This is a genomic window from Haliea sp. E1-2-M8 (genome assembly GCF_030649675.1).
Classification (GTDB): domain Bacteria; phylum Pseudomonadota; class Gammaproteobacteria; order Pseudomonadales; family Halieaceae; genus Haliea.
In genome coordinates, this window is record NZ_JAUTDR010000019.1 from 1 (window position 1) to 57,136 (window position 57,136).

Genomic DNA, 57,136 nt, shown 5'->3' on the forward strand with positions numbered 1-57,136 from the left:
GGCTGATCCCGGTGCGGGCGCTGAAAACGGTGCAAACCTGGGCTTGTATGGAGAGGCCCCGACCGGCCGTGTAAGCCCCGGGCTGCGCAGAGAGAACGCTCCCGACAGTCCACGCCCGGGAGAGACGTCAGAATGCAGTGTCCGGGAATCCCTGCCTGACCATCTTGCTTACGCGCGGGCGGAGGAGAAAATTTCCGCGGAAACTTTTTCGCAGCACATGAACCAGGTGCGAGCCGATGCGCTGGTGGCCATGGTGGAGCACTTTCTGGTATCGGGGCCGGATTATCGGGGTTTGCAGGGGCTGCAAGGCGCGGAGCGATGCCAGGTGCTGAGTTGCGATGCGTCCCTGGTTACTGTGCTGGAGGATGACGCCGGCAAGGTGCTGAACGTGGGTAGAAAGTCGCGCATTGTGCCGGAACATATTCGCCGTGCGCTGCGCGAGCGGGACGGAGTCTGTCAGTATCCCGGCTGCCAGGAATCAGAGTATGTGGATGCTCACCATATCCAGCACTGGGCCGAGGGTGGAGAAACACGGCTGGATAATCTGGTGACGCTGTGTCGATTCCACCACCGTCAGCTACATCGCGGGTGCCCTGATGTCCGTCTGAACGGGGTTTCCGCGGAGATTTTCTCGCCAAGAGAACTTAGCTGCGGTTCACCGAAAATGACCTGAACCGGCGTCACGCCACGCGGTGTATGACTACAAAACCCACTTCTCCCTCGCCTGTCTAGTGGAGTGGACAAACCTGATATTGTCCAGTCCACCAGACAAACCGGGGTTTCGGTGCTGGCCTTCTGCTACTGCGGTGAATTTTGAAGCAGGCGGGGCTACTGCAAGACCCGGGTGCCGCTAGGTCCGACGCCGCTCTCCTGATACTCCACCGCGCCGTCCCTGGCCCAGAGAAAGTGGGGCGTGCCGGCGGGTGCCAGGTACAGGCTGCCCTCCGGTACCGCCACCAACGCGCCCTCATCGAAGGACTCACCGAATCCAACCCACAGGGTCCCCTTCAGCACTGTGCTGTTGCGGGTATCCGGGTGGGTGTGGGGCGGGATGCGGGCCCCGGGCTCAAGCCGCACCCTGTATTGATAAATGCCCTCGTCTGCCTGATTGCCAAGCAGCCAGGCGCCGGCGACACCGGCCAAACCCAGCGGCGCGGACCAGCCAGCCTGCTCCGGGTGGAGCGGTTCGGGAGTCTCTGCCTGAACAAAAAACGACAAGGGAGCGCAGCAGAGAAGAACAAAGAGTGAGCGCGGCACGATCATTGGCAGACCTCAGTTTGGCGCCAGCTTCTCCAGCGCCACCCGCAAACCCTGCGGAATCGGCACCGACCTGTTGGCGGCGCGATCCACGAAGACATGGACAAAATGGCCGTGGGCCAGAGCTTCGTCCTCGCCCTGGCGGAAGATGGCGATGCCGTACTGCGCCGAACTGTTGCCCAGACGATCCACCCGCAAGCCGCCTTCGATGGCTTCCGGGTAGCTGGCCGGGGCATGGTAGTCGCAGCCGGACTGCACCACATAGCCGACGATCCTGCCGTCGTTGATGTCCAGCCCGCCCTCCTCGATCAGGTAGCGGTTGGCGACGGAGTCAAAGTAAGAGTAATAGACCACGTTGTTGATATGGCCGTAGGTGTCGTTGTCGGACCAGCGGGTGCTGATCGGGTAGAACACCTTGTAGTCACTGCGCTGCGGGCGCTTGCTCATGCCGTGGCCCCGTAGGCGGCGCGGTAGATGTCCAGGGCATCGGCGAGCACCACCTCCCGCGGATTGTTGACCAGCAGGCGCTGCTGCAGCATCGCATCCTCTGCCAGCATCGGCAGATCCTGTTCGGGCACACCCGCAGCCTGGAGGGTTGCGGGGAGATTCACGTCGTCGATCAATGCCCGGATGGCGACCACCAGGGCGGCGGCACGGGCTTCAACACCGCCGCTAACGCCGGGGACCAGGATTTCCGCCAACTCTGCGTACAGCGGCGCGGCGTCTGGCATGTTGAATGCCAATACCGAGGGCAGAACCAGGGAATTGGTGAGGCCATGGGGGATGTGGTAATGCCCGCCCAGGGGATACGCCAGGGCGTGCACCGCCGCCACCGGCGCATTGGCAAAGGCCTGCCCCGCCAGGCAGGCGCCGAGCAGCATGCCGGCGCGGGCTTCGCGGTCGCTGCCCGAATGCACCGCGGTGCGGATATTGGCTCCCAGCAGGCGCAGGGCTTCCCGCGCCAGATTGTCGGAGATAGGGTTCTTTTTGACTTTCGAGGTATAGGCCTCGATGGCGTGCACCATGGCATCGACGCCGGTCATCGCCGTAACCCCCGGCGGCAGGCCGAGGGTCAGGTCCGGGTCCAGCACCGCCACATCCGGCAACAGCAGCGCGGACGACACGCCGGCCTTGGTGGTTTCCCCGGTGGTGATGACCGCTACCGGGGTCACCTCCGAACCGGTGCCAGCAGTTGTCGGCACCAGGATCATCGGCAACCTGGCACCCTCCACCTGGTCGACACCGTAGAGGGCGGACAGGGGCTGGGATCCGCCCAGCAGCACCGCCACCACCTTGGCCACATCCATGGAGCTGCCGCCGCCGACCGCGATAACACCGTCGACACCGGTTTCGCGCCCGGCGGCAGCTGCGGCCTCCACCGTGGCTTCCGGCGGGTCCTCCCGCACCTGGTCGAACAGGATCGCCGGCATCCCGCCGGCATCCAGCGCTGCCAGTACCGGCTGCACCAGGCCGATGGCCATCAACCCGGGGTCGGTAACCAGCAGCGGTTTGTCTATTCCCAGGCGCCGGCAGCGCTCCGCCAATGCCAGGGCGCTGCCAGATTCGCAGATCAACTGCGGCACGGTATTGAACACAAACGGCTGCATGCCGGGCCTCCTACATGGTCAGGATGACTTTACCGCGGGCGCGGCGCTCCATCATACAGGCGTAGGCGGCCTCGTACTCCTCCAACGGAAACGTGTCGGTGACCACCGGGTTCAGCTTGCCCTCGGCGAACAGGGCCCACAGCTCGTGGATGTTCTGCAGGTTGACCTCCGGCTCCTCCGCCATGAAGCGGCCCCAGAACACGCCGACAATGGCACAACCCTTGAGCAGGGTCAGGTTGAGGGGAATGCTGGGGATGGGGCCGCTGGCAAAGCCGATCACCAGGTAGCGGCCCTTCCAGGCCATACTGCGTACCGCCGGTTCCGAGTAGTCACCGCCCACCGGGTCATAGACCACGTCCACGCCCTTGCCGCCGGTCAGCTCCTTGATTGTATCCTTGAGCGAAACCTTGCTGTAGTTGATCACCTCGTCGGCACCGAGCTTTTTGCACAGCTCCAGTTTTTCGTCCGAGCTCGCCGCGGCGATCACCTTCGCCCCGAACAGCTTGCCCAGTTCCACCGCGGTAGTGCCGACGCCGCCGGCGGCGCCCAGCACCAGCAGGGTCTCCCCGGGCTGGATGTTGGCGCGCTGCTTGAGGGCGTAGTAGGAGGTGAAATAGGTGATGGAAACGCCCGCCGCCTGCTCGAAACTGAGCCCATCGGGCATCGGGAACACGGCGTTCTGGTCCGCCGCAATACGCGAGCAGAAGGCGCCGTGGGAACCCATGGAAATCACCTTGTCACCGGGCTTGAGCCGGGTCACGTTCTTGCCGACTGCCGCTACCACGCCGGAGCACTCGCCCCCGGGAATAAACGGCAGCTCGGGCTTGGTCTGGTACTTGTTCTGGATGATCAGCACGTCGGGAAAGTTGAGGCCCGCCGCCTTCACATCAATCAGAACCTCGTTGTCACCCGGCTCCGGATCGGGCCAGTTGGTTTCGAAGGCCAGCTTTTCGGGCAGGCCGTGTTCCTTGCATACGACTGCTTTCATGCTACGCCACCTCGAACAGGCCGGCGGCACCCATGCCACCGCCGACACACATGGTAATGACCACGTACTTGACGCCGCGGCGCTTGCCCTCGAGCAGGGCGTGGCCGATCATCCGCGAGCCGCTCATGCCGTAGGGATGGCCAATGGAGATGGCGCCGCCGCTGACATTGAGTTTGTCGTTGTCGATACCGAGCTTGTCGCGGCAGTAAACCACCTGCACTGCGAAAGCCTCGTTCAGCTCCCACAGGCCGATATCGCCCACGCTGAGACCGTGCTGCTTGAGCAGTTTCGGCACAGCGAATACCGGGCCGATACCCATTTCATCCGGCTCGCAGCCCGCCACGGCGATGCCGCGGTAGATGCCCAGTGGCTCCAGGCCTTCCTGTTGCGCGGTTTTGGCGTCCATCAGCAGCTGGGCCGAGGAGCCGTCCGAGAGCTGGGAGGCGTTGCCGGCAGTGATGGTGCCGCCTTCGATCACGGTCTTCAGGCCCGCCAGGCCCTCGGCGGTAGTAGCGCGCAGCCCTTCGTCGGCGCTGACCGTGGCCTCGGCCTCGGACTGCTCACCGGTCTCCTTGTTCCAGACAATGCGCTTGCAGGTCACCGGCACCAGCTCGGCGTCATAGCGGCCGGCCTCGTAGGCCGCAGCGGTACGCTGTTGGGACTGCAGGCCATACTCGTCCATCGCCTCGCGGGAAATGTTGTAGCGCTTCGCCACCACTTCCGCGGTCTGCAGCATGGGCATGTGGATGTCGGGATGCATGGCCAGCAGCTCCTCGTCGACCATGCGGTGCAGGTTCATATGCTCGTTCTGCACCAGGGAGATGGACTCCAGGCCGCCGCCGATCACGCAGCTCATGCCATCGTGCATGATCTGCTTGGCCGCGGAGGCCACGGCCATCAGGCCGGAGGAGCACTGGCGGTCGATCGTCATGCCGGAGACCGTGACCGGCAGGCCCGCGCGCAGGGCAATCTGCCGCGCCACGTTGCTACCGGTTGCGCCCTGCTGCAGCGCGCAGCCCATGATGACATCCTCGACCCGGGCCGGGTCGATACCCGCGCGCCGGACCGCCTCGGCCACGGACGCCGCGCCCAGGCTGGCGCCGCCAAGGTTATTGAATCCGCCCCGATAGGCCTTGGCGATCGGGGTGCGGGCGGTGCTTACGATAACTGCTTCTTTCATAGGGTTCTCCCGGCGACCCGCGCTTTGCGGGCTGCGCCTGTTGCTCTAGTCGAGTTTGATGCCAAGGCCTGCGGCGGCCTCGCCAATCATCTTCATGCTTTGCTCAAAACCGGCGGTCAGCTCGCGCTCGCCATCCCGCTTGCTGATCTGCTCCCAGTGTGCCGCAATACCTTCCGGTGTCTGCTCGTCTACGGGCAGCCACACACTCTCGGTTTCCACGATACGCGACACGGCAAAAGCGCCCGCGCCGGCGGCCAGGATGGTGCGGTTGGGAGAGTCCTCGCTGGCCAGGTACAGCACCGCCGGGGTCACCGTCTCGGGCGTCAGCAGATCAAAGGCCTTCTCTGGCAACAGACCCTCGGTCATGCGGGTGCCCGCGGTGGGTGCCAGGGCATTGACCCGGATGTTGTACTTGGCACCCTCCTGCACCAGGGTGTTCATCAGGCCGATGACGCCCATCTTGGCCGCGCCGTAGTTGCTCTGGCCAAAATTGCCGTAGAGGCCGCTGGATGAAGTAGTCACCACGATGCGGCCATATTCCTGTTCGCGCATGATCTCCCACACCGCCTTGGTGCAATTGACGGTCCCCATCAGGTGCACGTCCAGTACCAGCCGGAAATCCTCCAGGGTGCCCTTGGCGAAACTCTTGTCGCGGAGGATGCCGGCATTGTTGATCAGAATATCGACCCGACCCCATTGGTCCATGGTCTGCTGCACCATGGCTTCCACCTCGGCGTATCTGGCGACGTTGGCACCGTTGGCAATCGCCTCGCCGCCGGCGGCCTCGATCTCCGCCACCACCGCGCGCGCGGCCTCGCTGGAAGCGCCGGTGCCGTCCTTGGTCCCGCCCAGGTCGTTGACCACCACCTTGGCGCCGCGCTGGGCCAGTGCAATGGCGTGGCAGCGACCCAGCCCCTGGCCGGCGCCAGTCACGATGGCCACCTTGCCGTCATAGCGAATACTCATTACTTCCTCTCCTTCCTGTAGGAGCCCGCTCCGCGGGCGATGGTTCTTACAATGGTATCGGTGGATTATCGCGCGGAGACCGCGCTCCTACAGCGACTCCTTCCTGTAGGAGCCCGCTCCGCGGGCGATGGTTTTTACCCTCAGCCCACGATGATCATGGACAGCCATTCGGCCACCAGGGCCGGTGTTTCTTCGCCTTCGATCTCAACCGTAATACCCTGCTTGATCAATATGCGGTTGGCATCCTTGAATTGCACATCGAGCATTTCTATCTGGGCGCGCACCCGTTTGCCGGCCTTGACCGGTGCCAGAAACCGGACCTTGTCAAAACCGTAATTCAGTCCCATGACCACGTTTTCCGGCATGATGCCGTTGCCCTCGCAAAACTTGGGCAGCATGGCCAGGGTCAGCAGGCCGTGGGCGATGGTGCCGCCCAGGGGCGTCTGCGCCGCCTTTTCCTGGTCCACATGGATGAACTGGTGGTCCTCGGTACAATCGGCGAAGGTGTTGATCCGCTCCTGATCCATGGTCGACCAGGGGCTGGGTTCCAGCCTGGTTCCCTTGTAGTTAACCAGCTCTTCTTTCGGGACTACGGTAAATGCCATTGCGGGCTCCTGTCTGTCTGTGCGCTGTGTGGGTTGTTGTGTAACTGATCAGCCGTCGCGGAACGTCGCGTTGACTTCCTGCTGCTGCATGTAGCCCTTGAGCTCGTTGCGGCCAACCACCATGCGGTGAACTTCGTCCGGGCCGTCTGCCAGGCGCAGGGTACGCTGGGCCATATACATGGTAGCCAGGGGGGTATCCTGGGACACCCCGGTGGCGCCGAACATCTGGATCGCCTGGTCGACGATGCGGATGGAGATATTGGGCACCGCGGTCTTGATCATGGAGATCCAGACCCGCGCTTCCTTGGGGTCCACATTGTCCATCATCCAGGCGGTCTTCAGGGTCAGCAGGCGCGCCATCTCGATGTCCATACGGGCGTTGGCGATAATGTCGACATTGCCGCCGAGCCGGGCCAGGGGCTTGCCGAAAGCGGTGCGGGACACGGAGCGCTCGCAGAGCAGTTTCAGCGCCTTTTCCGCGGCGCCAATGGCGCGCATGCAGTGGTGGATTCGGCCCGGGCCGAGGCGGCCCTGGGAGATTTCAAAGCCGCGGCCGGGGCCGAGGATCATATTGTCTTTCGGTACCCGCACATCGGTGTAGCGCTGGTGCATATGGCCGTGGGGCGCGTCATCCATGGAAAACACGTGCATGGCGCGAAGGTTCTCCACTCCGGGAGTGTCCATGGGCACCAGGATCTGGGACTGCTGCAGATGCTTGGGCGCCTCCGGGTCGGTCTTGACCATCACGATCATGATCTTGCAGCGCGGGTCGCCGGCCCCGGAAATGTAGTGCTTCTCGCCGTTGATGACCCACTCATCGCCCTCCAGCACTGCGCTGGTAGAAATGTTGGTGGCATCCGAAGAGGCGACGCCGGGTTCGGTCATCGCATAGGCGGAGCGGATCTCGCCATTGAGCAGCGGCTCCAGCCAATTCTTTTTCTGCGTCTCGCTGCCATACTTGTGCAGGACTTCCATATTGCCGGTGTCGGGGGCGGCGCAGTTGAACACCTCGGCGGCGATGTGGGATTTACCCATTTCCTCCGCGAGGTAGGCGTATTCCACCGTGGTCAGGCCGGAGCCGTGCTCGCCGTCCGTGAGAAAGAAGTTCCACAGGCCGGCCGCCCTGGACTTGCCCTTGAGGGTTTCCATGATCTCGGTCTGGCGGGCGGTAAACTGCCAGCGGTCGCCGACGCCGATCTCGGCGATGTATTCCTCTTCGACCGGGGCAACTTCCTCGGCCACGAAGGCCCTGACCTGCGCCAGCAGGGGCTGCAACTTGTCACTGACTCCAAGATCCATGATGTACTCGCTTCTACTGTAAAAATAAATGGAAGGTGGCCAGCACTACTGCCCGGCCCCCTGTCCCTGGGTAAGCGCTGCCGCGTAGTCCGCCTTCAGCTGCCGTTTGAAGATCTTGCCCGAGGCGATCCGGGGCAGGTGCTCGCGCTGCAGCCAGATGTGCGCGGGCACCTTGAACGTCGCCAGGTGTTCACGCAGGTCGTCCTGCAACTCCGCGGCGGCAAGTTCCTGCCCTTCTCGCAACACCACAACCGCGCCCACCGTCTCGCCGAGGCGCTCATCGGGGAGACCGAACACCGCCACTTCCAGCACCGCCGGGTGCTTGTGAATGGCGGCTTCCACCTCAATGCAGCTGATGTTTTCGCCGCCGCGAATGATGATGTCCTTGATCCGGTCGACGATATAGAGAAAACCGTGTTCGTCCAGGTAAGCCACGTCACCGGTGTGGAACCAGCCGTCGATAAAGGCCTCCCGGGTGGCCTCGGGCTTGTTCCAGTAGCCGCGGCAGTTGGCGGTGGACTTGATGCATAGCTCGCCACGCTCGCCGACCGCAAGGCTGTTGCCGTCGCCGTCGATGATCTTGAACTCCGTGACCGCAGGCACAATGCGCCCGGTGCTGGCGGGATTGGCGACATAGGCCGCGCCGGCATTGACTGCACCGATGGCATTGGTCTCGGTGAGCCCATAGCCAATCCCGGGCGCTGCGCGCTTGAAGGTGGAGGCAATCTTGCCCACCTGGTCCGGGGGCCGCGCCGCGCCGCCGGAAAAAATGTCCACCAGGGAGGCGATGTCGCGCTCCGTATCCCGGGCCGCCGCCTGCAACTCCGCGGACATGGTCGGCACGCCGTTGAACCAGGTAATGCGTTCCGCTTCGATCAGACGCAGGGCCTCCTGCACATCCCACTTGTGCATGATGACCAGCTTGCGGCCAATCAACAGCGACAGCAGAAAGGCCGAATGGCTGGCGGTACAGTGGAACAGGGGGATGGTAAGCAGCCCCGCCGGGGGTAGCGACGGGGTAGCGGAATCGCCGGCGAGCATCTTGTTCACCGTGCCCAGCAACATCCAGCTCCACAGGGCGGCGAGGATGGCGCGGTGCGTGGACACCGCGCCCTTGGGGTGCCCGGTGGAGCCTGAGGTATACATGATGGTGGCGTCATCCTCGGGTGCAACCGCGACCTCAGGCATGGCCGCGCCGGCAAACTCCGCCTGCAGGGCGTCGAAATCCTCGGTCGCCAGCGGCAGGTCGGAGACATCGCCTACCGAGATAATCCGCAGTTGATAGCGCTCGGAAATGGGCGCCAGGCGCGCAGCGCGCACCGGGTCCGCCACCACTATCCGGCTGCCGCTGTCCTCGATGCCGTATTCGAGCTCCTCGGTGGTCCACCAGGCGTTCATGGGTACCGCCACCGCGCCGATGGAGACGACGGCGATGAACGCCATCATCCACTCCGGACTATTGCGGCTGGCTATTGCCACCCGGTCCCCGGGAGCCACACCTAACCTGCTCTGCAGAGCGGCACCGAGGGCAGCACTGCGGGCCCAGGTTTCGGCGAAGCTGTAGCGCTGCTCGCGATACGCCACAAAATCCTTGTCGCCGTGCTGCTGCATGATGGCGCAGTAGGCGCCCAGGTTGGCGGGCATGGTGACGTAGGTCCGGAAGTCCACATCGTTGATGGAAACCTTGTCCAGCGCAAAGGGCTGCCCATCAGCGGTAAGAGCGGCGACTGTGGCCGCATAATTTTCGAGTGCCGGATCCATTGGTTTTTATTGCTCCGTCTCGGGGACTGCTAGAAACCGCTCAGGCGGGCAAAGCGGTCGAGGTGGTAGTTATAGTCACCAAAGCAGTGCTGGGCAACCCGGGCCCGCTTGATGAACAGGCCAATATCGTACTCGTCGGTCATGCCGATACCGCCGTGCATCTGGATTCCCTCGTTGGTGGCGCGCTGCGCCACTTCACAGAGCTTGGCCTTGGCGGCGCTCGCCAGCTTCGGCAGCTCGGGATCATCCGCGTCGATTGCCTGCAGCGCCTGCAGTACAATGGAGCGAGCCAGTTCCAGCTCCGCGAACAGTTCCGCCGCGCGGTGCTGCAGCCCCTGAAAGGAACCGATCAATTTACCGAACTGCTTGCGTTCCTTGAGGTAGGCGACCGTGAGCTCAAAGGCCTCGGTAGCAAGGCCCAGCAGCTCGGACGCCAGGCCGATATTGGCAATGTCCAGGGTACGGCTGAGGCCCGCCCAGGCCTGGCCCGGCTCGCCCATGACCGCATCCGCATCCAGCCTCAGCCCGTCGAAGCGCAGTGCGCCGACCCCGCGGGAGTCGACCATACTGCGGCGCTCCACGGTCAAACCCTTCGCCTCAGCGGGAACCAGAAAGGCCGTCAGGCCTTCGCTGTCACCCGCGCTGCCCGCGGTGCGGGCAATCACCACAAAGTGATCCGCCGCCAGGGCATCCAGGACCAGGATCTTGTTGCCCGTCAGGGTATAGCCGTCTCCGTCGGCGACCGCCGTCAGCGCCGTTTGCTCCGGCGCATGCTGGGCACCCTCCTGCAGCGCCAGCGACACCAGCACTTCACCGGCGGCCAGGGCCGGCAGCAGTGCCTGCTTCTGGGCTTCAGAACCCAATTCGTTGATCGCGGTGGCGCCCACCAGTACCGACGCCTGCAGCGGAGTGGGGCTCAGGTGGCGCCCGGCCTGCTCCAGCACCAGGCCCAGGCCGGTGTAGCCGTAGCCAAGCCCGCCATAGGCCTCGGCAACGGCGATGCCGGGCCAGCCCATGGCCACAACCTCCTGCCACACATCGCGGGAGAAGCCGAGTTCATCATCCGCATCGCGCAGGGCACGCAGCTGGGCCACGCCGGCCTTCTCTGCCAGCAGCCCGGCGGCGGATTCCTTGAGCATGACCTGCTCTTCAGTCAGTACCAGTGCCATCTTGTCTGCCCTCTCTCGCGTTCAGTCCGGCAGGCCCAGGACCCGCTTGGCGATAATATTCAGCTGCACCTCGGAGGTGCCGCCTTCGATGGAATTGCCCTTGGACCGCAGCCAGTCGCGGCTGGTAACGCCGCCGTTATAGGCCTCGCCCTCCCAGCCCAGCGCCGCTTCGCCGCCAATGGCGATATTGAGTTCGTTGCGGCGCTTGTTCAACTCGGTGCCGTAGTACTTGAAAATCGAGGAGGCGGCGCCGAGGCCCTGGCCCGCCTTCGCCTCGTCCCCGACCCGGCTCATGGTGGCGGCAAAGGCCAGCGCATCGAGCTGGTACTGGGCGATGGTATGGCGCAGGATGCCGTTGCCGAGCCGGCCGCTGGCGTCCGCACCCAGGGTTTCGAGCGCGGCTTCACCGAGGGATTTTTTGGGCGCCGCGCCAAAGCCCGAGATCATTTCCCGTTCGTGGGTCAGCAGGTACTTGGCGATGGTCCAGCCCTTGCCCTCCTCCCCCACCAGGTTGCGCTTGTCGGCTTTCACATTGTCGAAGAAGGTCTCGCAGAAGGGCGAGGAGCCGCTGATCAGGCGGATCGGGCGCGTGCTGACACCGGGGCTGTCCATGTCGAACAGGACGAAGCTGATGCCCTCGTGCTTGCTGCCGCTGTTGTCGGTGCGCACCAGGCAGAAGATCCAGTCCGCCTTGTCGGCATAGGAGGTCCAGACTTTCTGGCCATTGATAATATAGTGATCGCCCTGGTCTTCGGCGCGGGTCTGCAGGCTGGCCAGGTCAGAGCCGGCGTTGGGTTCGGAGTAGCCCTGGCACCAGCGGATCTCGCCGCGGCAGATCGGCGGCAGGTGTTCGAGCTTCTGCTCTTCGTTACCGAATTGCAGCAGGGCCGGGCCGAGCATGGAGATACCGAAGCTGTCCAGCGGCCGGCGGGCGTTGATCCGTGCCATCTCCTGCTGCAGCACCTTGCACTCTTCCTTGTCCAGACCGCCGCCGCCGTATTCCCGGGGCCAGTGCGGCACGGTCCAGCCCCGCGCGGCCATGCGGTCGCACCAGACCTTCTGCTCCGGGTGTGCAATTTCGGGGTTGCGCCCCCCCATGTACAGGTCCTCGAAACTGCGGACCGGCTCGCGCATGGCGGGCGGACAATTCTCTTCCAGCCAGGCGCGGGTTTCAGCGCGGAATTCTTCCAGCTTGCTCACGGGATCACCTCTTCAGGGCCGGGCGGCCACCGTCCAGTTCACTGCGCAGACCGTAGCCTCCGCAAACCGGATTTGAACATACAGTATGTTTTGCTAACTTTCAAGAATGCCCGGGCTTGTCCTCATACATGTGGCGATCGGCGGCAGTGAGGAGCGCGTCGACACTGTCACCATCCTGCGGCCAGATGGCGACACCCACGGCAATCGCCACCGACACCGTCTCGGACCCCAGAACGGCGGGACCATCCAGGGCTTCGCGCAGGCGCTTCGCCACCCGCCCGGCGCTGACCCGGTTGTCGATACCGTGCACAATCAGCAGGAATTCGTCACCCCCGAGCCGCCCCGCGTAGTCAGCTTCCCGCAAAAAACACCGCAGGCGGCGAGCCACTTCCACCAGCAGCGCATCACCGGCCTGATGACCCAGTTCATCGTTCACCCGCTTGAAGCGGTTCAAGTCCAGCATCACCACGGCGAAATGCTCGCGGTGGCGCCGGGCACGCTCCAGGGTACGGTTGAGGGTCTCGTCGATGCTGCGCCGGTTGGGTAACCCGGTCAGCACATCCTCGCTGGCCAATAGCAGAGTGTGCTGGTGCTCCCGGAAGTAGCAGGCCACGGTGATACTGAAGGTCCAGCCCATCAGGTACAGCGACATCGCCACGAAAACAAGCACCGTAGCCGCCGCCAGCTCCCGGGCGGGGTCCAGCAGGACCTGCAGGGAGGTCCACCAGCGAAACAGGAGAGCGAGGGCCAGCAGGGCCGCGAACAGGGCGGAGAGCTGGTAGATTCTGAACTCGTCGCGGCCTGTCCGCCATACCATGACCACCGCTACCGCCAGCAGGCCGGTTGCCGTCAGGCTGTCGTGCCAGAGGTAGCGATGGACGACGTCATCGCGATTTACCCAGGCCAGCAAGGCGAAGAGCGGCACCAGCGCCAACATCCACTTCCAGCGGTGGTCTGACTGAAAGCCGCGGAACCGGAGACTCCCCTCCACGGTCAGCGTAACCGCAGTGAGGGTCAGGGTGTTGTTGACGACCAGGAAGTACTCCTCGGCTCCACCGCGCCCGACAACTGGAAACATCAGCAGGAACGCCGTCGCACTGGCCGCCGTTGCCAGAAACCAATGAAAAACCCCGCTCATGCTGTGATTGATGCGCCAGAGGACCAGCATGATGACCGTGCACACGCTCGAGATCATCGCAATCATCAGAAACAGGGTTGGCACATGAAGTACATTCATGGAGTGCGCCGACAACAATGGGAAACCACTATCATGGGCGAGCGCCAAGGGAAGTCAATGCCCCATACGCGCCGCCCAGGTGGGGCGCCAAAGTGGGGCCGCCCAGGCAGGACCGTGAATACGGCCTCAGAGTTGCGCCCGCGGCATCTCTACCTGGGACGTGACAATACCGCCGTTGACGCCGTAGACCTCACCGGTCACATAGTCTGCGGCCGGCGAGGCCAGGTACAGGGCGCAAGCGGCAATGTCTTCCGCGGCGCCGAGCCTGGCCATGGGGGTTTTCGCGAGCATGGACTGTTCCAGCTCGTCGTTCATGAAGTTGCCCAGCGCGGTGGTCAGGATGGCGCCGACGCCAATGGCGTTCACCCGCACCTTGGGGGCAAAGTCCTGGGCCAGTTCCCGGGTAAGCCAGGACAGGGCTGCCTTGCCGGTGCCGTAAGCGGCGAAACCGGGCTGTGGATGTATGCCCGCGGTGGAAGAAATATTGACGATGGCGCCCTTGCCCGCGGTGGCGACCATCTGTGGCACGCTCAGGCGGGACAGGGAAAACGCGGTGGTCACGTTAAAGTGGAAACAGGCATCAAACTCTTCGTCGGTGGTGTCCAGCGTCGGCTTGGGGCCCCAGCCGCCGGCGTTGTTGACCAGGATGTCGAGGCGACCGAATTCGGCTATGGCCTGCGCCACCAGGTCCTCGCGCTGCTGCGCCTCCATCACATCACAGATCACCACCAGGGCCCGCTGGCCCCGGGCCTCTACCTGTGCCGCGGTCTCCTCCAGCTCGCTGCGGGTGCGCGCGGAAATCACCACGTCGGCGCCGGCATCGGCGTAGGCAATGGCGGTTGCAGCGCCGATGCCGCGGCCGGCCCCGGTGATGATGGCGACCTGCCCGTCGAGGCGGAAACGGTCGAGAATACTGGCCATGGGGTACTCCTGGTCTGGGTTATTGGAGGGGTCTGTCAGTCCACCGCGGCGGCGGGGATCGTGTTCAGCAGTGGATCATTGGGCGGATTGTGCACGCACCAGGTCCCTGCCGGATGATAAATATAGGCGACACAGGCATTGCAGTTGTCGCAGCCGGATTCGGTCAATTCGCCACTCCGGAATTTGTTCACCAGCGCCGGGTCGTGGATCAGCGCCCGGGCCAGCACGACGCACTCAAAGCCTTCCGCCATCGCCTGCTCGGCGTTGGCCAGGCTCTTGGTGCCGCCGAGGTAGGCCAGCGGCAACTCCACCGCGGCGCGGATTTTGCGCGAGTACTCAAGGAAGTACATCTCCTTGAAATCGATTTTGGGTTCGCTGGAGGCTGCCGCCTTCATCATCAGCGCCGTCACCCACTCGCCCTGCTGCTTGAGCACCCGGGCGATGGTTTCCCGGTTCATGTTGCTGCCGAACATGAACCAGGTTGACTCCACGTTGCGGCCGCCGGAGAGAACCAGCATATCCGCCCCCGCGGCCTGCAGCGCCTGAGCGGTGACGATCGCATCCTCGACGGTGGCGCCGCGGCGGACACCGTCGGCCACGTTGATCTTGGCCAGCACCGCCAGTTCCCTGCCCACCGCCTGTTTGACCGCCGCCAGCACCCTGGCCGGAAACCGTACGCGATTCTCCGCGCTGCCGCCGTACTCGTCTTCGCGGCGGTTGCTGAGCGGGGAGATAAACTGGTTCAGCAGGTAACCGTGCCCCATATGAAGTTCCACCGCGTCGAAGCCCGCATCCCGCGCCAGCTCGGCGGCGGCGACAAACTCCGCCACTACCTGCGCCATGTCCGCCTCGGTCATCGCGCGCTGGAAGAAATTGCCCTTCAGCGCACCCGCGGGATTGAACCCGGCGGAGGAACTGATGGTTCGGCCGCGCACTTTCATGCCGGTCACGAAAGAGCCACCGTGAGTGATCTGGGCGGAAATGGCCGCACCCTCATCGTGCACGGCCTGGGTCAGCACGCGCAGGTCGGGCAGGACTTCGGCACGCATCCAGATCTGGTTGGGCAAAGTGCGGCCCACCTTCGCCACCGCCATATAGGCCACCGTGGTCATCCCGACCCCGCCCGCCGCCAGATCCCGGTGATGTTTGACCAGGGCTTTGGTTGGCTTGCCGTCCAGGCACATCGCCTCATTGGCACCGGATTTGATAAACCGGTTGCGCAGGTTAAGGGGGCCTATGGTGACCGGGTCAAAGGGGGATGTTGCTGACGTCATGGTGCAGCCTCTCGGCGGAGAATGTACAGGCAGCGGATGTTACCCCCATGGGCGCGCCGCCGCGATGGTAGCCAAAGCCGCAGCCATGATCGGTTCAATATGGCAGGCATCGCCCGGGTCAGCGCACGACGGGCAACCACCAGAACAACACTGCGCTGCACAGGGTGGCCAGGATCCAGCCCCACCAGCGGCAGGCGGCCGCGCCACCCGGCTCCAGTTTCAGCCACAGCATCCAGCCGTAGCGGACCACCAGAACCAGGGTGGCCAGGGTGGCCGCCTGCAACAGCAGCGGCATGTGCTCCGCCAGGGGCAGGTCGGGTGTCGCCAGCAGGGCCTTCTTCATCACCCCCTTGGCCAGTGCGCCACTGGTGAAGGGCAAACCCAGCAAGGACAGCGCGGGCAGGGCAACCAGCAACCACAGCAACACCCGCAGTATCCGGCTGGCGGGAAGTACCAGGCCCACCGCGAGGAACAGGCAGCCTTTGGCGAGGCCGTGGTGCAGGGCAAACAGGGCGATGGCCGGCAACAATACGGGGGCATGACCGGGTGCCGCGAGCGCGGCGCCCACCGGCACCACGATCAGGCCCATCTGGCTGATACTGGACCAGGCCAGCACCGTTTTCGGGTCCCGCTGCAGCATGCCGAACAGCGCCGCGCCCAGGGAGCCAACAAAGCCCATCACTATCAGGAACTGCCCCCACGGCCCCCAACCGGCCTCGCCGATGGGCAGCGCCAGCAGCCAGCCCAGCAGCCCCGCCTTGATCATCGCCCCGCTCAACACCGCGCTGGCCGGCGTGGGCGCCACCGGGTGTGCCAGCGGCAGCCAGAAGTGCAGTAGTGGCAAACCGGCTTTCACCCCAAAACCGGCGATCAACAGCGCGGTGATGAGGTGGCCGTCGTCGCTGGCCCCAATGCCGGCGGCCAGGTCGGCCAGCAACAAGGTGTCCACGGCCTGGGCCGCCAGCAGGAACCCGGCCAGCAGCGCCATTTCACCGAGCAGGGCCATGACCAGATAGACTCGCCCGGCAAAGCGTGCGCGATCGCTACCGTCATGAACCACCAGGCCGTATGCGGCGAAGGTCATCACGGAGAAGAAGGTGTAGAAGCTGACCATGTCTCCGGCCAGGACGAGGCCGAGATTGCCCGCCAGGGTCAGGCCCCAGAACACGCAGAACCGGCGCAGGTGCTCCGACCCCAGGTAGCCGACCGCATACAATCCCGCGGTGCTCCACAGCAGCGCCGTCAGCAGCAGGAAACTGCGCCGCAGCTCATCCAGCATCCAGGTGCTGCCCAGCATCAGCCAGGGCAGCTCCAGGGTCCAGGGCGTCGCGGATAGCATGGCCAGCACCAGTGCCGGCAGAGGCAGCAGCGGCAGCGCCGCGCGCAGAGCGCCGCGCCAACCCGGACGCGCCGCCAGCAGCGGATACAGCAGCGGCAACAGCACGCTGGCGGCAATCAGTGCGACTGGCGGCAGCCCGTTCACGGCAGGTACATCCGCACGGCAATCAGCTGGGCCCAGGACAGCGGACTGACGAAAGTCGCCGCCAGCAGGCCGACCAGCACCAGCATCAGCGTGGTTACCAGCGGCGGCCAGAACAGCCAGGCATGGGTCTCCAGCCTGCCCCAGCGCCGCTCCGCGGGCCAGGGCGCGGCGATCGGGCAAAACCAGAGCCGGTAAACAATCGGCAGGAAATAGGCGGCGTTGAGCAGGCTGCTGACCAGCAGGACCAGGATCGCCCACTCCATTTCTGCCGCCAGGGCGCCGGCGCCCAGAGCCCACTTGGTGACAAAACCGGCCAGCGGCGGTACCCCGATCATGCCCAGGGCCGCCAGGGTGAAGGCCACCGAAGTCGCGGGCATGCGCGCCCCTGCGCCATCCAGTTCATCCACCCGGTGCACGCCCAGGGTTTCGGCGTAATTGCCGGCGCAGAAAAAGAGGGTGATTTTCATGATCCCCTGGTGCAGCAGATGCACCAGGCCGCCCACCGCACCGAGAGGCCCGAACAACGTCACCCCCAGGATGATATAGGACACCTGGCTGATGGTGGAAAACGCCAGCCGGCGTTTGAGGTCGGTTTGCCACAGGGCTCGCACCGAACCATAGATGATGGTGAAAGCCGCCAGCCAGGCCAGGGGTTCCAGCAGTCCCAGCGCGTAGGCAAAGTCGATGCCATAGATGTCGTAGACCACCCGAACAATGCCAAAAGCTCCAGCCTTGACCACAGCCACCGCGTGCAGCAGGGCGCTGACAGGTGCGGGGGCAACCATCGCCTGAGGCAGCCAGCCGTGCAGCGGAAACAGGCCTGCCTTGACCCCGAGACCGGCGATCAGCAGCACAAAAATCAGCGTCAACTGGCCGTGCAGCGCCGGGTCCGCCCCCTGAAAATGCCCGGTCTCCTGAAACGGGAGGTCCCCCGCCAGGCCGTGCAGCCAGGCAATCCCCAGCAACAGGGCGACACCGCCGCCGAGCGTATAAATGATGTAGTTGCGCCCGGCCTGCAGGGACTTGTCCGTGCCGCGATGCACCACCAGTGGATAGGTCGACAGGGTGAGCATTTCGTAAAAAAGGAAAAAGGTGAACAGGTTCCCGGCCAGGGCAACACCCATGGTGCTGGCCACGCAGAGGCTGAAAAAGCCAAAGAAACGGCTGCGATTGGGGGAGTCCTCCAGGTAGCCGACCGCGTAGATGGTGGTGAACAGCCAGAGTACCGCCGACAGCCCGGCAAACAGCATCGCCAGGGCATCGGCCCGCAACATGAAGCTCACCCCGGGCAGCATGGTAAAACTCACGCTGAAATCCACGCCGCGGAAAACGCCCCAGGTCATGACCGCGACCACACCCAGCTTCAGCAGCGCCGCCAGCAGGTTGACCAGGGTGCGCAGGCGGTGGCTGGATTCGGGCAGGGCGAAGATCACTACCGCCGCCAGCAGCGAACTCAGCAGGGCCAGGATCGGCAACAGCGCGCTCAGGCTCATGGTTGCACCGCCACGTCTGCGGCCACCTCTGCCGCCACCTCAAACGGCAGGGCCAGTACCGACAGCACCGGCTCCGCCACCAGCCCCAGACCCAGTGCCAGCAGGGCGAGAAGCATCGGGATCGCCTCCAGGCTTCTGGGTGGATGATAGAAATCGTCGCTGGCCCTGTCTTCGAGAAAGGTGGCGCGGTAGATGCGAAACACATAGGCGGCCGCCAACACGCCTCCCAGCAGCAGCACCACGACCCACCACCACTGGCCGCTGGCAAGGCTGGCCTGCAGCAGCAGCCACTTGGCCGCGAACCCACCGGTCGGCGGCAGGCTCATCAGCGACACCCCCGCCAGGCCAAAAGAGAACAGGGAAAACGGCAGGTAGTGGCTCACTCCCCCCAGGGCATCCACCCGCTTGCTGCGCACCGACAGGATCAGGTTGCCGGCGGCGAGGAACATCGCAGACTTGGCGAGGGCATGGCTGACGACCTGCAGGGTGATGCCCTGCTGGGCCAGCCGGGAGACCGGTTCCGCCACGGCAAAGGTCAGCGGAAACAGCAGGAACAGGTAGCCGATCTGGGCCACCGAAGAGTAGGCAACCACCTGTTTCAGGTGGGGCTGGCGAAAGGCGAGCCAGCTGCCCCAGATCACTGCGCCGGCACCCAGCGCACCGATGCCCTGCGCCAGAGTGTGGGACCCCAGGCGGTCCCCCAGTTCCAGCCACAGACGCGCGGCGATATAGAATGAAGCCTTGACCACCAGGCCAGAGAGCAGCGCACTGACCGGGGATTTGGCGACACCGTGAGCCGGCGGCAGCCAGCCGTGCAGTGGGAACAGCGCGGTCTTCAGCGCGAGACCTGCCAGCATCAGCAGCAGCGCCATCGCCGCCGCCGGTTCGTCTGCCCCCACTACCGCGGCGATACCCGTCAGGGACAGGGTGCCGAATTGCCCGTACAGCAGCGCCACCCCGAGCAGATAGACCAGGGAGCCCAGCAGGACCGCAAACAGATAGCGCAAGGCCGCCCGCAGCGCCGCCGCCTCGCCACCCAGGGCCACCAGTCCCACCGCAGAGAGGCTGATCAGTTCCAGGCTGACATAGAGATTGAACAGGTCGGCGCCCAGCCAGACACCATTGAGCCCCGCCCAGAGGAACCAGAACAGGGGCCAGAAATAGCGCTGCCAGGATTTGCTGGGGTCCAGATAGACCCCCGCATGCAGGCCGCAGGCGGTGGCCACCGCCGCGGTGAGCAGGACGAAGGTCACCGCCAGCCCGTCCACCCGCAGGGCGATGCCCAGCGGCGCCTCCCAGCCCGCGAGGGCATAGTAGAACCCGCCATTGGACGCCACCGCTACCCACAACCCCAGGGACACCAGCGCCTGGATCAACATGCCCAGCCAGCTCAGCCAGCGTCCCTGGCGGAAATCCAGCAGCAGCGACAGGGCGGCCCATGCCAGCGGCGTGAACAGCAGTCCCGCCATCAGCCATTGGTTCAAGACTGCGCCTCCCCGTCATCCGCCAGCGAAGTGTGCCCGGTCAGATGGTAATAGCGGCGGATCAGGACGACGGCCAGGGCGGTGGCGGCGATCGCCACCACGATACCGGTCAGCACCAGCGCCTGGGGCACCGGGTCCGGACCGTTGCGGTGCTGGGCCAGGCCAATCAGCACCAGGAACACCCCCGAGCCGATCAGGTTAAAGGCCAGCAGGCGCCGCAGCAGGTGCTCCAGCAGCAGAAACCCGAAGAGACCAATGCCACACAGGACAACACCGGCGAGGGCATACAACAGGTCGGGGCTCACGGTCCGGCGCCCTCCTCCGGCTCGTGTTCGTCGCTGACTGGAGCCGCCACAAACAGGGCCAGCAGAATCATCCCAATGGACAGGGTGAGCACGATCTCAATGGTGAGAATAAGGCCGCCGGCCATACCCGGCGGGTAGGCCAGAAAAGCCTCGCCCGCCAGGGCGCCGGCGACAGCCACCAACAGAAACACGGCGAAGCCCAGCACCAGGCCCAGGCGCAGCAGCACCCCGGGGCGGACGAACTCCATCGGCAAGCCGCCGAGGCGCATCAGCACCCCGGTGGCGGCAAGCACCGCGCCGGCCTGGAACGCACCGCCGGGGCGGTCCGCCCCAGCCCACAGCAGATACAGCGCCAGCAGCAGCATCAGCGGTACAAACCAGCGCTGCAGGGCGTAGAGCAGGGAATCCGAGCTGCGCAGGGCCGGGTCCTCCAGCGAGCTGGTGCTGGCGAGGGAGATTCCCACCATGCCAGCTATCACCAGCACGCCGATCTCAAGCAGCGTATCGTAGTTGCGAAAGTTCAGCAGCACCGCCGTGACCGGGTGTTCCACGCCGCTGCTCCCAAGGCTGGCTGCGAGCTGCTCCGGCAGCGCCGACGGCAGCGCGGCCCCGGCGGCATGCAGCACCGCGGCCGCGAGGGCGACGGTAAAGCCCGCGCAGGCCGCCAGGGTCAGGAACAGCAACAGGCGGCGCCGCACGGCTACTTCCCCTCCGGGGGTTGTTGCCGGCGCTGGCCGCGCTGGAAATGGCTTACCGCGTCCAGCAACAGGACCCCGCTCAGCCCGGCGCCAATTGCCACCTCGGCCAGGGCAATGTCCGGTGCCTGCAGGCGCACCCAGGCCACGGCCATGAGCAGGCCAAAGGCCATGAACATCACCACCGCCCGAAACAGGTCACGCGACACCAGCATGGCGACTGCCGTCACCAGCAGGGCCACTATCAACAGACCATCCAGCCACCAGTTCATGCGCGGTCCTCGCGCTCACCGCTGCCGTCCGTGGCGCGGACCGCCCGCCCCACCAGGTGGGCGGCGGTGGCGCTGGCCGCCAGCGCCACCAACCAGATCAGCAGGATCTTGGCGGCGGTCGCGGGCCCGGCCACCGACGGCAGCAGCCCCAGCACAATAAAACCGAGGCCGAGATTGTCCGCCTTGGTCAGGGCATGAATGCGAGTCAGGGTATCCGGCAGGCGAAACAGGCCGAGTGTGCCAACCAGGAAAAACAGGCAGCCAACCACCAGCATGAATGCCTGAATCAGGGCCAGGGGGCTGTCAGGCATCGTGCTGCTCCCCTGCGCTGTCGGCATTGGCTATCCGCAGCACCCGGGTCACAAAAGCCACAGTGGACAGCACCGCCAGCAGCGCCAGCACCAGGGCCACATCGCGCAGGGCTGGCTCCGCCTGGGACTCCGCCAGGACCAGCAACAGAGCCACGCCCGTGGTACCAAACAGCTGGGACGCCAGCATGCGATCCGCCGGCGCAGGCCCGCGCCAGATCCGCAGCAGGCCCAGCAGCAGCAGGAACAACAGCACGGCGGCAACCGCGTCCAGCAGCAGGATCATTGGGGAAACATCCGGGCAATACGCAGTTCCGTACGGGCGACATCCTCACTCACGGGCATCGTGGTATCCAGGCAGTGCAGCTCAATGTCACGGCCGTGCAGGGTCACGCTCAGGGTGCCGGGAAGCAGCGACAGGGTATTGGCCAGCAGCCAGCGCGGGCTGCCGGCGGGCAGCGAGGTAGTGTAGCTGACATAGCCCGGGCTGATCGGCAGGCGCGGTGACAGCAGGCGCCGGGCGACATCCACGCCGGCGGCTACGGAACGCAGGAAGAAGTAGCCGCTGAATACCAGGGTGGCCACCGGCTGGGGGCGCAGGGGTGAGGGCGGGAAAAAACGCAGGGACAGCAGCGCGACCAGAGGCGCCGCCCCCAGGCCAAAGCCAGTAGCAGCTGGATCGCCTTCCGTCAGTGCCCACCACGTCAATAGCAGCAGGGCCGTACGGATGGCTGCGCTGCCTGCATATGCCATATCAACTCCATCGCCCGCGCTTCCACCGCAGCACTATACCATTTGCCAGCGCGGTGGCATGCGCGGCCTTCGCCAGGCACCCTTTGCGAGGCACCCTTTGCCAAGCGCGGCCCGCTAATCTATGCTCCCTTCCTGTCCGCTGCCATTGGCAACTGCAAGTCCATGACCGCCCAACTATCCCAGGCCGAAGGCGCCCGCCTGCTCAAGCTGGCGACCAATGCGTCGGTCGCCGTCGCCGTGATCCTGATCGCCGCCAAGGGCGTTGCCTACTGGCAGACGTCCTCAATGAGCATCCTCGCCTCCCTGGTGGATTCGCTGATGGATTCCGGCGCCTCCCTGCTCAACCTGGTGGCGGTGCGCTATGCCCTGGCACCCGCCGACCGCCTGCACCGCTTCGGCCACGGCAAGGCGGAATCGATTGCCGCGCTGGCGCAAAGCACCTTCATCATCGGCTCGGGCCTGTTCCTGCTGTTTGAAGCCGCCAGAAGGCTGGCGGACCCGACTCCCCTGGCAGCTTATGGTCTCGGTGTGGCGGTCATGGTGTTCACCATAGCGGCCACCGCCGCACTGCTCCTGCTCCAGGGCTACGTCATCCGGCGCACGGGTTCCGCCGCCATCCGCGCGGATGCCCTGCACTACCGCACCGACCTGCTGACCAATTCCGGCGTCATCCTCGCTCTGCTGCTGGCCCAGTATGGCTGGCCGGGCATGGATCCGCTGTTCGCAATTGTCGCGGGCGCTTATATCCTCTGGTCCGCGCGAGCCATCATGCGCGATGCCTTCAATGAACTGCTGGACCGGGAACTGCCGGACGAGCAGCGTGCGCAGCTTTTGGCCATCGCCGAAGGGCATCCCGAGGTACGCGGGGTCCACGACCTGCGCACCCGCAGCTCCGGACGGGTCGATTTCATCGAGATGCACCTGGAACTGGATGGAGCCATGTCGCTGTTTCGTTCCCACACTATCTCCGACGAAGTGGAGGCGGCCATCATCGCCGCGATACCCGCCGCGGATGTGGTGATTCACCAGGATCCCGCGGGCATCGTGGAAGAGCAGCAGGACGAGCAATTGTTGTGAACCCGCAAGGTTCCGGCTACCATCGCTACCTGACGCGGGTGTAGTTCAATGGCAGAACTTCAGCTTCCCAAGCTGATAGCGTGGGTTCGATTCCCATCACCCGCTCCACGTTTCCTGCAGGTTCTTTGTTGATGGATATTGCCTGGTCCGTATTTACTCCCTGGCACTCCCTGGCCGGCGGCCTGCTGATCGGCCTGGCCGCGAGCATCCTGCTGCTGGCCAACGGCCAGATCGCCGGTATCAGCGGCATTCTCGGCAACCTGCTGCAGCGCAAAGGGCTCCAGAGCTGGCGACTGGCGTTCGTCGCCGGACTGATCCTGGCACCCATGCTGTTGCTGCCACTGCTGCCCGCCATTGGCCCGTTCCGGCCATCGGTGCCGATCGCCGAAAGCATGGACATCCTGCGCCTGCTGGCCGGTGGCTTCCTGGTGGGGTTGGGAACCAGCATGGCCAATGGCTGCACCAGTGGTCACGGGGTCTGCGGCCTGGCCCGCTTTTCCCCGCGTTCCCTCGCCGCGGTCCTGACCTTCATGCTGGCGGGGTTTGCGACCGTATTCCTGTGGCGTACAACCTGGGGGCTGCCACTGTGAAATCCACGCTGTCTTCACTCATTGCCGGCCTGCTGTTCGGGGCCGGCCTGCTCCTGTCGGGCATGGTCAACCCGAGCAAGGTGATCGGCTTCCTCGACATTGCCGGGGTCTGGGACCCATCCCTGGCGCTGGTGATGGTGAGCGCCATTCTTGTGTCCTGGATTGGTGTGCAGCTGGCGCTACGCCGTGCCGCCGGCGCCGACGCCGACGCCGACGCCGCCGAGGGCGCACCACAGCGCGACATCGACCGCCCCCTGCTCATCGGCAGCGCCCTGTTCGGCATCGGCTGGGGCATCACCGGCTTCTGCCCGGGCCCGGCGGTCGCCGCCCTGGGGATGGGCTTCTGGCCCGCTGCGGTGGTGGCCATCGGCCTGTTGCCCGGGCTCTGGGTCGGCAACCGGCTGTCAGGGTGAGCCGATGCTGTACAAGCCGCTGAGCGCGGCGTGGTCCGAGAGCTGCCGCCAGGGACCGCTGGCAAGACAGGCACAGGCCTGGGCCTTGAGCCCGCGGGCATAGATCCGGTCCATCGGCAACACGGGCAGCCACACCGGGAAGGTTCGCGCGTGGCGTCCGGTCAGCTCGCTGAACAACTCGCGCACCTCCAGGTCATCCTCGAAATGCTTTGAGGCACGCACTTTCCAGTCATTGAAATCGCCCCCGATCAGCAGCGGCTCATCGTGCGGCACGTGGCTCTCGATGCGCGCGACCAGAGTATCCAGCTGGCGGCTGCGCTCGGCCTGGAACAGGCCCATGTGCACGCACAGCAGATGTAGCGGACGGCCTCCGGGCAGTTCGACAATCCCGTGGAGAATGCTGCGACTGGCCAGGCGGTGATTGGAGATGTCGATATTCTCCCAGAAGCGAAACGGATACTTGCTGAGGATGGCGTTGCCGTGATGGCCCTTGCGGTAAATCGCGTTCTTGCCGTAAGCATAGTGGGGCCACAGGCGGTCGGCGAGGAACTCAAAATGAGGCACATCGGGAAAATCCCCGAGTTTTTTGCGAAAGCGCCGGGTCGATCCGTGGATTTCCTGCAGAAACACCACGTCGGCGTGCTCCTCCTCCAGCAGTTCGCGGATGCGCCGCAGCACGAAGCGCTGATTACCTGCGGTAAAGCCTTTGTGTATGTTGTAGGTAAGAACCTTGATATCCATAACGTTGGGGTACCGCTCCTGCGGGATGCTACTTGATTGGGAAATCCGCTATCGGTACCGGCTTGCCGAAGTGGTAGCCCTGGAAGAACGTGCAGCCCTGCAGCTTGAGAAACTCGCACTGCTCCGCTGTTTCGACCCCCTCCGCAATCACCTCCATGTGCAGGTTCCTGGCCATGCCGATGATGGTTTGGACAATCACCGCGTTCTCGGGTTTCAACGTCATGTTATGGACAAAGGACTGGTCAATCTTGAGCTGGTCAAGTGGCAAGTGGGTAAGATAGGCGAGCGAGGAATAGCCGGTGCCGAAATCGTCTATCGAAAATCGCAGGCCTCCTCTGCGCAGTTCATTCATCTTGATGATGGTCGAGTCGATGTCATCCATGATCAGCCCTTCGGTCAGCTCCAGCTTGAGTCGGGAAGGGTTGATCCCGCTTTGTTCCACAACCTCCAGCACCTGGGCGACAAAGTCCGGCGTGTGAAACTGCTTTGGACTGACATTCACCGCCAGCTCCAGAGCGGCAGTGGCGGGCACCTGCTCCCAGGCCTTGAGCTGGGCACAGGCCTGGCGCATGACCCAGAGACCGATCGGGGCGATCAGCCCGGTGTTCTCGGCCAGGGGTATGAATTCTGTGGGTGAGACCAGGCCGCGAGAGGGAGATATCCAGCGCAGCAGAGCTTCTGCACCTACCAGACCGCCGCTGTCATTGACCTGGGGCTGGTAGTAGAGGGCGAATTCATCCTGCTGCAGCGCCTGGCGCAAGCCGCGCTCCAGCTGCAATCGGGTTTCCAGCGCCGCCTGCATGCCGGGGTCGTAGAAATACAGGGTGTTGCGCCCATCCCGCTTGGCCTGATACATCGCAGTATCTGCCCGTCGGACCAGCTCTTCCGCGGAGACGCCGCGCCCATGGAACATGCTGATGCCAATGCTCGCGGTGCCCCGGTAGTCGTCCACTTCCTGCACGCAGGCAGTGGCTACTTTCTCGAGGATCTTCTCCGCAACGACTTCCGCGCTGGTAGCCGACTGCTCCAGTTCCTCGCCGAGCGATTCCAGGATCACCACAAACTCATCACCACCAAACCGCGCTACCGTATCGCCCTCGCGGACACAGCCCGTCAGCCTTTTGGCCACAGCCACCAGCAACGCATCGCCCACATTGTGGCCCTTGCTGTCATTCAGGTCCTTGAAATGATCAAGATCGATGAACAGCAGAGCCCCGTAGCACGCCTGACGGCCGCTGGAGGCCAGGCTGTGTTCCAGCCGGTCTTCCATCAGCCGGCGGTTGGGCAGGTCTGTCAGGGGATCGTAAAAGGCGAGCCGCTCAAGCTTGTCTTCGGCTTGCTGCCGCCGGGCAATATCCAGCTGTAGTTCGCGGTTGGCGTCCTCCAGCTGCAACATCTTGTCTTCCAGTTTGCGGATGAGTGTCTCGCTGTAAATCTTGAGCAGCGACTCCGTGTCCTCAGTGGGCTGTGCCAGCGCCGGGGGGCTCCCTCTGATGCTCTTGGACCCCACCTCCTGCAACCGGGCCATGAAGTCTTCCGGCTCACAGGGCTTGAGGATAAACCCGTCTGCCCCCAGGCTCAGGGCAAGCTGCTCATCCTCGGGCTCGGTGTAGGTTGCCGTGTAGACCACAAACGGGATATGCCGCAGCAGCTTGTCATGTTTCCAGTGGCGCAACAGCGTATAGCCGTCCATGACCGGCATCAACAGGTCTGACACCACCAGGTCCGGTGGTATCTGGCGGGCAACAGTCAGCGCTTCTGCCCCGTGCCGGGCAACCGCCACCTCATAGCCATGGCCCGAGAGCAACGCCTGCAGGTAATAGCGGTTTTCTTCAATATCGTCGACAACGAGGATGCGTTTCATGCGGCTCCCGGGCCGGAGGAGCGCACACCGAAATAGGCGCTGATTTGCTCGATAAAGGTATCCGGGTTGATCGGCTTTTCAATATAGCCGTTGCAACCGGCTTCCAGACAGCGCTCCCGATCGCCCGCCATGGCATGGGAGGTGACCGCGACGATGGGTATGCGATGCAGTGTTGCATCCGAACTCAGCAGCCTGGCAACCGCATGCCCGTCCATGGTCGGCAGCTGGATATCCAGCAGGATCAGATCCGGCATCAGGGTCTGGGCCAGATTTATCCCGCTGAGGCCGTCGACGGCCGACGCTACGGTAAAACCGCTGCGCTCAAGCAGAAATGTCGCCAGGTAGCGATTCTGCTCGTTGTCCTCGATCAGTAAAACAGTTCTATTCATCGCGCCACCTGAATAGTCGTGGGCAAGACGACGGTAAACTCACTGCCTTTGGTCCACTCGCTGCGAGCGGTGATTTCGCCGCCCATGAGATCGACCAGTCGCCGGCAAATCATCAGTCCCAGCCCGGTGCCTTCGTGTTGCCGCGTAAGGCCGTAATCCAGCTGGCTGAAGGGCAGGAACAGCCTGGACAGATCTTCTCTCCGGATTCCGACCCCCGTATCCCGAACACGCATGCATACCGCACTGCATCGCTCCTGAGCTGCCGGTGAAAAGTAGTCCTCTAGCGGCTCCACTACAAGGCTTACTTCACCGCTATCGGTGAACTTGATCGCGTTGTTGAGCAGATTTATAAGAATTTGCTCTACCCGCCGCCTGTCTCCCACCATCGCTGGCAATGGCGGGTCGGCTCGCACCAGCACGCGCAAGTTCTTTTTTTCGGCCAGCGGCGCGATTGATGCGACCACCCGGTCTATGGACTCTCCCAGGTCGAACGTTTCCGCCCGGACTTCCAGCTGGCCGGCCTCTATTTTGGACAGATCCAGGACGTCGTTGATCAGCTCGAGCAGATGCCGTGCACTGCCCTGAACCATTTTCAGCTGCCGGTGCTGTTCCTCATTCAGCGGGCCAGCCAGCTCCTGCAGGATAATACCGGTGAAACCGATAATGGAATTCAGGGGAGTGCGCAGCTCATGGGACATGGTGGCGAGAAAGGCGGACTTGATCCGATCTGCGGCTTCGGCGCGCACCAGCGCTGACGCCAGCTCCGAAGTGCGCTCAGCGACCCGATGTTCCAGGGTGTCATTCAAATCACGTAGCGCAATTTCAGCGCGCTTGCGTTCGGTGATATCGATACCCACGCCCACCAGACAGCGGGCACCATCAAAATCCACGCCACGGCCGGTAAAGAAATAAGGTGTTCTGCGCCCATCCCGGGACAGGAACTCGGCCTCTATAGTGGCCTCACCCTCATGCAGAGCCTCCTCGATGCGCTGTTGCAGCAAACCTCGGTCATCGGCCGCAAAAAAATCCACGGGCAGCATACGCGCGACTTCGTCCCCACTGTAGCCGGATACGGTTTCGAAGTTGCGATTCCAGCGCAGAAAGTGGCCCTTTTCATCATAGAAGTAGAGAATCCCCGGCATGCTATCCATCATCGCCTGCGAAAACGACAGCTCGCGAGCAACCGCCGACTCGGCCTGTCGGTGTTCTTCCGCCAATACAAACCCATCCAGCGCCAGTGAGACATCCACCACCACTTCCTGCAGCAGGGAGACTTCATTGTCGCGGAAAAAGTTCACTTCGCCCGCATACACGCTGAGCACGGCGACCACCTCTCCGCGCTCCACCAGCGGCAGCGCTGCGCGGGACCGCAAGCCATGCTGCCTGGCAACGTCGCGCCAGCGGCGCATGTCCTCGCTGGCGGAAAAGTCGTTGCAAATCACGGGCGCAGCGTCATCAACAACCTGCTGCCAGCCAACGCTGCCCATATTTACCTCAGATTTGTCCATGAGATCACGGATTACAGCCTCAACACCCTCGCCGGCAGTTGCCACCGGCTCCAGTGATGACGCGTCTGAGCCAAGCCAACCGACCCAGGCCATCTGGAATCCGCCCTGCTCTACCAGTACCTGGCAGATGCGGGAGAATAGCTGCTCCTTATCGGCCGCAGTGAGGACTTCGTGGTTGATCCGGCTAAAGGCCTGGTAGAGACGGTTGAAACGCTCTATTTCGCGCTTGTGCGCCCGCAGCCGGGAAAACCCTTTCTCCACCGTAGCAAACGACCGTCGGGTCACCAGATAAAGCACCAGCGCAGTGGTACCCACGAAGGCAAAGCCTTTGTAGACACTGACTTGAACCAGCACTGCCGGATCCTGCACCAGCATCGCAAGAATCGCATCGGAGAACAGTATCCACAGCAGGCCGCACACGATGTATGTGCCCACGATCTGCCAGACCGTGGGCCGGATCTTTGCCCGTCGCGAATGCCTTGCTGCCAGTTTTGCGGACCGAGGCCGCGCCATGGTCACCTCTTGTTATAGTTGTCTGGAAACCTTCCAGCCGCGGGTCAGTATAGCGTGGTATGCGGATTACCCAACATTGCCGTTTGTGGGCGACTGAATCCTGCTAAGCTTGGCCAAAGCCAACACCGCGGGCAGCCAACCGCCATGCACGATTTTGCCACCGAGGATTTTGCGGGAGCCGCACTGCACCGCAACCTGTCCCTGATGCGCGAGCAGGGGCCTGTGGTCCCGGCCCTTTTCGGCGGCCAGCCGGCAGTGCTGATCAGCGGGTATCGGGCGCTGGCCGATGCCTTTCGCGACAATAACAGTTTCCCACCGGCGGATGCCTACCGGATCACCATTGAACCGGTGCAGGGCGTGACCTTCCAGACCATGGAAGACGACCAGCACCGCTTGTACCGACGCCTGACCACGCCCGCATTCCAGTCCCGAGCGGTGGAGGCAATGGAACATGAGGGTTTGGCGCGGATCGCTCACGAACTGATCGATCGCCTTGGCAGCCGGCGCAGCGCCGATTTCGCCAGCGCCTTTACCCACCGGGTCGCGTTTGCCGTTATCAGCCGTATGCTGGGTATCCCCACCGACCGGGAAGATGTGTTCCGCGACTGGGCGGTGGGATTTCTGGAGTTTCCACGGGATCCTGCCCGTTCGCGCCACTGCGCCGAACAGATCACCCAATACCTGCTGCCCATCCTCGCACAGCGTCGGCACCAGCCCCGGGAGGACATCCTCTCCGGCCTGGTAGCGGCAGAGGTCGACGGTCGCCGGCTGACCGACGAGGAAATCCTCGCCCACATCCGTCTGCTATTCAGCGCCGGCGCTTCCACTACCACGGATGCCCTTGGCAACCTTGTCTACACACTATTGGCGCAGCCGGAGCACTGGCAGGCACTGCTGACACAGCCAGACTTGCGTGGCGGCGCCATTGAGGAACTGCTGCGCTGGGAAACGCCGGTGGCGGTGCTGCCGCGGCTGTCTGCGAACCATCCCGTGGAATTCCACGGTGCCCGCATTCCCGCCGCCACGTTTTGCCTGTTCGGGATTGCCGCCGCCAATCGCGACCCGGCCGTGTTCGAGAATCCGGATGTGTTCGATATGCAGCGGGACAGCAGCAAAAAACTGCTGAGTTTCGGCCCCGGGCCGCGGCTATGCCCGGGAATGCACCTGGCGCGCCGGCAACTCGCGGTGGCGCTGGATGTGATCCTGGAGCGCCTGCCCGGCCTGCACCTGCTGGACCCGGAGGCTGCCGTACCCCAGGGCGCGATCCTGCGCGGGCCTGCCACCTTACCGGTGGGCTGGTAAGCAGCCGGGTCACTGCGCGGAGGCTGGACGCTTCTTTTGACCTGTGGGGGTTATCAACATACTCTACCGTTGGCCAAACAAGACGACAGGGAAGCCGGATAACAATAATGCACAATGGCAATTCCAGGGACGGCGGCGAACCGGCGAACGAACCGGTCACGGTGCTACTGCGGCAGTGGCGGGCGGGTGACCCTTTCGCCCTTGAGCAGCTGACGCCACTAGTCTACGAGGAGCTGCGCAAGCGGGCACGCGGCGCCTTTCAGGGGGAAAGGGAAGGCCACACACTGCAGCCCACGGCCCTGGTGCATGAGCTGTTCGGCCGTCTGGCACCGGCCAATGTCGACTGGCAAGACCGCAGCCATTTCTTCGCTTTGTGCTCACGCATGATGCGCCACATTCTCGTCGACCATGCCAAGGCGCGCTCTGCAGCCAAGCGCGGCAACAGCCCGGTGCTGGTGGAGCTGGACGCGAACCTGCCGCAAGAGGTTGCCAGCCACGAGGATCTGCTGGGGCTGCACCAGGCACTGGAAAAGCTTGCCACCCTGGACCCTCGCAAAGCCGAACTCGTCGATCTGCAGGTGTTCGGCGGGCTCTCGTTCAGGGAAATGGAGGAGGTTACCGGACTCTCCAGCAGTACCCTGGATCGGGATCTGCGCTTCGCCAGATCCTGGCTCAAAACCCAGCTCGTAGCGGAGTAGCAGCACATTGCACAGTGGTGACTTCCAGCGGCTGGAGCAGTTGTTCAATACCACGATGGACCTGCCAAAGGATGAACAACAGGCATTTTTGCTACGCAGTTGTGACGGCGACCTCGATCTGCTGGAGGCCGTGAAGGCCTTGCTCCACCATAGTGAACAGACCGCGAATTTCACCGCTGTAGTGGAGCATTCAGCTCTGGACATGCTCACCCAGGCGTCCATGGCAGAGGGGGATGCGGCTGGCGCCTACCGCATCCTGGAGAAGATCGGCCAGGGCGGGATGGGCACGGTGTACCTGGCAGCCCGTGCCGACGACGAGTATCAGCAGCGCGTGGCGGTCAAGGTTATCAACCGGCTGGCTGGCGACAACGCTGACATCCAGCGCCGCTTCCAGGATGAACGCCAGATTCTCGCCAATCTGCAACATCCCAATATTGTGCGCCTGCTCGACGGCGGCAGCCTTGCGGATGGATCGCCCTTTCTGGTCATGGAGTATGTGCACGGGGAGCGTATAGACGCCTGGTGCAAAAGAGAGAACCTGTCGGTCGACAAGATCCTGGTGTTGTTCGCGAAGGTCTGCCATGCGGTGCAGCACGCCCACCAGAACCTGGTGGTACACCGCGACCTGAAACCCTCCAATATCGTGATTGGCGCGGATGGCGAACCCAAGCTGATGGATTTCGGCATCGCCAAGCTGCTGAAACCGGAAGGCGACGCCTCTGACCCGCCTACCGAGCTGGGCAACCGGGTGCTGACCCCTATGTATGCCAGCCCGGAGCAGCTCAACGGGAATGCGGTCAGCACCTTGTCAGATGTGTACTCACTAGGGGTTATTCTCCACGAGCTGCTGGTCGGGCAACGACCCTTTGACGATGGTGGCACCAACTCCTGGTCCTACGCCCAGCGTATTATCGATGAGGACCCTCGGGCGCCCAGCCGCCGCCTCGGCCTGGGCGTGCTGCGCGGAGATCTCGACAATATCCTGCTGACCGCACTGGCCCGCGATCCTCATCGCCGTTACCAGTCTGCCGGGGCCCTGGCAGCGGACCTCGACAGCTGTCGTCGGCGCCGACCGATTGCGGCCCGGCCGCGCTCTCTTGCCTACCTCGCCGTGCGCTTTATCCAGCGCAATCAGCTCGCCAGCGCGCTGCTGCTGGCCGTGGTGATGGCGGTGAGCGGGTTCGGTTATGCGCTCTACCAGCAGGCCATACTGCTGCAGCAGGAGCGGGACTTCGCCCGTGGCCAGCTGGCCCGGACCACGGCAGTGCTGGATCTGGTGGAAGACATGTTCAGCGGGCTTGCGCCCAACAACAGCCAGGGGAGAACCGTCACCGTGCGCGAGATGCTGGACCACGCCAGCATGGAACTGGATCAGGGTAGAGGCAGTTTCAGCGCGGCACCCGCGGCGGTCACCGCCGTGATCAGGCGCATCATCGGCGCAACCTACAACCACCTCGGGCTGATCGACCCGGCCGAACGACACCTGAGCGAGGCCCTTGCCTTGCACCGTACCGGTGCCGTTCGCGATGAGGCAGAAAAACTGCGGGTCATCCGTCAGCTGAGCCAGACCTATCATCTCGGCTACGGGTATCACGAGGAACGTCTGCGCCTGAATCTGGAGGCGCAGGCGCTCAGTGAGCGGCTCTATGGCCCCGGGTCACAGGAAGCGTTCACCGCAAGCGCCGAGCTCGCCAGTTCCTACCACCTGATGGGCCGGTTGCAGGAAGCCAGGGCGCTGTACGATGAGGTGTACCGGGGACAGCTGGCGCTGCTGGGGGAGGTGCATCCCGACACCATTAGCTCCCTGTCCAGACTCGCCGTGGTCGACTACTGGCTAGGGAATTTCGCCACGGCACTGGCCGCTTTTGAACAGTGTCACGCCACGGCCGTGGCCGTGCTCGGTGAAACCCATACCCTGAGCCTTGCGTGTCTGGAACGCCGCGGCCTGATCCTGGAAACCATGGGCCGCTACTCGGCCGCGGTAGCGCCGTTGGAGCAGCACGTGTCTCTCGGCTCCCGGGTACTCGGCAGGTCCCACCCGGCCACCCTGCGAACCATGCACAGCCTTGCGGACTCCCACCGCGGGCTGAAACAGTATGACGTCGCGGAGCGGCTGTTTCTGGAAGTTCTGGCCCTGCGCAGGGAGGCACTGGGAGAAACGAACATCGAAACCCTGCAAACCGAGATGAAGCTGGCCCGGGTGTATCGCCTGACCCGGCGCTTCGCGGAAGCGACGCCGCTGATCACGCACGCGCTGGACAATGAGATCGCCGAGTTCGGGTTCGAGCACCCGACCACATTGATCGCCGCTCAGGAAATGGCCGAGTTGCTATTGGATTCCCGAGAGTTGGGTGAAGCCGGCGATCTGCTGGCGCGGGTCCTGTCAGCCAGGGAACAGGTTCTGGGGGTCGAGCATCCGGAACTTCAGGGCACCCTGCTGGGACTGGCGCGGGTAGACAGGGCGCGCGAGCGGCCCGCATCCGCCAGGGGCCATCTGCTGCGGGCGCTGGCGCTGTGGGACCAGAACCCCGAGTACCAGCCCCAGAACCGGCGCAGGCTGCTGAATCTGCTGATCGAGGTCAGTGAGGAGCTGGACGGGCCGGAGGCGGCATTGCAGTACCGCGAGCAAATGGTGCAGCTGTCAGCGCAGGCCGGAGGAACCTGAAGCTGAGTGCGGCAAGCAACCTGGCTCCGCCTTCGCGCCAGCAAAAAAATTTACGACTTGTGGGCAAAACCGGCCCTACTCCTCGCTATTAACCTGAGAAGGCCAGCCTGTCTCTGTCGCAGAGGCACGCGCACTTCAAAGAGTGCTGGATAGCCATTCAGCACATCGACGCGATCAAACACCTCTTTCAGGAGATTCAACCATGTTAAAAAGTATAGTAGTGGCTACCGCAATGGTATTCACGATGAGTGCCTCAGCTTTACCCCAAGGGAAGCCGTTCCAGGAGCTCGCCGCCCAGATTTCGGCGCTTGATTCAGAAATCGCAGAGCTCCAGCAGCGTATTGATGATGGTGACGCAGCGCTGACAGATGCGGTTGCCACCCTCGCGGAGCAGGTTGCAGCAAATTCGGGCCTGATAGCAAGTACCGACGATATTCTCGACCAGTTGGCCATTGAGACCCGTGACCTGGCAGTCGCCGTGGGCACAACCGATGAGGCATTAGCATCGTTGGCATTTGATATGGCTGCAAAAATTGCTGCGCTGGCAGCTGAGGATCAGGCACTTGCCGCTCGTCTGGCAGTGCTCGAGGCCATTGACCACGCCAAGGTGACTGGCCAGTGTCCGGATGGCTCGGTAGTGGTGGAACTGACAGAAACCTCAATCATCTGTGAATCTGTAGAGCAGTCAAGTGACCCGTTTGTGTATAGCAAGAACGTTTCCGCCGAGGCAACATCAGCAACGGTGCTGACGGTTCTTCCCAAATGCGACAACGCATCCGACAGGTCGTATAACGGTGGTTTCCTGGCCTCACCAAGTACAGCCACCGTAAGCGAGAACTTTCTGCAGTTCAATACTCACCCTGCCGCGCTAGCTACGCGCCAGATAAAAGCCAACAATGCTACTCGGCTGGTAGGTTATATTGTCTGCGAGCGCGCAGCGCAGTAGTGGCCGCGGGCGGCCAGCTGCGGGCGGCTAGCCCGGCGCCGCCTGCGCGCCGCGCACCAGCCGCCCCGGCAAGGTGCCGGTTGTCTCGCCATTGCGGTACACCGGCACCCCATTGACGACAGTGGCGACATAGCCTTCGGCACGCTGCACCAGCCGGCGGCCGTTGCCCGGCAAATCGTAGGTGACCTCAGGGGCATGCAGCGCCAGGCGCTCAAAGTCGATCACGTTCAGATCCGCCTTGTAGCCCGCTGCCAGCAGGCCGCGATCCTCCAGCCCCATGAACAGCGCCGTCGCCCGACTCAAACGATGCACCAGGTCGGCCAGCGGCAGGCGCCCCCGTTCCCGGTCCCGCCCCCAGTGGCTGAGCGCGAAGGTGGAATAGCTGCCATCACAAATGGTGCCGGCGTGGGCGCCACCGTCCCCCAGTCCCGGCAGCACGTCGGGGTGGGCGAGCATGGTGCCAACTGCATCCAGGCTACCTTCGGCGTAGTTGGCCATGGCCAGATACAGCGCCGTGCCGCGCTCGCCGTCGAGCATCAGGTCGTAGGCCAGCGCCTCCGGGCTCACCCCCAGTTGCCGGGCGCGGCCGGCAATGCTCTGCTCCCAGGGCTGTTCGTAGACCGGCGGGTCACCGAGCAGGAACATGTGGTCGAAGTCGCGCACCATGCGCCCCAGCACCAGGGCTGGGTCCGGGTCCACCGGCTCGCTGAGAATACGGGTACGCCGTTCCGGGTCGCGCAGGGCCTGCAGGCGCTCGGTGAGCTCCAGCCCGGCAAGCTCGCGGTAGCCGGCAGTGCTGTAGAAGGGATTCAGGGTCAGCTCGTGACCCAGCATCATGCCAATGGCGCGGGGCATGACCTGGCCCTTGATCACCACGCCCTCGGCGTTGGCTGTGGCCAGGTCCTGCAGCAGCTGCGGCCAGATATGCGGGCCGGTATTGCCGGTACCGATGGAGAACGTGAGCGGCCGCCCGGAGGTCTCCGCCAGCTGCCGCAGGATATTGATATCCTTGCCCGGCAGATGGACATCCTCCACGATCTGGAACACCCCCCTGCCCTTTCTGCCCATGGTCGCAGCCAGGGCCAGCAGCTCTTCGTTGCTGGCGTCCAGCGTGGGAATCGGCTTGCCGTCGCTGGAGCGGTGGAACAGGGTGCGCGAGGTGGCAATACCCATGGCGCCGGCGTCCAGCGCCTCCTCCAGAAGTTCGCACATGCGCTGGATATCCGCCTCGGTGGCGGGTTCGCGATTGGCACCGCGCGCGCCCATCACATAGACCCGCAGGGCCGCGTGCGGCAGGTAGCCGGCCACATCCATGTCGAACTCGCGCGATGCCAGCAGGTCCAGGTACTCGGGGAAACTCTCCCAGGTCCAGGGCAGGCCCTCGGCCAGCACCGGGTAGGGGATATCCTCCACGCCATCCATCAGGCGGATCAGCGTATCGTGATCCTCCGCCCTGCAGGGCGCAAAACCGACGCCGCAGTTGCCGATAATGGCAGTGGTGACCCCGTGACAGGAGGATGGGCGGAGGCGATTCTCCCAGGTGACGTGGCCGTCGTAGTGCGTGTGCACGTCGACAAAACCGGGGGTCACCAGCAACCCGCTGGCGTCAATCTCTTCGCGGCCAGCGGCCAGGCCACTGCCTACTGCGGCGATGACCCCGTTGTTGATGGCGACGTCGGCCGGGCGTGGCTCTGCGCCGGAACCATCGATGACGGTGCCACCGCGAATCACCAGATCGTAGCTGCTCATGCTGACTGTGCCTCGTTGCTGTTTTCCAGTACCCGCCCCATCTGCACGCTGCCGCGGATGGTGCTGCGCTGCACGATGCGGATTTCGTCCGCCGGGTGGCCAAAGGCCATGTGCATGGTACGGCGGTTGTCCCAGAGCACAATGTCGTTGTTCTGCCAGTCGTGGATGTACTGGAATTGCGGCTGCAGGGTGTGCGCCACCAGCTGCTGAATCAGGGCATCTCCTTCTGCAGCCGGCAGGCCGATGACCGACTGGATGTTCAGGGTGCTGATATTGAGGATGCGCCGCCCGGTTTCCGGATGGGTCCAGACCAGCGGGTGCGCCACTGGCGGGAAGTCCGGCAGGGTCATGCTGGTACCGGTAACGAGCTTGCCGCCCGGTTGGTTGAAGCGCATGGCGCTTAAGTCCGGGCAGAACACATAGCGTGCCTCCAGACCCTCGATGCGCCGCTGCAACGCCGGATCCAGGGCCTCCCAGGCCATTGCGGTGTCGATCCAGCCGGTCTGGCCACCGTGCTCGCTCTTCTGCACCATGCGCAGCAGGGCGCCAGCGTTGGGCGTGGTGGCAAAAGCGAGGTCGGTGTGCCAGGGAATGCGGCCGTAGGTGGGCACGCCGGCGAACTCGTAAACCGGACCGGTGAGGCCCTGCTCATTGCTGAGCAGGATCAGCTCCGGGTAGCCGGGCAGGCGGAAGTGCTCGATCGGGTGGGGTTCCAGTTCACCAAAGCAGCGGGATAGCTGCAGCAGCGCCTCGGGAGAGGTGCCGATGCCGCGAAACAGGACGATCCCGGCCTCCAGCCAGAGTTGGCGCAGGGCCCGGGCGGTAGCGTCGGGAATCCCCTCCCCGATCTCGAGGCCGGTGACTTCGGCGCCAACGCCGCCGGGCAGAGTGGTAACGTCAAAATCCATGTTGTCGCTCCCGTTGTCGCCTGTGCCGGCGACCGCCTCAGAATGTATAGGTCGCCTCGAGGCCGTAAGTACGCGGTGGCCCGAAGAAGCTCACCGTGAAGGGCCCAAAGGGCACCGTGTTCAGGCGGTAGTCCTTGTCCAGCAGGTTCTTGCCCCACAGGGCCACCTGCAGTTCGTTACCGCCCAGCGGAATGTTGGCCAGGGTCAGGCGCCCATTCACCAGGCCGTAACCCTTGATATCGGACACGGCCTTCTGGGCCGGCGTCACATAGGGGGTGTAGTCGTCATTGTAGCTGTAATCCAGGCGCGCGGTCAGCTCACCGAAATGGGCTCTGAGCACGGTGTATTCCAGGCCCAGGTTGACCGTATGCTGCGGTGAGTACTGGGTAAAGCGTTCGTCCGCGACATCGACGATGGCGCCCAGCGCTGGATCGAATTCCAGGAACTCCTCGAAGCCGGAGTCCAGATAGCCGTAGTTGAAGCTCAGCAGCAGGTCGGCACCGGGCATGTACATCGCTTCAAGCTCGAAACCTTTCTTCTCTGCCTGGCCGGCGTTCTCGATCACCGACGCGGCGGAACCGGATGCGGAGGGGACAAACACCGACAGCTGGATATCAGTCTCGTCGTTGAAGAATGCCGCGACGTTCAGCTGCAGGGTGTCATCCAGCCAGCGGCTCTTGAAGCCGATTTCATAGGAGTCTATCTCCTCGGCGTCAAAACCCCGGTTGAAGGATTCCAGCGATCCGGCTTCGCCATTGAAGCCCCCGGACTTCCAGCCCTGGGCATACTTGGCGTAGGCATTCAGGTTGTCGCTGAATTCATAGCTGGCGATCACCGTCGGCGAGACGTTGGTAAAACTGTCCTTGTTGCGCCCGGCAAAGGCCGGGTTGTCATCGGGGTGGTCGATATAGACCTCTTTTTCCTCGTCGGTCCAGCGTACGCCGAAGGTCAGGGTCAGGCGGTCTTCGAGCACTGGCGGCACCCAGTCCACCTGGCCATAGGCGGCGATCTGCTCTGACTCCAGGCCATAGGCGTTGCGCTGCACAAACGGGCCAAAGAAGCTGTTGAGCGGCTCCAGCGGGTTGAAGGCGTCCGCTTCCTCTTCGAAGTAGTACAGCCCCACTACATAGTTCAACCGTTTGTGGCTACCGGTCAGCTGTAACTCGTGCGACTGTTGCGTGTAGTCCTCGTCAATCTTCGAGTGGAACAGGGCAAACGGGGTGCCGTCGTTGTCCAGGCTCTGGCCGAAATCCAGGCTGCGATGGTTGGCGATGTACTTGACGGAAGCACCGCCGAGCACACCCGCGTCACCGAGATCGTAGTCCACGGTCACGGTCTGGCTGGTTGACTCAAATTTCTCGTAGACATCGGCGTCGATAGAGGCGGAGCTGAGGTTGTCGGTCTCACTGGTCACGAACTGGGCCAGATCGGCCGGCATCGGAAAGCCGAACGTGAGACTGGAGGTGTTCAGGTTGGTGAACTGGGGTTTCGCCGGCGTGTTGTCCACATCCACGTAGTCCACCGAGTAGCGCGCAGAAAGTGCATCGCTGATGTCCCACAGCAGGTCCAGGCGGGCGATGGTGCTTTCCGCGGCATTGTGCTCACTGGCACTGCCCGGGGGGTTGGCGGGGATCGGTTGGCCGGTGAAAGGGTGGGTGATAGTAGTGTTGGGCGCAGCGGGGCGGTTCTTGTAGAAACCGTCACGCTCATCCGCTGACAGGGTCAGGCGGGTCCTCAGGGAGCCGGCGCCACCGAGGTCCAGTGCCGGCAGATCCAGCGAGCCGTACAACTCACCCTGGCCGAAGTTGCCCACGCCACCGCGCAGCTTGCCGCCCAACTCACCACTGGGCTCCATGGTGATCACATTCAGCGCGCCGCCCGAGGTGTTGCGGCCGAACAGGGTGCCCTGGGGGCCGCGCAGCACTTCGATCCGCTCCACTTCCGCCAGCTTGAACACGTTGCCGGAAAACTTGCCCACGTAGGCCCCGTCCAGGTAGATGCCGACGGTGGGCTCCCAGTAGATACCAGGGTTGGCGGTGACGGAACCGCGGATTGCAACCGTGGCCTTGGCGGTGTTGGACGGCAGCGGCGCGACCTTGACGTTGGGGACAAAGGTACCAATGTCCACCAGGTCGCGGATACCTTTCTGCTCCAGCGCTTCCTGGCCGAAGGCGGTGATCGCGATCGGTGCGTCCTGCAACGATTGTTCGCGCTTCTGCGCGGTTACCACCACCTCTTCCAGCTGGGCCTGCGCCTGGCTGGCGGCAAGCACGGCGGCGCAGAGCGCAAGGCGGGGAGAACGGCAGGTGGCACGGCGGCTAGCTACATTGTTACGGGGCATGCGCTGTAATCCTTGATTGTTATGGCTTTGCGAAGGCCAGCTTGCGGGCTGGAGTCCTGATGGACGGCGAGACTACAGGTCTGCGAACAGCGGCGCATAACCCATTTGAGCTAGACGGGGCCCGCACGGCAGACCCGGGGGGAATCGGGCGAAGCGTTAGTCGGTGCGGTGACCCGCACAGGCTTGCCTTTATGTACCGTCGTTCAAGGTGGGTGACCGAACATACTTTGCCAGCACCGAACGCTATCCTTCCATTACAGACATCCACTGAGGGTGGACCCCGCGGCCGAGCGCCGCATCCTGAAGAGAAGCTGATGAGACATACTAATGGCCTTGCCGCCATTGCCGCAAACCACATACCCGTGCCGGACCTGGGCGAAAAATTTCTGGAGTTTCTGAATGGCGTCAGCTATCCGTGTGTTGGGGCCAAGTCAGCTCTGGCCCGTGGTTTAATTGAAACTCATGAGTTCGGTAGGCTGGGAGACCGCGACAACGACCGGCCGTTAATGGATGGACTCTCTCAATTTGTCAGGATGATCGAAGCCAATACTTCCAGCAATGACATAGTGCATTCTTACGTAGCCATTTTCAGGGGGCCGCATGATATGAATGAACTTCGTTTCGAGTCCTTGTTGTGGTCGCAGTTATGGCGAATCCACAGGCTTGACGTCCTGGCGGGCAACAAGCCTGCCTGCGATGTCAGCGCCGATGCCGATAGCGCACAATTCAGCCTGAGCATGGCGGGGCATCCGTTTTTCGTCATCGGGCTGCACTCGCATGCTTCCCGACTCGCCCGGCGTTTCAGCCACCCGGTGCTGGTGTTCAACTCCCACCGCCAGTTCGAGAAGTTACGAGAAGACGGACGCTTTGCGAAGATGCAGGCGGCCACTCGGGCACGCGATATCGAATTGCAAGGGTCCGTGAATCCCAACCTCGCGGACTTCGGTGCTGCGAGTGAGGCCAGGCAGTACAGCGGCCGCGAGGTTGGGTCCGACTGGCAGTGCCCATACGATTTTGACAATCAGCCGTGAACCCAGGCGTAACGACGGTGAGAATTCCGCCCTGCTCCGCGCAGTCGGTCGAGCTTGGCACTGGTGATGAACTGGTAATTATCGATCCCGAAGGCCAGCAAGTGAGCGACGTCGTGGCTTTCGCGCTTCCGGATTGTGTGGAGTATCTGTCCTCAGGCCGTTCTCTCGACTATGCCGCACGCTTATGGCTAACGACCGGCGACATACTGTACTCGAACCGCAGCCGGCCCATGTTCACCATCATGGAGGATACCTGCGGCCGCCACGACTTTACCTTGACACCCTGCTCGAAAGATACCTTCAGGATCATCTACGGCGAGAGCGAGGAGCGCCCGGGTTGCGAGGGCAACCTGGTCGCGGCACTGGCCCCTTACGATATCGGTGTAGATCGGATTCCGGTTGCATTCAATGTCTTCATGCATGTTGCGATAGATGCCACAACCGGCGAGCTCCAGGTTCTTCCGCCGCTCAGCGAAGCCGGGGATTTCGTTCGTCTGCGGGCCCAGATGCCACTGGTGGTCGCGATAACTGCATGTTCCGCCGGGCAGTCAAACAATTTTTGCTTCAAGCCCATAGACGTTCAGGTAGTGCGCTGCTGAACATAGGTTTTTTAGTCACCAGAAGACAGCTCGCAGCGGCTTAATTTGCGCCGGGCAAGGGTTGCCCTCTATAGTAAGGGCGTATTTACTGCGGAGAGCCAGCATGACAAAAAGTGTGACGCAGGAGCGAATCAAGCGCCTGGAGCAACACCTCAAGGAGGAGAACCCGATCCTCGCGGGCTGTGTCCAGAGCTTCCAGAAGCTGGACCAGGTCGCCCGCAAACTCGGCTTGATGGACCCCGACGATTCCTATGCCACCCAGGTCTCCTGGTGGCCGGTGATCTCTGTGCTGGGCACCTATTCCGCCGGCAAGTCCACCTTCATGAACCAGTACGTGGGCCAGGAATTGCAGCGCACCGGTAATCAGGCGGTGGACGACAAGTTTACCGTGATCTGCTACGGCGCCGGCGCTGCCTCGACTTCGCTGCCGGGGCTGGCACTGGACAGCGACCCGCGGTTCCCTTTCTACCAGATCAGCCGTGACATCGAGGGCGTAGCCGAAGGCGAAGGCCGCCGGGTGGATTCCTACCTGCAGCTGAAGACCGTGCCGGCAGAGGCGCTGCGCGGCAAGATCTTTATCGACTCGCCGGGCTTTGACGCCGACATGCAGCGCAACTCGACCCTGCTGCTTACCGACCATATTATCGACCTGTCCGATCTGGTACTGGTATTCTTCGATGCCCGCCGGCCCGAGCCCGGAGCGATGGGCGACACCCTCACGCACCTGGTGGGCAATACCGTGCAGCGCCCGGATTCCAATAAATTCCTCTACATTCTGAATCAGATCGACAACACCGCGCGGGAGGACAACCCCGAGGAAGTGGTCGCGGCCTGGCAACGGGCCCTGGCCCAGCAGGGCCTGACCGCGGGCCGTTTCTACCGCATCTATGCTCGCAATGTGGCGCTGCAGGTGGAGGACCCGCAGATCAAGGAGCGCCTGGAGCGTAAGCGGGACGAGGATCTGGACGATATCGAGGCGCGCATTCGCCAGGTGGAGGTGGAGCGTGCCTATCGGGTGGTGGGTGTGCTGGAGAAAACCGCCAAGCATATCCGCGATGTCATGGTGCCGCGCCTCACCGAAGCCCGCCGCAGCTGGCGCCGCCGTACCCTCTGGCTCAGCGGCTCGGTATTCGCGCTGCTGGGCGGGTTGCTATTGTGGTGGAGCTGGCAGGCAGGCCATTGGAATGGATTCTTCCTGATGCCGTTAGCGCGGCTGGAGGTGGAATTCCAGATTGCGGTGCTGCTCATCGCCGCGGTGCTGGTACTGGTTTTGCACAGCAAGCTGCGGGAGCTGGCGGGGCGCAGTGTGCTCCGGAGCTTGCACCGCAGTGATGAGCCGGCCCGGGACCGCAAGGCTACGGAGCGGGCATTTGGCTGGAACGTCAAGGCCTGGTGGGGTTCCCTGGCCAGCGCTTCGCCGCGTGGCTGGGGACCGCTGCAGCGACGCAAGCTGGAAAAGGTACTGGCGGAAGCCGACGACTTCGTGCAATCGCTGAACGACCGGTACGCCAGCCCCTCGGGCAAATCGGATACCTGAGCGCACGGGTTTTCAGAACACTGGGGCTCCGCTTTTTATGGCGACACGCGAAACACAGACAAAGATTCTGGAGGCCGCGATTAGCTTGTTCAACGAGGCCAGCGCGTCCAGAGTTTCCAGCAACCGTATTGCTGAGGCGGCCGGGATCAGCAAAGGTAACCTGCACTACCATTACGCATCCAAGGAAGAGATCATCTTCGATATATGGAACCAGATGGAAGCGGAGATTCGCAACTGGTCCGATGATGAAATCAGCCCGACCATAGACCACATGGCCTGGATGACCCTGCGCCAGTATCGCCTTATATGGCGCTACCGATTCTTTTACCAGGAACTCAACATATTGCTGGAGAACGATCCTGAGCTGAAGTTCCGCTTCAATCAGGTACGTCGCCAACGGATGGATAAAGTATTTCGCTTTTTCAAAGCCCTGGCAAAAGCAGGAGTCCTGAAACCCGGGTTGACCGATGATCAACTTCACAACCTGATTCGTGTTTCCTGGATTGTTTCCGACTTCTGGCTGAGCTTTGCCCGGGTAGAGGAGGATACAGTGGACATGACCACCATGCAGGAAGGATACCAACTCATACTGCAGCTGTTAAAACCGGTGATGACCGATGCGGCACTACAGGCCATCCCGGATTCCCTACAACTATTTTCAGTTGCGCCCCCTGAGGAGCCCGCAATAAACCCGTAGGCTTCTTGCGGGCAGGGCATCGGCTAAAAATTCTTGCGAATGGCAATGCCCAGCGTGCGAGGCCGCGATCCCACTACAGCCAGTGGGTCCTGCACACTGGCAATAGCGTCAAATTCGGCCCGCTCGTCCGTAATGTTCTTGCCGTAGAGGGTCAGCTCAAGGTCATTGGACAAGGTCAGAGATGCGCGCAAGTTCACCAGTGAGTAGGCGTCCAGCTCGCGATTGAACTCGCTGGCAGTATCAAAGCGGGTGTCTGCATCGCCACGATAGGTGACGTCGCCGCGCAGCTCGAGCTCTCCCATTGACAGTGCGGTAGTATAGGTCAGCGCCGCGAAACCCTGGACATCGGGAATGTTCGGTATGCTGTCACCGACAAAACCCCGATCCTCCCCCTCGTCGACAAACGGCTGGTCTTCGGTCAGCTCCGCGTCGACCAGTGTCAGCCCGAACTGCAGTTCCAGCGCGTTGGTAAGCGTAGCGTTGGCGTTGAATTCCAGGCCGTTTATCTCGGATTCACCGGCATTGGTAATGAATGGAATGCCACTTTGCACGTCGAGAGACTGCACCTGCATGTCTTCCCAGACTATCTGATAGACCGCAGCCTGTAACGATAGCCGACCACCGGCGAACCGGGACTTTACACCGAGTTCGTAGTTGATGAGCTCGTCCGCCCCATAGGAGCCCGGCACATTCTCGGTAAAGCTGATATCGGCCTGGTTGAGGCCGCCCACACGAAAGCCCTGGGACACTGTGCCATAGACATTCAATGCATCGCTCGGGCGGTAGGAGAGACTGATTTTCCCGGTAACCTTGTCCTCGTCATCTTTGTTGCTGAACGGCCCGAGCGCTGCCGCCGAGCCGAAGTCATGTAAGGTCCCCTCAGTGGATTCCAGAGTCGAGTCGAAATAGCGGGCACCGAGTGTCAGTTCGAGATCATTGCTGATGTCATAGGATATCTCGCCGAAAAAGGCGTTCTGTTCCAGGTCGCCTTTGACATAGCGCCCAAAGAAGGTAGTACCGCCATTGGGTCCAAGGGCGTTATTGTCGGGCCCCGGCATGAACGGTTCGGCAAGACCGTTCTCGTTAACGCTGACCACATTTACGGCAAAGTCCGTGTCTTCACGCTGCATGAACGCGCCGACCAGGAACTGGAAAGGGCCGTCAAGGGTGGAGGCAAAGCGGATTTCACCGGAGAATAGGTCACGACTTTGCGGTTGCGAAGTAATTCCCGGGATGGGCACGCCAAAGAAAAAGAGAATAGGCGAAGAATCAAAGTTGAAGTGGATATCGCGATTGAACTGGTTGGCGGTGGCTGTCAGTAAACCGCTGTCGAGGCGGTAGGAGGCGGTGAGACTGAACAGATCCATCTCGTCGTCCCAGGGACTGCGCGTGATATCGGTATTCTCAAAGTGCGAAGAGGCAGTGATTGGCGGGAAGCCCGCATCGGCACTGCCAAAACTGGTGACGCCTTTTGGCGTGTAACGGGAGCTGCCACCCGCCGTGGTCTCCTGCCGAAGATAGCTGAGATCAATGCTCAGGCGGTCATCAGGTGTGTAACGCAACATCAACCGACCGCCGTTGGTTTCTTCATCATTGACATCTTCATATGGCCCGCCGATAGCTCTCGACTGGTCAATCCAGCCACTGTTGTCGACGCGCCAGGCCACTGCCCGGGCGGCCAGAACATCATCCATGAGGGGAATATTCACCACACCCGAGTAGACCTGATTGTCGCTACCTTCTTTGGTGTCGCTGAAGTCAACGGCGATCTCACCCGAGAACCCGTCGAAGTTCGGTTTGGCGGGCACGTAGCGGATAAGCCCACTCATTGAGTTGGCACCGTACTGGGTGCCCTGGGGACCGTTGAGCACCTCAATGCGCTCGATATCAATGAGTTTGATGTCCGGGTTGCGGCCGCCGCCATCCTGCGAGTTACTGCCGGTTATCACTGCCTCGTCGAAATAGAAACCCACTGTCGACGGCCCCGAGGAATTGACACCGCGAATAATGAATTCCTTGTCACCTGGACCCAAATCCTGGAACTGAAGACCCGGGACGCTGCCTGCGAAGTCGGTAAATTCAAAGGCTCCCCGGGATTCCAGCTCATCAGCACCCAGCACAGTCACGATATTGGCCAGATCCTGAACACTGCTCGCACCCATTTTGCTGGCGGTAACGACAACCTCTTCCAGGCTGGGTGACTTTTGCGCCAGAGCCAGCGGGGCGCCAGTCCCCGAGACAGCCAGTATCGCTGCAGAACCGAGCTTTATCGTAGTGGTATATCTGGATATTCTTGTTCTCGACATTGCGTCACTCTCCGTAATTGCAGATGTGGTATCAGTATCTGGTATCAGTAATTGATATTGGGCTCTCCGGCCGGATAAAAGTGTCCGGCCAGCATCATGCCCTCGGGACTCTCGCACTCCAGCGAATGCTCCTGCCTGGCGGGCAAAAAGATCAGATCACCAGCGCGAACCGGCGCACGCAGGGTTTCAGTCCAGAGCGTGCCGTAGCCGGACAGAATGACAATAGCCTCCTCGTAAAGGTGGCGGTGTGGCGCCGCCTTGGACTGTGGCACTTCGCCGATAAACTGGCTCACCTCGTCACTCCCCGTGCCTTCGCCAATGAGGACTTGATAGAAACGGTCGGCCATGACTTTGCGGGATGACTCGTCGTAGATCGCCGTGCGTTCGGCATATCGCGTATCAAAACCCTCGGACATGCTGTCGATGATCTCCAGGCTGGCGTCACCCGGGCACACTGTCATCAGCAGGTGCAGTGGCTCTGAACCACTATCCCCGGCAATGCGGAACGCCTCACCCTTGCGGATCAGAGCGCCACCACGCGGTCGCAGAGGGAATTCCCTGCCTGAAATCGTTACCGTTCCTTCTCCCGTCAGGCAAAAAAGCACCACTTCCGCATCGGTGACGCTGAAAACGTCACTGTCCCCGGATTCGAGCTTCACTGCCGATTGGGCGATAAACTCAGCGCCGTCCCGGGCGCTGATAACCGGCGCTATAGTAATGCCACCGCGGGCCGTCCATTGCAGCTGGTCGTGCCGGCGTACATAACAGCCGCCATCGAGCAGCGCTTTGCCGGCGGCGTCGAACGGCGCAAGGGTGGTCTGGGCCAACAGCGCCTCCCGCGGTCGATCATCAGTAACATACTCGTCCACCAGGTTATTGTGCGAGCCGTCGCAAAAAGGTTGCTCCCGGGTATGCTTGCAACCACAAAACAGCACTGAGCGGGTTTCGGTTGCCGCGTAAAGTACCGGTCGGAAGGTGGTTCCGACATGGGACTGATCACAGAACGGCTGTGTCTGACTGAGACCACAGCTGCACCAGAGATAACGATTACCTGCTTCCACGGCCACATGATAAGGCTTGGGCTGAACGATTACCGGCTCATCCATACTTTCTGTCCCTGCGCTCCTGACGTTCGATCATTTCATATGTAAAACAAAGTCCTCCAATGCCCAACTTATTTCAAATTTAGATTAGGGTGTTTGGTCTAAATAGGGCTCGCGACCTAAAAAAATATCTACCTGAAAAAGTCTCTGTGCTAAGTTCCCCGCCAAGCTACTGCCTGACTCGCCTACCTGCACGTTCACTACAAGAGGCCGGAGACACATGCCGCGTCAGCAATTTTCATCTTCTCTGGCCGCCATCCTGACCATGGCGGGGGCCGCAATAGGGCTCGGTAACATCTGGCGCTTCCCGTACATGATGGGCACCTACGGCGGCAGTGCATTTCTGCTGATTTACCTCGTCTTTGTACTGCTGATAGCGATCCCGGCACTGACCGGGGAATGGGCCCTGGGGAGGCGTTCCCGGGGCGGTACCATCACAGCATTTGCCTCCTGCTACGGGCCACGAACCGGGCGCGCACTCGGCTACATTCTGGTTTTGGGTATGCTCTGCTCCGGTTCCTATTATCTCGTTGTGATCGGCAACGTTGCCCTGATGACCTGGACGTCATTCGCGACCGGTTTCGCCGGTGAACACCAGCAGGCGTTCGTACAGCAGCTCGATCATGGCCTCACCCGGTATTTACTTGCACTGGCTGTACTCGCAGGGATCCTCTGGGTGGCTTACCGGGGCCTGCATGAGGGTATCGAACGCGTCAGCAAGCTATTCGTGCCCTTTTTCTTCCTGGTGATCATCTACCTTACCTTCCGGACCCTCAGTCTGGAGGGTGCCCCGGAAAAAATGCGGCTCTTCCTGATACCGGATTTTTCCCAGATCACGCCGACGTCAGTATTTGCTGCCCTGGGCCAGGCGGTATTCTCCGTTGGCCTGGGGGGAACCATCATGGTCATCTACGGCAGTTACCTGAGCCCCAAGGCGTCACTCTGGCGTGGAGCGATAGCGACCGCCGGGGCTGACACCAGCGCAGCACTGCTGGCGGCCCTATTTATTTTTCCGACCATTTTGGTCTATGGTATCAGCCCCGCGGCGGGCCCTACTCTGTTATTCGAGTCACTCTCGCAACTGTTCGCACAGATGGACAACGGGCGCATGGTCGGTTCGTTTTTCCTCCTTGCACTCCTGCTGGTTGCATTTTTGTCCGGTCTCGCCGCTCTCGAAGTTGTATTTGGCAGCATCAGCGACGACGAAGACACCCATGGCCTGAACCGCAAACGCACTATCATCCTGTTTGGCGTGGTAGAGGCGCTGATCATGATTATCCCGGGTTTCAATCCGGGAGCCGTCGCTGTCATGGACCTGCTGTTCGGATCAGGCATGCTCGCCCTGGGCAGCGCTCTCGCCATTATCGGCCTTACCTGGCGCCTGAAGCAGGTAGCGGTGGCAAGCGAATTCGGTGCCAGCACACTCACGGACTTTTTATTCATCTGGCTGAAATGGGTAGTTCCTGCCGTCATTCTGGCCATTCTGATCACTTCCTATATTCACTAACCCAAGGACATTGAGACCCCCATGGATATCAGTACGGTGCGCACCCACTTCCCTATATTGAAGAGGAAAACCTATCTCAATAGCTGCTCTTATGGCGCCCTGGCCGATTCGGTTCGCCAGGCAATGGAGCAATACCTCGACGATCGCGACAATCGCGGCGCTTGCTGGGAGCAATGGGTAGAGGAGCAGGAGAAGCTTCGCGATAGCACCGCAATGTTGCTCGGCGCACAAGCTTCAGAGATCGCACTGGTACCGTCGCTGTCAGCGGGACTGAACGCATTTGCAAGCTGCCTGGACTTCACCGGCGAGCGCAACAAAGTGATTGTCACATCGCATGATTTTCCTACTACGGCCCAGATCTGGCATGCGCAGAAGCGTCGCGGTGCAGACGTTCAGCGGGTTGAGCTCGACGACCTTACCGAACCCGGGGACGCACTGGCCCGCTTTGCCAGTGCCATAGATTCAAGCACTGCTGTGGTTTCTGTGCCCTATATCTGCTATCGCAACGGACGCAAACTTGATGTCGGCGCCATCGCAGAGCTGGCCCATGGCCATGGTGCACTGATGGTCGTCGACGCCTACCAGGCAGTGGGCGCCTTACCGGTAGACGTGAAAGCACTGAATGCTGACGTGCTGCTGGGCGGGTACCTCAAGTACCTGATGGGTACCGCCGGCATGGCATATATGTACGTGAAGGGCGAGTTGGTAGAAGCATTGCGGCCGACCACCAGTGGGTGGTTTGCCCAGGAGGATGTGTCGGCGATGGCCATTGCCGACAATGTATCCGCGCACTCAGCACGAAGGTTCGAGGGTGGAACACCAAATGTCAGCGCTATCGGAGCCTGCCGGGCAGGCCTTGGCATGGTCCATGACACAGGGATAGAGGCCATTGCGAAGCAGAATAAGCTCATCACCGATGCCATCAAGCGCGAAGCCGCTGCTCGGGGCTGGGTATCTGCAACCGGTGAGTGGCCCCACGGCGCGATGATCGCGCTGCGCTCCACCGACATGGTGAAGCTGGTCTCGCAACTGGGCGATGCGGGCATCGTCGTCTCCTGCCGTGACGGTAATGTCCGCATATCCCCTCACTTTTATAACAATGAGAACGATATCCAGACGCTTTTCATTGAGCTTGACCGGAATAAGGACTTGATGGTGCGTGAATAGGTACCGAAGCCGGCCCGGCAGGGCATGGAGCTCGGCACAAACACTTCCCGGAAGCGCTGCTGCCGCGCCTCACCGCAACAGAAAAACGGCACAGGCGTTCGCCTCTGCCGCCTGTTTATTCCTTAACCCGACATTCCTCCACTTCACAATTGACATCCCCAATCGCAGTCGGTAGCTTCGGCGACTGATTCCAGAATTGTTCGCAAAGTGCAGGCTCGCTCGTTATTAGTATGAGCATGAGCGAATAATTTTTCGGTGCGCTGCCGAACATATACGCTATTTTTTGTTATATACCGGAGGCCCGATGCGCTACCAAAGCGCTCTTGCAGGGTCCTCCAAAGCTTTCAGCCATCTTTGCCAGGAGACTGCGGTGCGATCAGCCACGCGTGCAAGACTTCCCATGCTAGCGTTAATAGTGGTCGGCCTGCTGCCGTTGGCAGTCCCGCTGCCTGCCCACGCCAGCGAAGGCAAGTATCTGCTGCTCGAGCTGGACGGCTACAAGGTAAAGTGGGGAGAACGGCGCCTGGGGATGGGGGCCGTCGTCAGCTATGCCTTCGCCCGGGAGACACTACGCTTCGACAATACGCACAATTGCGGCGACATGGCACCGATTGCTGCGCTTTTCGGCAATAATCTCTCCATGGAGACGCTGAAGCGGGAGACTGCGCAAGCATTTCGGGTATGGGAACGCGCCGCTGACCTGTCCTTTCACGAGGTCAGTGATATCCGGGATGCGGATATCGTCCTCGGTGCCCAGGGCCGGCCGAACGGGCGGGCATTCGCCAACGTTTCCTACGCGCCAGATCCGGAGGAAGGTCTGCGCGCCATCGACCAGGCTCTGGTATGCCTGAATCCCAGCCACAAGTGGAAAGTCGGGTTTGACGGCGACGAGAAAGTCTACGACATCCGCTATACGCTGATTCACGAGATCGGACACGCGATCGGCCTGGACCATCCAGGGCCGGCCGGGGAAGTGATGGGATTTCGCTACACCGAGGCCTTCGCCGATCTCCAGCCAGGCGATCTGCGTGGCGTCCGGCAGCTCTACGGGCCGGCCACTCGCTTCGCTACCCAATCGGCCGAGATGCCAGCGGAGACCTGGCACGCCATCAATCCGAGCGATGGTTCCCAGATAACCACGACCGAGCGCGCGCTGGAGAGCGCCCCCGAGCCCGTCAGAGCACTATGGAGTCCGGAAAGGGGGCGATGATCGTGACGTCCGAGCCCTCAATGGTGAGAGGGTACGCCAGCACGGCATCCGTCAGGACCAGTGGCGCGACAGGACCGCTCGCACCCCCGTCTTCCAGGCACTGACTGTCACTGCTGTTCCAGCGCCGCAGCCAGGTTGCTCTGGAGGGGGTAGCGACAGGATCCAGGATATAGATCTGGGGGGCTGGCCCCACAACCACCGGAAACGCAATCTCCGACTCCGACGATACCAATCCCATGGCGGGGACGTCGGAAAGTATCAGTGACGGCAGAGGTTCAGTCCCACAATCCGTATTGTCATAGACCAGGTCGCTTATGGAGTTGGAGACGCGGTAGCCGAAGCCGTTGTGCTCGATCAGCAGGATGTAGCGCTGGGCAAAACCCCGGAAGTGCATGTTGACGCCCCGGGCCCGAGTTGACGCTGGCTCCGATTCCAGCGTACCCACCAGGCGCCCTCTGGCGTCCCAAACCCGAGGCTTCCCGTCCCGCCGATACTCCAGCTCAGCAGTCTCGACTGGCCCTGTGCGCTCGAACTCCGGTATCAGGAAAAAGGGCTGATCAGACTCCAGAATGGCCATCAGGTGCGGGTAGTCCGCGAAGTTATCGGTGCTCAATGAACAGGCCTGCGCCATCCCTCCACACAGGTGACGCCCTCCTTTCAGCCAACCCTTGAATCGGTAGTTGGCGTGGCCGGGCAGGGCCTGGAAGGTTTCCCTGAAGTGAATATCGGCGACATCGATCTGACAGGACTGCCCTGCGGGGCAGTCGTGGGCTCCACTTGCAGAGACCACTCCGCCCACGTTGTGGCTGAGAATGACGATTTTGCACCCTGTCAGCAGCAACATGGCGGCCAGTACCAGCAAGCGGCGAGTCAACATGCGCATCCTCGATCCCCTCAGCGAACCCTGAGCAGCAGCCCGGACTATTATCCCGCCGAATCTTTTAGCACACCGACTCAGCGCAAACAAACACGGACTGCCTGGCGCCTAGACGAAACGCCTTCTGAGAGTGAACAGCCCCATGCCGGCCAGCAGGACGATGAGGCCCGCCAGGGTGCCCGGACCGAGAGTCGGAATTGGCTGCGCGGACGCAGGCACTGGTGCAGACGCGGCGCAGCCGCTGATGATTGAGTCCGTGACTGTCACGTCTGTTGTCGCCAGGGCCCGCCCTTCCCAACTCGTGCCGGTCATCGCTGCGGCAGTCCCCGCCAGAACGGTTCCCGCAAACGTCGCATTGGTCATGGTCGCCCCCTCGGCGGTCCACCAGTACACGTTGCAGGCCTGCGCGGTGCCACCCATAACCACCTGGAGGTTGGGTCCGGTTCCTGTGAGGGCACCCAAGCCGCCGGTACCCACCCGGAAAACCCAGACGTCATCGGCGTCGCCATCGAGCGTAATCGTGACGCCGGCACCGAGCGTGGTGCCGGCGGGGGAGCAGTAGACGCCGGGTGGAAGCGTGGTAGTGGTCGTGGGCACCACTCCGGTACAAACGGGGTTCAGGGTTGTGACGGCGGCGTAGGCGCTGTCGAAGTCACTGACGACCGCAGCGGTGACCGGGGCGACAACGTCCCCGGTGATCGTGCACGGCCCGGTATCGGTAATCGAGTTACCGGTGGAGCCGACGTTGCCGTCAATGGTCGATGTGGTGCAGGTTGCGGTTCCCGTAGTCGGGAGTTCGTTTGTGCCCAGGACAGCGAAGCCGCCCGCGGTACCCAGTGGCGGCGCTACGGCCTGGGCCGCTGCTGGCCCGACGTATGCCAATGACACCAGGGCGGCGAACCCGACGCTGGTGATTATTCCCTTGCGGGTCGTGAATCTTGCGTGCGTGATACTCATTTTGACTCCTCTTATCTTCCTGTCCCGGAGCTTGGTGCCGAACCCTTGTCGCGAGGAAGTTATCCAAAATGCGTCAGGGTGCTTTCGGAAGCACTCGTGGATTGCTGCCGACGCAGCATAGCCCTATCCAGCGGATCAAGATACTTGTAATACTCCCAAAGATCAGTCTATTGATTCCAGCTCCGCTGAAGGCGACTCTTGAGATTTTTCGGCCCCGGGGAAGTACTCCGGGTTCAAGCGGCCTGGTCCGGTTAAAGCGGCCGCACTGCTGTCATCACCTCACTGAGTTCGACATCGCACAGAGAGCCGGAGCGAATCAGGCGAAGCTGCGGTTTGCTCCCTGCACCGCATCGGAAGAAAACATGAGCGAACGCCGCCTCACCATCCTGCAGGTCAACGACCTTCACGGCTACCTCGAACCCCATCCCGAAGTCTTTCGCGGCCGCGGCAAGTTCAATTACCGGACCTGCGGCGGTCTGGCGCGCATCGCCAGCATCTTCAAGCAGGTGCGTGCAGAGCAAACGGGGGAAGTGCTGGCGCTGGACAACGGCGACACCTTCCACGGAACCTTCGTCGCCGTGCAGTCCCGGGGCGAGGCGCTGCTGCCGTTGATGAACGCCCTCGAATTCGACGCGATGACGCTGCACTGGGAGTTTGCCTACGGGCCGGCGCAGGTGCACAAGCTCGCCGCCGGGTTGAATCACCCGCCGCTGGCGATCAACATTTTTGACAAGGTGTCGGACCACCTCGTCTTCGATCCGAGCCGCGTGATCGAGCGCGGTGGCTTGCGCATCGGGATCATTGGCATCGCCTCGAACATCGTCGACAAGAGTATGCCGCCGAGCTATTCCGAAGGGGTGTGTTTCACGCTTGGCAATACCGAACTGCCGGCCCATATAGAAAGATTGCGCAGCGTCGACAGGGTTGATCTGGTGGTGGTGCTGTCTCACCTGGGCTTCGCACAGGACGCCAAGCTCGCCGCCGAGGTGGCTGGGATTGATGTGCTGATCAGCGGCCACACCCACAACCGGCTGTACCGCCCCGTCTGGGTGGGCAACACGCCGATCATTCAGTCTGGTTGTCACGGCTCGTTCGTGGGCCGGCTCGACCTCACAGTGAATGGCGGCAAGATCATCGATGTGCGACACGAAATGATCTGCGTCGATGAACAGATCGAACCCGACGCCGATATGGCCAGCCGGGTAGAGGAGGTCGTTGCACCGCACCGCGCCTTCCTCGGCCAGGTGGTCGGACGGTTACACAGCCCGCTCGACCGTGCCACTTCGCTCGAAGCGACAATGGACAACGTGCTGCTCGACGCCATTGCCGCAGCGGCCGGTACCCGTCTGGCATTCTCCAACGGCTGGCGCTACGGCGCGCCTATCCTGCCGGGCGAGGTGACGATGGAGCATTTGTGGAACATCGTGCCCACCCAGCCACCGATTTCCACCGTCGAGCTCACCGGCGACGAGTTGCGGGCGATGCTCGAAGCGAACCTGGAGCGCACCTACTCGCCTGATCCGTACTGCCAGATGGGCGGCTTCGTCAAACGCTGCCGCGGGCTGAACATGTACTTCAAGATGGAAAACCCGAAAGGCCATCGCATTGAAGACCTGCTGATCGAAGGCGCGCCGATCCAGCCGGGCCGCAGCTACCGCGCCGCAATGCTTGGCGAGCAAGGCGTACCCGGCAAGTACGGCAGCAAGCGGCAGAAGCTCGACATCGATGCGATCGAGTCCCTGCAGCAGTTGTTCGAACGCGGCCGCCAGGTGCGTGGCAGCCGACGCGGCAGCGTGGTGGCGGTCTGAATATGAGGATGCAAAGATGATATCAAAGGTATTCGGACTCGGCCTGGGATTGATGCTGAGCGGCATCTGTCATGCCGATGGCGCGGCGATCGCCAACACGGGCGTCGAGGCCGCTCCGGCTTGCCAGACCTGTCATGGCCCCGCCGGCGAGGGTGTGGCACAGGCCGGCTTTCCACGTCTGGCGAGTCTGGGCGCGGCCTACCTGCAACGCCAGCTGGATGCGTTCGCCGATGGCACACGCGTCAATGATGTGATGATGCCGATCGCCAGTGCCCTGTCGGATGCCGACCGCGCTGCGGTCTCGGCGTACTACGCAGCGTTGCCAGAACCGGCTTCACTGGCTCCTGCAGCAGAACCGGTGTCCGCCTCCGCCGGCGCCAGCCTGGCCACCAGCGGCCGCTGGGCCGACATGCTGCCCGCGTGCGAGCAATGTCACGGCCCCGGCGGGCGCGGCGTGGGCCCGGACTTCCCCCCCCTTACCGGGCAAAGCGCAACCTATCTCTCCAACCAGTTGACGGCGTGGCAAACCGGCGCGCGGCCGCCCGGCCCGTTGGGCCTGATGGCCGTCATCGCAGAGAAGCTGTCCGAGGCCGAGGTGCGCGCCGTTGCCGATCACTATGCGGCGCTGGAAAGTGCTCCGCCAGACTCGGCTGCTGCGACGCCTCCAGCAGCGGGTGACCTGCCAGGCGACCCACCGCGCGCTGACCCCACTGCGCCGGCCGCGAGCGCAGTGTTCCAGCCACCCCCGGAATCCGAGCTGCCGGCGGGCGAGTTCGGCGACGTGGTCCGTCGTGGCCGCGAGATTTTCATCGCTACGCCCCACGCCGCGCCCACGTATGTCGGCAACAGCCTGCGCTGCGTCAGTTGCCACCTCAACGCCGGACGGCTGGCGGACTCGTCTCCAATGTGGGCCGCGTTCGTGAGCTACCCCGCATACCGCAGCAAGACCAAAAGCGTCGCCACGTTCCAGCAGCGGCTGCAGGGCTGCTTCATGTACAGCATGAACGGACGGGCACCGCCGCTCGGCGCGCCGGAGCTGGTGGCGCTGGAGAGCTACGCCTACTGGCTTGCGTCCGGCGCCCCGCTGGACCCGAAGATCGCGGGCCGCGGCTACCCGGCGCTCGAGCCGCCGGCGCAAAGTGCCGACTTCATCCGCGGCGAGAAAGTCTACGCCGAAAACTGTGCGCTTTGCCACGGTGACGATGGCACAGGGCAGCGCACAGAGAGCGGCTACGCAGTGTTCCCGGCGCTCTGGGGTTCGGACTCTTTCAACTGGGGTGCCGGCATGGGGCGAATCAGCAACGCCGCCGCCTTCATCAAGGCCAACATGCCGCTCGCTCTGCCCGGTACGCTGACCAAGCAACAGGCGTGGGACGTGGCGCTGTATATGAACAGTCACGAGCGGCCGCAGGACCCGCGTTACACCGGCAGCGTGCAGGGCACTCGGGACAATTTCCACGCGACTGGGGATTCGATGTACGGCCGCGAGGTCGCGGGCAAAGTGCTCGGCGCCAGCGGCGGAGAAAAAACGGACCCGGAATAGATTCCATTTGAAATATCCCTTGTTAGTTGAGACAGTAATAACGCTCCACGCCCGACACTCAAGCCGCGGATGCCCAAATCATGAAAAGCCAGATATCCGAATTTTGCAACGAGTTCAGCGAAACCCTGTTTCCCCTCTCCCAGTTGCTCAGGGACACGGTGGACCAGATGGAAGCGGTGGAGACCGCCTTCGATCAGGAAGGCATTACCTCCTCATTCTCTGAAATTTTTCACCGGCTCGAGGCGCTGATCAACAAAGTGCAGGGCCAGGAGGCCTACGTCCTCCTTTTCGGGCCGTTGAAAAGCGGCAAGTCGACCCTGATCAACGCGATCAGCGCCGGCTACGTAAGCGAAGTGACCAGCCTGCCGGCCTATCCCTGCATGGTGTACCTGAAGTACGGCGAGACGCCCTCCTACTCCGTGTTCCGCTATAGCGGCAAGCGGGAAGAGCTGGATTCCCCTGACCAGTTGAAGGACTTGCTGGAGCAAAGCCACCGCACGCTGTCGGAGCGTATTCGCGCCATGGACGATTTCGGCGAGACCTTTGACCCGGCGACGCACCTGCCCTCCGCCATTCGGCGCGTGCAGGTTGAACTGCCGGCGAAAAATCTGAAGGAGTCGGGTACCGTGCTGGTGGACACCCCGGGGCTGTACAGCAAAATGAAGTTCGGGTACGACGTCATGACCCGGGAGTTCCGCGACAGCGCGGCCTGCGCCGTATTCGTGGTTAAAACGGACAACCTGTTTCTGGAGCAGGTTTTCGACGATTTCAACGATCTACTCGAACAGTTCAGCCGGGTATTCGTGGTGGTGAACATTGACAAGGATAAAAGC

Annotated in this window: 52 protein-coding genes and 1 tRNA gene (1 of these 53 cut by a window edge); 19 read left to right on the top strand and 34 right to left on the bottom strand. The window is 62.6% G+C overall.

Going from position 1 to position 57,136, the window contains the following annotated elements:
* Positions 1-673 (top strand): HNH endonuclease signature motif containing protein (locus Q6D67_RS15325; protein WP_304706540.1); only part of this gene is annotated, 673 nt, incomplete at its 5' end.
* A gap of 155 nt (positions 674-828) precedes the next feature.
* Here the strand turns inward: Q6D67_RS15325 and Q6D67_RS15330 are convergent.
* The 23 genes from Q6D67_RS15330 to Q6D67_RS15440 form a co-directional block, all read right to left on the bottom strand.
* Entirely contained in the window at positions 829-1,218 is a 390-nt protein-coding gene (locus Q6D67_RS15330) for a cupin domain-containing protein (protein WP_304706541.1), read from the bottom strand.
* A 54-nt stretch (positions 1,219-1,272) separates the two neighbouring features.
* Positions 1,273-1,704: a thioesterase family protein gene (locus Q6D67_RS15335; RefSeq protein WP_304706542.1), complete on the bottom strand. Its 432-nt coding sequence runs from the start codon at positions 1,702-1,704 to the stop codon at positions 1,273-1,275.
* On the bottom strand, positions 1,701-2,864 hold the full coding sequence (locus Q6D67_RS15340; protein WP_304706543.1) for an iron-containing alcohol dehydrogenase: 1,164 nt from the start codon (positions 2,862-2,864) through the stop codon (positions 1,701-1,703). Before Q6D67_RS15340 ends, Q6D67_RS15335 begins: the two co-directional genes overlap by 4 nt.
* Positions 2,865-2,874: 10 nt before the next feature.
* Positions 2,875-3,852 (bottom strand): NADPH:quinone oxidoreductase family protein, encoded by a 978-nt coding sequence (locus tag Q6D67_RS15345; RefSeq protein WP_304706544.1) that lies wholly within the window; start codon positions 3,850-3,852, stop codon positions 2,875-2,877.
* 1 nt (position 3,853) lies between these two features.
* Positions 3,854-5,032 carry an acetyl-CoA C-acyltransferase gene (locus Q6D67_RS15350; RefSeq protein ID WP_304706545.1) on the bottom strand — a complete coding sequence of 393 codons (1,179 nt, stop codon included), beginning with the start codon at positions 5,030-5,032 and terminating at the stop codon, positions 3,854-3,856.
* A gap of 45 nt (positions 5,033-5,077) precedes the next feature.
* A complete protein-coding gene (locus tag Q6D67_RS15355; RefSeq protein WP_304706546.1) occupies positions 5,078-5,998 on the bottom strand; it encodes an SDR family NAD(P)-dependent oxidoreductase in 921 nt (306 codons plus the stop codon).
* Positions 5,999-6,138: 140 nt separating this feature from the next.
* A complete protein-coding gene (locus Q6D67_RS15360; RefSeq protein ID WP_304706547.1) occupies positions 6,139-6,603 on the bottom strand; it encodes a MaoC family dehydratase in 465 nt (154 codons plus the stop codon).
* A gap of 48 nt (positions 6,604-6,651) precedes the next feature.
* Entirely contained in the window at positions 6,652-7,902 is a 1,251-nt protein-coding gene (locus Q6D67_RS15365; RefSeq protein WP_304706548.1) for an acyl-CoA dehydrogenase family protein, read from the bottom strand.
* 45 nt (positions 7,903-7,947) lie between these two features.
* Positions 7,948-9,663, bottom strand: a complete 1,716-nt coding sequence (locus Q6D67_RS15370) for a class I adenylate-forming enzyme family protein (RefSeq protein ID WP_304706549.1) — start codon at positions 9,661-9,663, stop codon at positions 7,948-7,950.
* A gap of 29 nt (positions 9,664-9,692) precedes the next feature.
* The gene (locus Q6D67_RS15375) at positions 9,693-10,832 is read right to left on the bottom strand and encodes an acyl-CoA dehydrogenase family protein (protein ID WP_304706550.1); all 1,140 of its coding nucleotides are present in this window, start codon (positions 10,830-10,832) and stop codon (positions 9,693-9,695) included.
* 21 nt (positions 10,833-10,853) lie between these two features.
* Positions 10,854-12,032: an acyl-CoA dehydrogenase family protein gene (locus Q6D67_RS15380; protein ID WP_304706551.1), complete on the bottom strand. Its 1,179-nt coding sequence runs from the start codon at positions 12,030-12,032 to the stop codon at positions 10,854-10,856.
* Between the two features lie 100 nt (positions 12,033-12,132).
* Complete coding sequence (locus tag Q6D67_RS15385; RefSeq protein WP_304706552.1) at positions 12,133-13,269, bottom strand: diguanylate cyclase; 1,137 nt, start codon at positions 13,267-13,269, stop codon at positions 12,133-12,135.
* Positions 13,270-13,395: 126 nt separating this feature from the next.
* Complete coding sequence (locus tag Q6D67_RS15390) at positions 13,396-14,190, bottom strand: SDR family oxidoreductase (RefSeq protein ID WP_304706553.1); 795 nt, start codon at positions 14,188-14,190, stop codon at positions 13,396-13,398.
* Between the two features lie 35 nt (positions 14,191-14,225).
* Positions 14,226-15,464, bottom strand: a complete 1,239-nt coding sequence (locus tag Q6D67_RS15395) for an NADH:flavin oxidoreductase (protein WP_304706554.1) — start codon at positions 15,462-15,464, stop codon at positions 14,226-14,228.
* 118 nt (positions 15,465-15,582) lie between these two features.
* Positions 15,583-16,947 (bottom strand): complex I subunit 5 family protein, encoded by a 1,365-nt coding sequence (locus Q6D67_RS15400; protein ID WP_304706555.1) that lies wholly within the window; start codon positions 16,945-16,947, stop codon positions 15,583-15,585.
* Positions 16,944-18,440, bottom strand: coding sequence for a complex I subunit 5 family protein (locus tag Q6D67_RS15405; RefSeq protein WP_304706556.1), 1,497 nt, complete (start codon positions 18,438-18,440; stop codon positions 16,944-16,946). The genes Q6D67_RS15400 and Q6D67_RS15405 overlap by 4 nt, the downstream gene beginning before the upstream one ends.
* The gene (locus Q6D67_RS15410; protein WP_304706557.1) at positions 18,437-19,924 is read right to left on the bottom strand and encodes a complex I subunit 5 family protein; all 1,488 of its coding nucleotides are present in this window, start codon (positions 19,922-19,924) and stop codon (positions 18,437-18,439) included. Before Q6D67_RS15410 ends, Q6D67_RS15405 begins: the two co-directional genes overlap by 4 nt.
* Positions 19,921-20,229, bottom strand: a complete 309-nt coding sequence (locus Q6D67_RS15415) for an NADH-quinone oxidoreductase subunit K (RefSeq protein ID WP_304706558.1) — start codon at positions 20,227-20,229, stop codon at positions 19,921-19,923. Before Q6D67_RS15415 ends, Q6D67_RS15410 begins: the two co-directional genes overlap by 4 nt.
* Entirely contained in the window at positions 20,226-20,927 is a 702-nt protein-coding gene (locus Q6D67_RS15420; RefSeq protein ID WP_304706559.1) for an MnhB domain-containing protein, read from the bottom strand. Before Q6D67_RS15420 ends, Q6D67_RS15415 begins: the two co-directional genes overlap by 4 nt.
* Positions 20,928-20,929: 2 nt before the next feature.
* Positions 20,930-21,196 carry a hydrogenase subunit MbhD domain-containing protein gene (locus Q6D67_RS15425; RefSeq protein WP_304706560.1) on the bottom strand — a complete coding sequence of 89 codons (267 nt, stop codon included), beginning with the start codon at positions 21,194-21,196 and terminating at the stop codon, positions 20,930-20,932.
* Positions 21,193-21,507, bottom strand: coding sequence for a monovalent cation/H(+) antiporter subunit G (locus Q6D67_RS15430; RefSeq protein WP_304706561.1), 315 nt, complete (start codon positions 21,505-21,507; stop codon positions 21,193-21,195). Before Q6D67_RS15430 ends, Q6D67_RS15425 begins: the two co-directional genes overlap by 4 nt.
* The gene (locus tag Q6D67_RS15435) at positions 21,500-21,790 is read right to left on the bottom strand and encodes a monovalent cation/H+ antiporter complex subunit F (RefSeq protein WP_304706562.1); all 291 of its coding nucleotides are present in this window, start codon (positions 21,788-21,790) and stop codon (positions 21,500-21,502) included. Before Q6D67_RS15435 ends, Q6D67_RS15430 begins: the two co-directional genes overlap by 8 nt.
* On the bottom strand, positions 21,787-22,257 hold the full coding sequence (locus Q6D67_RS15440) for a Na+/H+ antiporter subunit E (protein ID WP_304706563.1): 471 nt from the start codon (positions 22,255-22,257) through the stop codon (positions 21,787-21,789). Before Q6D67_RS15440 ends, Q6D67_RS15435 begins: the two co-directional genes overlap by 4 nt.
* A 162-nt stretch (positions 22,258-22,419) precedes the next feature.
* Here Q6D67_RS15440 and Q6D67_RS15445 point away from each other — a divergent pair, with 162 nt between their 5' ends.
* The 4 genes from Q6D67_RS15445 to Q6D67_RS15460 all read left to right on the top strand — a co-directional run bounded on the left by Q6D67_RS15445 (position 22,420) and on the right by Q6D67_RS15460 (position 24,337).
* Complete coding sequence (locus Q6D67_RS15445; protein WP_304706564.1) at positions 22,420-23,334, top strand: cation diffusion facilitator family transporter; 915 nt, start codon at positions 22,420-22,422, stop codon at positions 23,332-23,334.
* Positions 23,335-23,368: 34 nt separating this feature from the next.
* Positions 23,369-23,442: transfer RNA gene (locus Q6D67_RS15450), tRNA-Gly, on the top strand.
* A 23-nt stretch (positions 23,443-23,465) separates the two neighbouring features.
* Positions 23,466-23,924: a YeeE/YedE family protein gene (locus Q6D67_RS15455; protein WP_304706565.1), complete on the top strand. Its 459-nt coding sequence runs from the start codon at positions 23,466-23,468 to the stop codon at positions 23,922-23,924.
* The gene (locus tag Q6D67_RS15460; RefSeq protein WP_304706566.1) at positions 23,921-24,337 is read left to right on the top strand and encodes a DUF6691 family protein; all 417 of its coding nucleotides are present in this window, start codon (positions 23,921-23,923) and stop codon (positions 24,335-24,337) included. The genes Q6D67_RS15455 and Q6D67_RS15460 overlap by 4 nt, the downstream gene beginning before the upstream one ends.
* Here the strand turns inward: Q6D67_RS15460 and Q6D67_RS15465 are convergent.
* Genes Q6D67_RS15465 through Q6D67_RS15480 form a run of 4 tightly spaced genes read right to left on the bottom strand, consistent with a single transcriptional unit; the run spans position 24,329 to position 29,274 of the window.
* Positions 24,329-25,078: an endonuclease/exonuclease/phosphatase family protein gene (locus Q6D67_RS15465; protein WP_304706567.1), complete on the bottom strand. Its 750-nt coding sequence runs from the start codon at positions 25,076-25,078 to the stop codon at positions 24,329-24,331. The genes Q6D67_RS15460 and Q6D67_RS15465 overlap by 9 nt on opposite strands.
* 28 nt (positions 25,079-25,106) lie before the next feature.
* Positions 25,107-26,942: an EAL domain-containing protein gene (locus tag Q6D67_RS15470; protein ID WP_304706568.1), complete on the bottom strand. Its 1,836-nt coding sequence runs from the start codon at positions 26,940-26,942 to the stop codon at positions 25,107-25,109.
* Complete coding sequence (locus Q6D67_RS15475; RefSeq protein WP_304706569.1) at positions 26,939-27,331, bottom strand: response regulator; 393 nt, start codon at positions 27,329-27,331, stop codon at positions 26,939-26,941. Before Q6D67_RS15475 ends, Q6D67_RS15470 begins: the two co-directional genes overlap by 4 nt.
* The gene (locus tag Q6D67_RS15480) at positions 27,328-29,274 is read right to left on the bottom strand and encodes an ATP-binding protein (protein WP_304706570.1); all 1,947 of its coding nucleotides are present in this window, start codon (positions 29,272-29,274) and stop codon (positions 27,328-27,330) included. Before Q6D67_RS15480 ends, Q6D67_RS15475 begins: the two co-directional genes overlap by 4 nt.
* Positions 29,275-29,496: 222 nt before the next feature.
* Here Q6D67_RS15480 and Q6D67_RS15485 point away from each other — a divergent pair, with 222 nt between their 5' ends.
* The 4 genes from Q6D67_RS15485 (at position 29,497) to Q6D67_RS15500 (ending at position 34,963) form a co-directional block, all read left to right on the top strand.
* Positions 29,497-30,654, top strand: coding sequence for a cytochrome P450 (locus tag Q6D67_RS15485; RefSeq protein ID WP_304706571.1), 1,158 nt, complete (start codon positions 29,497-29,499; stop codon positions 30,652-30,654).
* 107 nt (positions 30,655-30,761) lie between these two features.
* The gene (locus tag Q6D67_RS15490) at positions 30,762-31,352 is read left to right on the top strand and encodes an ECF-type sigma factor (RefSeq protein WP_304706572.1); all 591 of its coding nucleotides are present in this window, start codon (positions 30,762-30,764) and stop codon (positions 31,350-31,352) included.
* A gap of 7 nt (positions 31,353-31,359) precedes the next feature.
* Positions 31,360-34,017, top strand: a complete 2,658-nt coding sequence (locus tag Q6D67_RS15495) for a serine/threonine-protein kinase (RefSeq protein ID WP_304706573.1) — start codon at positions 31,360-31,362, stop codon at positions 34,015-34,017.
* 202 nt (positions 34,018-34,219) lie between these two features.
* Positions 34,220-34,963: a hypothetical protein gene (locus Q6D67_RS15500; RefSeq protein WP_304706574.1), complete on the top strand. Its 744-nt coding sequence runs from the start codon at positions 34,220-34,222 to the stop codon at positions 34,961-34,963.
* A gap of 27 nt (positions 34,964-34,990) precedes the next feature.
* On the opposite strand, the gene Q6D67_RS15505 is transcribed toward Q6D67_RS15500, so the two are convergent.
* The 3 genes from Q6D67_RS15505 to Q6D67_RS15515 are packed head-to-tail and all read right to left on the bottom strand — an operon-like array spanning position 34,991 to position 39,961.
* Positions 34,991-36,712 (bottom strand): amidohydrolase family protein, encoded by a 1,722-nt coding sequence (locus tag Q6D67_RS15505; protein WP_304706575.1) that lies wholly within the window; start codon positions 36,710-36,712, stop codon positions 34,991-34,993.
* Positions 36,709-37,620 (bottom strand): TauD/TfdA family dioxygenase, encoded by a 912-nt coding sequence (locus Q6D67_RS15510; RefSeq protein ID WP_304706576.1) that lies wholly within the window; start codon positions 37,618-37,620, stop codon positions 36,709-36,711. The genes Q6D67_RS15505 and Q6D67_RS15510 overlap by 4 nt, the downstream gene beginning before the upstream one ends.
* 37 nt (positions 37,621-37,657) lie before the next feature.
* Positions 37,658-39,961, bottom strand: coding sequence for a TonB-dependent receptor (locus Q6D67_RS15515; RefSeq protein ID WP_304706577.1), 2,304 nt, complete (start codon positions 39,959-39,961; stop codon positions 37,658-37,660).
* Between the two features lie 314 nt (positions 39,962-40,275).
* Between Q6D67_RS15515 and gntA the strand changes: the two genes are divergently transcribed.
* The 4 genes from gntA to Q6D67_RS15535 all read left to right on the top strand — a co-directional run bounded on the left by gntA (position 40,276) and on the right by Q6D67_RS15535 (position 43,825).
* On the top strand, positions 40,276-40,992 hold the full coding sequence (gntA, locus tag Q6D67_RS15520; RefSeq protein WP_304706578.1) for a guanitoxin biosynthesis heme-dependent pre-guanitoxin N-hydroxylase GntA: 717 nt from the start codon (positions 40,276-40,278) through the stop codon (positions 40,990-40,992).
* Positions 40,993-41,009: 17 nt separating this feature from the next.
* Positions 41,010-41,591, top strand: coding sequence for an urea carboxylase-associated family protein (locus Q6D67_RS15525; protein ID WP_304706579.1), 582 nt, complete (start codon positions 41,010-41,012; stop codon positions 41,589-41,591).
* 103 nt (positions 41,592-41,694) lie between these two features.
* Positions 41,695-43,128 carry a dynamin family protein gene (locus tag Q6D67_RS15530; RefSeq protein WP_304706580.1) on the top strand — a complete coding sequence of 478 codons (1,434 nt, stop codon included), beginning with the start codon at positions 41,695-41,697 and terminating at the stop codon, positions 43,126-43,128.
* 37 nt (positions 43,129-43,165) lie between these two features.
* On the top strand, positions 43,166-43,825 hold the full coding sequence (locus tag Q6D67_RS15535; RefSeq protein WP_304706581.1) for a TetR/AcrR family transcriptional regulator: 660 nt from the start codon (positions 43,166-43,168) through the stop codon (positions 43,823-43,825).
* 23 nt (positions 43,826-43,848) lie between these two features.
* Here the strand turns inward: Q6D67_RS15535 and Q6D67_RS15540 are convergent, their stop codons facing one another.
* Together Q6D67_RS15540 and Q6D67_RS15545 are read right to left on the bottom strand one after the other, a co-directional pair.
* A complete protein-coding gene (locus Q6D67_RS15540) occupies positions 43,849-46,131 on the bottom strand; it encodes a TonB-dependent receptor (protein ID WP_304706582.1) in 2,283 nt (760 codons plus the stop codon).
* 44 nt (positions 46,132-46,175) lie between these two features.
* Entirely contained in the window at positions 46,176-47,237 is a 1,062-nt protein-coding gene (locus tag Q6D67_RS15545; RefSeq protein ID WP_304706583.1) for a CDGSH iron-sulfur domain-containing protein, read from the bottom strand.
* 217 nt (positions 47,238-47,454) lie between these two features.
* On the opposite strand from Q6D67_RS15545, the gene Q6D67_RS15550 reads away from it, so the two are divergent.
* The 3 genes from Q6D67_RS15550 (at position 47,455) to Q6D67_RS15560 (ending at position 51,118) form a co-directional block, all read left to right on the top strand.
* On the top strand, positions 47,455-48,741 hold the full coding sequence (locus Q6D67_RS15550) for a sodium-dependent transporter (protein WP_304706584.1): 1,287 nt from the start codon (positions 47,455-47,457) through the stop codon (positions 48,739-48,741).
* 21 nt (positions 48,742-48,762) lie between these two features.
* A complete protein-coding gene (locus Q6D67_RS15555) occupies positions 48,763-49,908 on the top strand; it encodes an aminotransferase class V-fold PLP-dependent enzyme (RefSeq protein WP_304706585.1) in 1,146 nt (381 codons plus the stop codon).
* 400 nt (positions 49,909-50,308) lie between these two features.
* Positions 50,309-51,118 (top strand): matrixin family metalloprotease, encoded by an 810-nt coding sequence (locus Q6D67_RS15560; RefSeq protein WP_304706586.1) that lies wholly within the window; start codon positions 50,309-50,311, stop codon positions 51,116-51,118.
* Here the strand turns inward: Q6D67_RS15560 and Q6D67_RS15565 are convergent.
* Complete coding sequence (locus Q6D67_RS15565; RefSeq protein WP_304706587.1) at positions 51,084-51,995, bottom strand: hypothetical protein; 912 nt, start codon at positions 51,993-51,995, stop codon at positions 51,084-51,086. The genes Q6D67_RS15560 and Q6D67_RS15565 overlap by 35 nt on opposite strands.
* Before the next feature lie 108 nt (positions 51,996-52,103).
* A complete protein-coding gene (locus Q6D67_RS15570) occupies positions 52,104-52,952 on the bottom strand; it encodes an ice-binding family protein (protein ID WP_304706588.1) in 849 nt (282 codons plus the stop codon).
* Positions 52,953-53,314: 362 nt separating this feature from the next.
* Here Q6D67_RS15570 and Q6D67_RS15575 point away from each other — a divergent pair, with 362 nt between their 5' ends.
* The 3 genes from Q6D67_RS15575 to Q6D67_RS15585 form a co-directional block, all read left to right on the top strand.
* Complete coding sequence (locus tag Q6D67_RS15575; protein ID WP_304706589.1) at positions 53,315-54,760, top strand: bifunctional UDP-sugar hydrolase/5'-nucleotidase; 1,446 nt, start codon at positions 53,315-53,317, stop codon at positions 54,758-54,760.
* A gap of 16 nt (positions 54,761-54,776) precedes the next feature.
* Positions 54,777-56,303: a c-type cytochrome gene (locus Q6D67_RS15580; RefSeq protein WP_304706590.1), complete on the top strand. Its 1,527-nt coding sequence runs from the start codon at positions 54,777-54,779 to the stop codon at positions 56,301-56,303.
* A gap of 80 nt (positions 56,304-56,383) precedes the next feature.
* Positions 56,384-57,136 carry the beginning of a dynamin family protein gene (locus Q6D67_RS15585; protein WP_304706591.1) on the top strand. The gene runs 1,281 nt beyond the window's last position, so only the first 753 of its 2,034 coding nucleotides appear in the window; the start codon lies at positions 56,384-56,386; its stop codon lies off the right edge, out of view.

Excerpts from the sequence above, each read along its gene's own strand:
- Q6D67_RS15580 (WP_304706590.1), top strand. The coding sequence starts at position 54,777 with ATGATATCAAAGGTATTCGGACTCGGCCTGGGATTGATGCTGAGCGGC.
- Q6D67_RS15570 (WP_304706588.1), bottom strand. The coding sequence starts at position 52,952 with ATGAGTATCACGCACGCAAGATTCACGACCCGCAAGGGAATAATCACC.
- Q6D67_RS15425 (WP_304706560.1), bottom strand. The coding sequence starts at position 21,196 with ATGAACTGGTGGCTGGATGGTCTGTTGATAGTGGCCCTGCTGGTGACG.
- Q6D67_RS15505 (WP_304706575.1), bottom strand. The coding sequence starts at position 36,712 with ATGAGCAGCTACGATCTGGTGATTCGCGGTGGCACCGTCATCGATGGT.
- Q6D67_RS15385 (WP_304706552.1), bottom strand. The coding sequence starts at position 13,269 with ATGAATGTACTTCATGTGCCAACCCTGTTTCTGATGATTGCGATGATC.
- Q6D67_RS15430 (WP_304706561.1), bottom strand. The coding sequence starts at position 21,507 with ATGCCTGACAGCCCCCTGGCCCTGATTCAGGCATTCATGCTGGTGGTT.
- Q6D67_RS15435 (WP_304706562.1), bottom strand. The coding sequence starts at position 21,790 with ATGATCCTGCTGCTGGACGCGGTTGCCGCCGTGCTGTTGTTCCTGCTG.
- Q6D67_RS15360 (WP_304706547.1), bottom strand. The coding sequence starts at position 6,603 with ATGGCATTTACCGTAGTCCCGAAAGAAGAGCTGGTTAACTACAAGGGA.
- Q6D67_RS15575 (WP_304706589.1), top strand. The coding sequence starts at position 53,315 with ATGAGCGAACGCCGCCTCACCATCCTGCAGGTCAACGACCTTCACGGC.
- Q6D67_RS15345 (WP_304706544.1), bottom strand. The coding sequence starts at position 3,852 with ATGAAAGCAGTCGTATGCAAGGAACACGGCCTGCCCGAAAAGCTGGCC.
- Q6D67_RS15545 (WP_304706583.1), bottom strand. The coding sequence starts at position 47,237 with ATGGATGAGCCGGTAATCGTTCAGCCCAAGCCTTATCATGTGGCCGTG.
- Q6D67_RS15490 (WP_304706572.1), top strand. The coding sequence starts at position 30,762 with ATGCACAATGGCAATTCCAGGGACGGCGGCGAACCGGCGAACGAACCG.
- Q6D67_RS15515 (WP_304706577.1), bottom strand. The coding sequence starts at position 39,961 with ATGCCCCGTAACAATGTAGCTAGCCGCCGTGCCACCTGCCGTTCTCCC.
- Q6D67_RS15390 (WP_304706553.1), bottom strand. The coding sequence starts at position 14,190 with ATGGCCAGTATTCTCGACCGTTTCCGCCTCGACGGGCAGGTCGCCATC.
- Q6D67_RS15510 (WP_304706576.1), bottom strand. The coding sequence starts at position 37,620 with ATGGATTTTGACGTTACCACTCTGCCCGGCGGCGTTGGCGCCGAAGTC.
- Q6D67_RS15335 (WP_304706542.1), bottom strand. The coding sequence starts at position 1,704 with ATGAGCAAGCGCCCGCAGCGCAGTGACTACAAGGTGTTCTACCCGATC.
- Q6D67_RS15560 (WP_304706586.1), top strand. The coding sequence starts at position 50,309 with ATGCTAGCGTTAATAGTGGTCGGCCTGCTGCCGTTGGCAGTCCCGCTG.
- Q6D67_RS15485 (WP_304706571.1), top strand. The coding sequence starts at position 29,497 with ATGCACGATTTTGCCACCGAGGATTTTGCGGGAGCCGCACTGCACCGC.
- Q6D67_RS15465 (WP_304706567.1), bottom strand. The coding sequence starts at position 25,078 with ATGGATATCAAGGTTCTTACCTACAACATACACAAAGGCTTTACCGCA.
- gntA (WP_304706578.1), top strand. The coding sequence starts at position 40,276 with ATGAGACATACTAATGGCCTTGCCGCCATTGCCGCAAACCACATACCC.
- Q6D67_RS15475 (WP_304706569.1), bottom strand. The coding sequence starts at position 27,331 with ATGAATAGAACTGTTTTACTGATCGAGGACAACGAGCAGAATCGCTAC.
- Q6D67_RS15350 (WP_304706545.1), bottom strand. The coding sequence starts at position 5,032 with ATGAAAGAAGCAGTTATCGTAAGCACCGCCCGCACCCCGATCGCCAAG.
- Q6D67_RS15565 (WP_304706587.1), bottom strand. The coding sequence starts at position 51,995 with ATGTTGACTCGCCGCTTGCTGGTACTGGCCGCCATGTTGCTGCTGACA.
- Q6D67_RS15375 (WP_304706550.1), bottom strand. The coding sequence starts at position 10,832 with ATGGCACTGGTACTGACTGAAGAGCAGGTCATGCTCAAGGAATCCGCC.
- Q6D67_RS15405 (WP_304706556.1), bottom strand. The coding sequence starts at position 18,440 with ATGAGCCTGAGCGCGCTGTTGCCGATCCTGGCCCTGCTGAGTTCGCTG.
- Q6D67_RS15535 (WP_304706581.1), top strand. The coding sequence starts at position 43,166 with ATGGCGACACGCGAAACACAGACAAAGATTCTGGAGGCCGCGATTAGC.
- Q6D67_RS15500 (WP_304706574.1), top strand. The coding sequence starts at position 34,220 with ATGTTAAAAAGTATAGTAGTGGCTACCGCAATGGTATTCACGATGAGT.
- Q6D67_RS15470 (WP_304706568.1), bottom strand. The coding sequence starts at position 26,942 with ATGAAACGCATCCTCGTTGTCGACGATATTGAAGAAAACCGCTATTAC.
- Q6D67_RS15370 (WP_304706549.1), bottom strand. The coding sequence starts at position 9,663 with ATGGATCCGGCACTCGAAAATTATGCGGCCACAGTCGCCGCTCTTACC.
- Q6D67_RS15340 (WP_304706543.1), bottom strand. The coding sequence starts at position 2,864 with ATGCAGCCGTTTGTGTTCAATACCGTGCCGCAGTTGATCTGCGAATCT.
- Q6D67_RS15550 (WP_304706584.1), top strand. The coding sequence starts at position 47,455 with ATGCCGCGTCAGCAATTTTCATCTTCTCTGGCCGCCATCCTGACCATG.
- Q6D67_RS15395 (WP_304706554.1), bottom strand. The coding sequence starts at position 15,464 with ATGACGTCAGCAACATCCCCCTTTGACCCGGTCACCATAGGCCCCCTT.
- Q6D67_RS15365 (WP_304706548.1), bottom strand. The coding sequence starts at position 7,902 with ATGGATCTTGGAGTCAGTGACAAGTTGCAGCCCCTGCTGGCGCAGGTC.
- Q6D67_RS15540 (WP_304706582.1), bottom strand. The coding sequence starts at position 46,131 with ATGTCGAGAACAAGAATATCCAGATATACCACTACGATAAAGCTCGGT.
- Q6D67_RS15555 (WP_304706585.1), top strand. The coding sequence starts at position 48,763 with ATGGATATCAGTACGGTGCGCACCCACTTCCCTATATTGAAGAGGAAA.
- Q6D67_RS15530 (WP_304706580.1), top strand. The coding sequence starts at position 41,695 with ATGACAAAAAGTGTGACGCAGGAGCGAATCAAGCGCCTGGAGCAACAC.
- Q6D67_RS15445 (WP_304706564.1), top strand. The coding sequence starts at position 22,420 with ATGACCGCCCAACTATCCCAGGCCGAAGGCGCCCGCCTGCTCAAGCTG.
- Q6D67_RS15355 (WP_304706546.1), bottom strand. The coding sequence starts at position 5,998 with ATGAGTATTCGCTATGACGGCAAGGTGGCCATCGTGACTGGCGCCGGC.
- Q6D67_RS15440 (WP_304706563.1), bottom strand. The coding sequence starts at position 22,257 with ATGGCATATGCAGGCAGCGCAGCCATCCGTACGGCCCTGCTGCTATTG.
- Q6D67_RS15455 (WP_304706565.1), top strand. The coding sequence starts at position 23,466 with ATGGATATTGCCTGGTCCGTATTTACTCCCTGGCACTCCCTGGCCGGC.